The sequence below is a fragment of the Streptomyces sp. NPDC107562 genome (genome assembly GCF_055657325.1).
In genome coordinates this window covers 173015-228025 of sequence record NZ_JBVKBE010000006.1, presented here as the reverse complement: position 1 = coordinate 228025, position 55011 = coordinate 173015, and the positions used below count along the sequence as shown (strand labels likewise).

The 55011-nt window shown below is 73.3% G+C and carries 51 protein-coding genes and 1 pseudogene (2 of these 52 only partly in view); 24 read left to right on the top strand and 28 right to left on the bottom strand.

Annotated elements, in window-relative coordinates; all coding sequences use genetic code 11:
* Nucleotides 1-336, bottom strand: the 5' portion of a protein-coding gene (locus tag ACZ7LV_RS19440) for a DUF4395 domain-containing protein (protein WP_471940746.1). It extends 81 nt beyond the left edge of the window; the window shows 336 of its 417 coding nt (coding positions 1-336); it begins with the start codon at nucleotides 334-336; the stop codon falls past the left edge of the window.
* A 112-nt stretch (nucleotides 337-448) separates the two neighbouring features.
* Between ACZ7LV_RS19440 and ACZ7LV_RS19435 the strand changes: the two genes are divergently transcribed.
* The 4 genes from ACZ7LV_RS19435 to ACZ7LV_RS19420 all read left to right on the top strand — a co-directional run bounded on the left by ACZ7LV_RS19435 (nucleotide 449) and on the right by ACZ7LV_RS19420 (nucleotide 3542).
* Complete coding sequence (locus ACZ7LV_RS19435; RefSeq protein ID WP_471940744.1) at nucleotides 449-805, top strand: TlpA family protein disulfide reductase; 357 nt, start codon at nucleotides 449-451, stop codon at nucleotides 803-805.
* A gap of 189 nt (nucleotides 806-994) precedes the next feature.
* Entirely contained in the window at nucleotides 995-1522 is a 528-nt protein-coding gene (locus ACZ7LV_RS19430; protein WP_471940742.1) for a flavin reductase family protein, read from the top strand.
* 210 nt (nucleotides 1523-1732) lie between these two features.
* Nucleotides 1733-2518, top strand: coding sequence for an electron transfer flavoprotein subunit beta/FixA family protein (locus ACZ7LV_RS19425; RefSeq protein ID WP_471940740.1), 786 nt, complete (start codon nucleotides 1733-1735; stop codon nucleotides 2516-2518).
* Nucleotides 2519-2579: 61 nt separating this feature from the next.
* Nucleotides 2580-3542 (top strand): electron transfer flavoprotein subunit alpha/FixB family protein, encoded by a 963-nt coding sequence (locus tag ACZ7LV_RS19420; RefSeq protein WP_471940738.1) that lies wholly within the window; start codon nucleotides 2580-2582, stop codon nucleotides 3540-3542.
* A gap of 59 nt (nucleotides 3543-3601) precedes the next feature.
* Here ACZ7LV_RS19420 and ACZ7LV_RS19415 read toward each other — a convergent pair whose 3' ends face one another.
* Nucleotides 3602-4549, bottom strand: a complete 948-nt coding sequence (locus tag ACZ7LV_RS19415) for an endonuclease/exonuclease/phosphatase family protein (protein WP_471940737.1) — start codon at nucleotides 4547-4549, stop codon at nucleotides 3602-3604.
* A 194-nt stretch (nucleotides 4550-4743) separates the two neighbouring features.
* Here ACZ7LV_RS19415 and ACZ7LV_RS19410 point away from each other — a divergent pair, with 194 nt between their 5' ends.
* Nucleotides 4744-6039, top strand: coding sequence for a DUF6986 family protein (locus ACZ7LV_RS19410; protein WP_471940735.1), 1296 nt, complete (start codon nucleotides 4744-4746; stop codon nucleotides 6037-6039).
* A gap of 566 nt (nucleotides 6040-6605) precedes the next feature.
* On the opposite strand, the gene ACZ7LV_RS19405 is transcribed toward ACZ7LV_RS19410, so the two are convergent.
* Nucleotides 6606-7643 (bottom strand): LacI family DNA-binding transcriptional regulator, encoded by a 1038-nt coding sequence (locus ACZ7LV_RS19405; protein WP_471940734.1) that lies wholly within the window; start codon nucleotides 7641-7643, stop codon nucleotides 6606-6608.
* Nucleotides 7644-7833: 190 nt separating this feature from the next.
* Between ACZ7LV_RS19405 and ACZ7LV_RS19400 the strand changes: the two genes are divergently transcribed.
* From ACZ7LV_RS19400 to ACZ7LV_RS19390, 3 genes are all read left to right on the top strand, one after another.
* Complete coding sequence (locus ACZ7LV_RS19400) at nucleotides 7834-8787, top strand: ROK family protein (protein ID WP_471940732.1); 954 nt, start codon at nucleotides 7834-7836, stop codon at nucleotides 8785-8787.
* A gap of 90 nt (nucleotides 8788-8877) precedes the next feature.
* On the top strand, nucleotides 8878-9195 hold the full coding sequence (locus ACZ7LV_RS19395) for a hypothetical protein (protein ID WP_401672390.1): 318 nt from the start codon (nucleotides 8878-8880) through the stop codon (nucleotides 9193-9195).
* 141 nt (nucleotides 9196-9336) lie between these two features.
* Entirely contained in the window at nucleotides 9337-10377 is a 1041-nt protein-coding gene (locus ACZ7LV_RS19390; protein WP_471940731.1) for an NUDIX hydrolase, read from the top strand.
* A gap of 196 nt (nucleotides 10378-10573) precedes the next feature.
* Here ACZ7LV_RS19390 and ACZ7LV_RS19385 read toward each other — a convergent pair whose 3' ends face one another.
* The gene (locus ACZ7LV_RS19385) at nucleotides 10574-11929 is read right to left on the bottom strand and encodes a M20/M25/M40 family metallo-hydrolase (protein ID WP_471940730.1); all 1356 of its coding nucleotides are present in this window, start codon (nucleotides 11927-11929) and stop codon (nucleotides 10574-10576) included.
* Between the two features lie 261 nt (nucleotides 11930-12190).
* Between ACZ7LV_RS19385 and ACZ7LV_RS19380 the strand changes: the two genes are divergently transcribed.
* Nucleotides 12191-13531, top strand: a complete 1341-nt coding sequence (locus ACZ7LV_RS19380) for a geranylgeranyl reductase family protein (protein ID WP_471940729.1) — start codon at nucleotides 12191-12193, stop codon at nucleotides 13529-13531.
* Between the two features lie 68 nt (nucleotides 13532-13599).
* Here ACZ7LV_RS19380 and ACZ7LV_RS19375 read toward each other — a convergent pair whose 3' ends face one another.
* Complete coding sequence (locus tag ACZ7LV_RS19375) at nucleotides 13600-14076, bottom strand: nitroreductase family deazaflavin-dependent oxidoreductase (protein WP_471940727.1); 477 nt, start codon at nucleotides 14074-14076, stop codon at nucleotides 13600-13602.
* A 314-nt stretch (nucleotides 14077-14390) separates the two neighbouring features.
* Here ACZ7LV_RS19375 and ACZ7LV_RS19370 point away from each other — a divergent pair, with 314 nt between their 5' ends.
* From ACZ7LV_RS19370 to ACZ7LV_RS19355, 4 genes are all read left to right on the top strand, one after another.
* On the top strand, nucleotides 14391-15095 hold the full coding sequence (locus tag ACZ7LV_RS19370; protein ID WP_471940725.1) for a TetR/AcrR family transcriptional regulator: 705 nt from the start codon (nucleotides 14391-14393) through the stop codon (nucleotides 15093-15095).
* A 64-nt stretch (nucleotides 15096-15159) separates the two neighbouring features.
* The gene (locus ACZ7LV_RS19365) at nucleotides 15160-15444 is read left to right on the top strand and encodes a hypothetical protein (RefSeq protein WP_471940724.1); all 285 of its coding nucleotides are present in this window, start codon (nucleotides 15160-15162) and stop codon (nucleotides 15442-15444) included.
* A 185-nt stretch (nucleotides 15445-15629) separates the two neighbouring features.
* A complete protein-coding gene (locus tag ACZ7LV_RS19360; RefSeq protein WP_471940723.1) occupies nucleotides 15630-16862 on the top strand; it encodes a sensor histidine kinase in 1233 nt (410 codons plus the stop codon).
* Entirely contained in the window at nucleotides 16859-17524 is a 666-nt protein-coding gene (locus ACZ7LV_RS19355) for a response regulator transcription factor (RefSeq protein ID WP_471940722.1), read from the top strand. The genes ACZ7LV_RS19360 and ACZ7LV_RS19355 overlap by 4 nt, the downstream gene beginning before the upstream one ends.
* On the opposite strand, the gene ACZ7LV_RS19350 is transcribed toward ACZ7LV_RS19355, so the two are convergent.
* Nucleotides 17485-17769: a DUF6332 family protein gene (locus ACZ7LV_RS19350; RefSeq protein WP_471940720.1), complete on the bottom strand. Its 285-nt coding sequence runs from the start codon at nucleotides 17767-17769 to the stop codon at nucleotides 17485-17487. The two genes, ACZ7LV_RS19355 and ACZ7LV_RS19350, sit on opposite strands and share 40 nt — an antisense overlap.
* Nucleotides 17770-17866: 97 nt before the next feature.
* Nucleotides 17867-19381 carry an MFS transporter gene (locus ACZ7LV_RS19345; protein WP_471940719.1) on the bottom strand — a complete coding sequence of 505 codons (1515 nt, stop codon included), beginning with the start codon at nucleotides 19379-19381 and terminating at the stop codon, nucleotides 17867-17869.
* A gap of 85 nt (nucleotides 19382-19466) precedes the next feature.
* On the opposite strand from ACZ7LV_RS19345, the gene ACZ7LV_RS19340 reads away from it, so the two are divergent.
* A complete protein-coding gene (locus ACZ7LV_RS19340; RefSeq protein WP_471940717.1) occupies nucleotides 19467-19862 on the top strand; it encodes a MarR family winged helix-turn-helix transcriptional regulator in 396 nt (131 codons plus the stop codon).
* A gap of 93 nt (nucleotides 19863-19955) precedes the next feature.
* On the opposite strand, the gene ACZ7LV_RS19335 is transcribed toward ACZ7LV_RS19340, so the two are convergent.
* The 5 genes from ACZ7LV_RS19335 to ACZ7LV_RS19315 form a co-directional block, all read right to left on the bottom strand.
* Nucleotides 19956-20696 (bottom strand): maleylpyruvate isomerase family mycothiol-dependent enzyme, encoded by a 741-nt coding sequence (locus tag ACZ7LV_RS19335; protein WP_471940992.1) that lies wholly within the window; start codon nucleotides 20694-20696, stop codon nucleotides 19956-19958.
* 155 nt (nucleotides 20697-20851) lie between these two features.
* Complete coding sequence (locus ACZ7LV_RS19330) at nucleotides 20852-22021, bottom strand: MFS transporter (protein WP_471940716.1); 1170 nt, start codon at nucleotides 22019-22021, stop codon at nucleotides 20852-20854.
* 183 nt (nucleotides 22022-22204) lie between these two features.
* Entirely contained in the window at nucleotides 22205-23452 is a 1248-nt protein-coding gene (locus ACZ7LV_RS19325; protein WP_471940715.1) for a vWA domain-containing protein, read from the bottom strand.
* Entirely contained in the window at nucleotides 23449-24693 is a 1245-nt protein-coding gene (locus ACZ7LV_RS19320) for an AAA family ATPase (RefSeq protein WP_471940713.1), read from the bottom strand. Before ACZ7LV_RS19320 ends, ACZ7LV_RS19325 begins: the two co-directional genes overlap by 4 nt.
* Before the next feature lie 83 nt (nucleotides 24694-24776).
* Nucleotides 24777-26384: a hypothetical protein gene (locus ACZ7LV_RS19315; protein ID WP_471940712.1), complete on the bottom strand. Its 1608-nt coding sequence runs from the start codon at nucleotides 26382-26384 to the stop codon at nucleotides 24777-24779.
* Between the two features lie 223 nt (nucleotides 26385-26607).
* Here ACZ7LV_RS19315 and ACZ7LV_RS19310 point away from each other — a divergent pair, with 223 nt between their 5' ends.
* On the top strand, nucleotides 26608-28062 hold the full coding sequence (locus ACZ7LV_RS19310; RefSeq protein WP_471940711.1) for a glyceraldehyde-3-phosphate dehydrogenase: 1455 nt from the start codon (nucleotides 26608-26610) through the stop codon (nucleotides 28060-28062).
* Nucleotides 28063-28555: 493 nt separating this feature from the next.
* On the opposite strand, the gene ACZ7LV_RS19305 is transcribed toward ACZ7LV_RS19310, so the two are convergent.
* Nucleotides 28556-29143, bottom strand: a complete 588-nt coding sequence (locus tag ACZ7LV_RS19305; protein WP_471940710.1) for an alpha/beta fold hydrolase — start codon at nucleotides 29141-29143, stop codon at nucleotides 28556-28558.
* A gap of 236 nt (nucleotides 29144-29379) precedes the next feature.
* Here ACZ7LV_RS19305 and ACZ7LV_RS19300 point away from each other — a divergent pair, with 236 nt between their 5' ends.
* Nucleotides 29380-30669: a phosphodiester glycosidase family protein gene (locus tag ACZ7LV_RS19300; protein WP_471940708.1), complete on the top strand. Its 1290-nt coding sequence runs from the start codon at nucleotides 29380-29382 to the stop codon at nucleotides 30667-30669.
* A 48-nt stretch (nucleotides 30670-30717) separates the two neighbouring features.
* Here ACZ7LV_RS19300 and ACZ7LV_RS19295 read toward each other — a convergent pair whose 3' ends face one another.
* Nucleotides 30718-32547 (bottom strand): glycoside hydrolase family 15 protein, encoded by a 1830-nt coding sequence (locus ACZ7LV_RS19295; protein WP_471940707.1) that lies wholly within the window; start codon nucleotides 32545-32547, stop codon nucleotides 30718-30720.
* 88 nt (nucleotides 32548-32635) lie between these two features.
* Nucleotides 32636-33415, bottom strand: coding sequence for a DeoR/GlpR family DNA-binding transcription regulator (locus ACZ7LV_RS19290; protein ID WP_471940706.1), 780 nt, complete (start codon nucleotides 33413-33415; stop codon nucleotides 32636-32638).
* Nucleotides 33416-33542: 127 nt separating this feature from the next.
* Between ACZ7LV_RS19290 and ACZ7LV_RS19285 the strand changes: the two genes are divergently transcribed.
* Together ACZ7LV_RS19285 and ACZ7LV_RS19280 are read left to right on the top strand one after the other, a co-directional pair.
* Nucleotides 33543-34418, top strand: coding sequence for an SIS domain-containing protein (locus ACZ7LV_RS19285; RefSeq protein WP_471940704.1), 876 nt, complete (start codon nucleotides 33543-33545; stop codon nucleotides 34416-34418).
* A gap of 73 nt (nucleotides 34419-34491) precedes the next feature.
* Nucleotides 34492-35352: a class II fructose-bisphosphate aldolase gene (locus ACZ7LV_RS19280; protein WP_471940702.1), complete on the top strand. Its 861-nt coding sequence runs from the start codon at nucleotides 34492-34494 to the stop codon at nucleotides 35350-35352.
* A 165-nt stretch (nucleotides 35353-35517) separates the two neighbouring features.
* On the opposite strand, the gene ACZ7LV_RS19275 is transcribed toward ACZ7LV_RS19280, so the two are convergent.
* Nucleotides 35518-36651: a methyltransferase gene (locus ACZ7LV_RS19275; RefSeq protein WP_471940990.1), complete on the bottom strand. Its 1134-nt coding sequence runs from the start codon at nucleotides 36649-36651 to the stop codon at nucleotides 35518-35520.
* 66 nt (nucleotides 36652-36717) lie between these two features.
* Between ACZ7LV_RS19275 and ACZ7LV_RS19270 the strand changes: the two genes are divergently transcribed.
* Nucleotides 36718-37386 (top strand): alpha-ketoglutarate-dependent dioxygenase AlkB family protein, encoded by a 669-nt coding sequence (locus ACZ7LV_RS19270; protein WP_471940700.1) that lies wholly within the window; start codon nucleotides 36718-36720, stop codon nucleotides 37384-37386.
* Between the two features lie 142 nt (nucleotides 37387-37528).
* On the top strand, nucleotides 37529-38770 hold the full coding sequence (locus tag ACZ7LV_RS19265; protein ID WP_471940699.1) for an ROK family protein: 1242 nt from the start codon (nucleotides 37529-37531) through the stop codon (nucleotides 38768-38770).
* 33 nt (nucleotides 38771-38803) lie between these two features.
* Here ACZ7LV_RS19265 and ACZ7LV_RS19260 read toward each other — a convergent pair whose 3' ends face one another.
* The 3 genes and pseudogenes from ACZ7LV_RS19260 to ACZ7LV_RS19250 all read right to left on the bottom strand — a co-directional run bounded on the left by ACZ7LV_RS19260 (nucleotide 38804) and on the right by ACZ7LV_RS19250 (nucleotide 40680).
* On the bottom strand, nucleotides 38804-39712 hold the full coding sequence (locus ACZ7LV_RS19260; protein WP_471940698.1) for a phosphotriesterase family protein: 909 nt from the start codon (nucleotides 39710-39712) through the stop codon (nucleotides 38804-38806).
* Nucleotides 39709-40077 (bottom strand): annotated as a pseudogene (locus tag ACZ7LV_RS19255) (DUF4865 family protein); the annotation flags it as partial. The gene ACZ7LV_RS19260 and the pseudogene ACZ7LV_RS19255, both read right to left, overlap by 4 nt.
* An 18-nt stretch (nucleotides 40078-40095) precedes the next feature.
* The gene (locus ACZ7LV_RS19250; RefSeq protein ID WP_471940697.1) at nucleotides 40096-40680 is read right to left on the bottom strand and encodes a TetR/AcrR family transcriptional regulator; all 585 of its coding nucleotides are present in this window, start codon (nucleotides 40678-40680) and stop codon (nucleotides 40096-40098) included.
* Nucleotides 40681-40857: 177 nt separating this feature from the next.
* On the opposite strand from ACZ7LV_RS19250, the gene ACZ7LV_RS19245 reads away from it, so the two are divergent.
* Complete coding sequence (locus ACZ7LV_RS19245; RefSeq protein ID WP_471940695.1) at nucleotides 40858-41148, top strand: SHOCT domain-containing protein; 291 nt, start codon at nucleotides 40858-40860, stop codon at nucleotides 41146-41148.
* A gap of 86 nt (nucleotides 41149-41234) precedes the next feature.
* Here ACZ7LV_RS19245 and ACZ7LV_RS19240 read toward each other — a convergent pair whose 3' ends face one another.
* Entirely contained in the window at nucleotides 41235-41759 is a 525-nt protein-coding gene (locus ACZ7LV_RS19240) for an ATP-binding protein (protein WP_401671471.1), read from the bottom strand.
* A 757-nt stretch (nucleotides 41760-42516) separates the two neighbouring features.
* Complete coding sequence (locus ACZ7LV_RS19235; RefSeq protein WP_471940694.1) at nucleotides 42517-42840, bottom strand: hypothetical protein; 324 nt, start codon at nucleotides 42838-42840, stop codon at nucleotides 42517-42519.
* A gap of 339 nt (nucleotides 42841-43179) precedes the next feature.
* Between ACZ7LV_RS19235 and cds1 the strand changes: the two genes are divergently transcribed.
* Nucleotides 43180-44304, top strand: coding sequence for an L-cysteine desulfhydrase Cds1 (gene cds1 / locus ACZ7LV_RS19230; RefSeq protein WP_471940988.1), 1125 nt, complete (start codon nucleotides 43180-43182; stop codon nucleotides 44302-44304).
* A gap of 31 nt (nucleotides 44305-44335) precedes the next feature.
* Here cds1 and ACZ7LV_RS19225 read toward each other — a convergent pair whose 3' ends face one another.
* Nucleotides 44336-44806, bottom strand: a complete 471-nt coding sequence (locus tag ACZ7LV_RS19225) for an SRPBCC family protein (protein ID WP_471940693.1) — start codon at nucleotides 44804-44806, stop codon at nucleotides 44336-44338.
* Nucleotides 44807-44899: 93 nt separating this feature from the next.
* Nucleotides 44900-45730, bottom strand: a complete 831-nt coding sequence (locus ACZ7LV_RS19220) for a DeoR/GlpR family DNA-binding transcription regulator (protein ID WP_471940692.1) — start codon at nucleotides 45728-45730, stop codon at nucleotides 44900-44902.
* Nucleotides 45731-46032: 302 nt separating this feature from the next.
* On the opposite strand from ACZ7LV_RS19220, the gene ACZ7LV_RS19215 reads away from it, so the two are divergent.
* Nucleotides 46033-48414 carry a hypothetical protein gene (locus ACZ7LV_RS19215; RefSeq protein WP_471940987.1) on the top strand — a complete coding sequence of 794 codons (2382 nt, stop codon included), beginning with the start codon at nucleotides 46033-46035 and terminating at the stop codon, nucleotides 48412-48414.
* Here the strand turns inward: ACZ7LV_RS19215 and ACZ7LV_RS19210 are convergent.
* The 4 genes from ACZ7LV_RS19210 to ACZ7LV_RS19195 all read right to left on the bottom strand — a co-directional run bounded on the left by ACZ7LV_RS19210 (nucleotide 48407) and on the right by ACZ7LV_RS19195 (nucleotide 53101).
* Nucleotides 48407-50848 carry a right-handed parallel beta-helix repeat-containing protein gene (locus ACZ7LV_RS19210; protein WP_471940691.1) on the bottom strand — a complete coding sequence of 814 codons (2442 nt, stop codon included), beginning with the start codon at nucleotides 50846-50848 and terminating at the stop codon, nucleotides 48407-48409. The two genes, ACZ7LV_RS19215 and ACZ7LV_RS19210, sit on opposite strands and share 8 nt — an antisense overlap.
* Before the next feature lie 162 nt (nucleotides 50849-51010).
* Nucleotides 51011-51613: an Rv1733c family protein gene (locus ACZ7LV_RS19205; protein WP_471940689.1), complete on the bottom strand. Its 603-nt coding sequence runs from the start codon at nucleotides 51611-51613 to the stop codon at nucleotides 51011-51013.
* 177 nt (nucleotides 51614-51790) lie between these two features.
* Complete coding sequence (locus tag ACZ7LV_RS19200; RefSeq protein WP_471940688.1) at nucleotides 51791-52612, bottom strand: MOSC domain-containing protein; 822 nt, start codon at nucleotides 52610-52612, stop codon at nucleotides 51791-51793.
* A gap of 42 nt (nucleotides 52613-52654) precedes the next feature.
* Complete coding sequence (locus ACZ7LV_RS19195) at nucleotides 52655-53101, bottom strand: DUF6643 family protein (protein WP_401671451.1); 447 nt, start codon at nucleotides 53099-53101, stop codon at nucleotides 52655-52657.
* A 301-nt stretch (nucleotides 53102-53402) separates the two neighbouring features.
* Between ACZ7LV_RS19195 and ACZ7LV_RS19190 the strand changes: the two genes are divergently transcribed.
* Nucleotides 53403-54668 (top strand): TerD family protein, encoded by a 1266-nt coding sequence (locus ACZ7LV_RS19190; RefSeq protein WP_471940686.1) that lies wholly within the window; start codon nucleotides 53403-53405, stop codon nucleotides 54666-54668.
* A 13-nt stretch (nucleotides 54669-54681) separates the two neighbouring features.
* On the opposite strand, the gene ACZ7LV_RS19185 is transcribed toward ACZ7LV_RS19190, so the two are convergent.
* Nucleotides 54682-55011, bottom strand: the end of a protein-coding gene (locus tag ACZ7LV_RS19185; RefSeq protein ID WP_471940685.1) for a glycosyltransferase. 864 nt of this gene lie beyond the right edge of the window; the window shows 330 of its 1194 coding nt (coding positions 865-1194); the start codon falls outside the window, past its right edge — the gene reads right to left on this strand; it ends in the stop codon at nucleotides 54682-54684.

Genomic DNA, 55011 nt, shown 5'->3' with positions numbered 1-55011 from the left:
GGCGGCGAGGAGCGCGGCCCCGGTCGTGGCCAGGCCCAGCCAGAGCGGTCCCAGGGTGTACCCGACCAGGCCGGTCCCGGCCAGCACGAGCCCCACCGCCTGGGCGAACCGCGACGGTTCGAGCTCCTCCCGCTCCACCGCCGGCCCGACCCGGGGCCGTACGAACCGGTGGAACGCCCAGCCGTAGGGCGAGGGGCCCACGCCGCCCGCCGCGCCGAGCGCGAACACCAGGGTCTGCCACGCCATCAGCCACGCGTTCCCGGTGATCAGAACGACCGCCAGGACGAGGGTCGTCACGGCCGCGCCGAAGCGCGGTCCCCTCACGTCGATGTCCATGAATCCAGGATTCCGCGCCGAGAAGGACCGCGGGAGGCGGGAATCTTTGCGGTCTCGTGAACGGTTGTGCCGGTCATGATGGGAGTACTGACGGGCTGGAGGGTGTGCGCGCGTGCGTGAGGAGTACGACGAGGGTGGTCGCGGGCGGCTCGGCGCGGCCGAGTTGGGCGCCGAACTCGGTGAGCGCGCCACGCTGGTGCAGTTCTCCAGCGCCTTCTGCGCGCCCTGCCGGGCGACCCGGCGCGTCCTCGGCGACGTAGCCGGCCTGGTGCCCGGCGTGCGCCATGTGGAGATCGACGCCGAGGCCCGACTGCAACTCGTCCGCGCGCTCGGCATCGTCCGGACCCCGACCGTGCTGGTGCTGGACGCGGACGGGCGGGTCGTGCGCCGGGCCGCGGGGCAGCCACGCAAGGCCGATGTCATCGCCGCGCTCGGCCGCGCCGTCCGTGCCGGCGACGGCGAGACCTGAGGACGGGGCGGACCAGGAGCGGAACTTGACTGCGCGCACCATCCAACGTCAGCTTGACCCCATGCCTTCGGAAGTCCTCCTTTTCGGCCGGGTCCACGTCGACCTCGTGCGCACCGCGAGCGCGCGCTGTCCGGGATGCTGAACAGCCCCGGATCCGCTCGTCGTCACCGCTCGCAGAAGGTCACCTCCATGACGGCCACCCCGGCAACCCCCGGCCGCACCGCATCCGCCTCCCCGGACACCGCCGCTCCCGACCTGTTCCGTGCCGTCTTCCGACGGCACGCGGCCGGCGTGGCGGTGATCACAGCGCGGGGCGCCACGGGTCCGGTCGGCTTCACCGCCACCTCGCTCACCTCCGTCTCCGCCGAACCGCCCCTGCTCTCCTTCGGGGCAGGCACCGGATCGTCCAGTTGGGCGGCGATATCGACCGCCCGCCACGTCGGGGTGCACATACTCGGTGAGCACCAGCGGGAGCTCGCGGCCACCTTCGCCCGAAGCGGCGCCGACCGCTTCGCCGCCCCCACCGCCTGGCGCGAGGGTCCGGAGGGGGTTCCCGTTCTGGAGGGCGTGCCGGCCTGGACCGTGTGCCGGGTGCACGCGCGCGTGCCCGCGGGCGATCACTGTCTCGTGGTCGCCGAGGTCGTCGGCGGTGACCCCACCGGTGAGGGCCGGCCGCTCCTCTACCACCAGGGACGCTTCACCGCTCTGCGCGACTGAGCGGATCTGCGGCACCGTCCGGTTCCGGTTACGCTGCGTTGCGAAGGTCACAGTTCAAAGCGCTTGCTTAGCGGGCAGGAACTGGATGTACTGGCGAGTAATATTTCGGTCGGAGCGCGAGTCGCCCCGACCGGGATCCGCCGCCAGGGGCGCCTATGCTGCCTGCAAGAAGGCAGCCAGAAATTGACCGATTGCAGTAGGAGAGCCGGCGTGAGCTTGAGGATCGTTGTCACTGTGAAGTACGTGCCCGACGCCACTGGCGACCGGCACTTCGCCGATGACCTGACCGTCGACCGTGACGACGTGGACGGTCTGCTCTCCGAACTGGACGAGTACGCGGTCGAGCAGGCGCTGCAGATCGCGGAGGCCGCCGACGACGCCGAGGTGACGGTGCTGACGGTGGGTCCGGAGGACGCCAAGGACGCGCTGCGCAAGGCGCTTTCGATGGGTGCCGACAAGGCGATCCACGTCGAGGACGACGACCTGCACGGCACCGACGCCATCGGCACCTCGCTCGTGCTGGCCAAGGCGGTCGAGAAGGCGGGCTACGACCTGGTCGTCTCCGGTATGGCCTCCACCGACGGCACCATGGGCGTCGTGCCCGCGCTGCTCGCCGAGCGCCTCGGTGTCCCGCAGGTCACCCTGCTGTCCGAGGTGTCCGTCGAGGACGGCACGGTCAAGGGCCGCCGCGACGGCGACGCCGCCTCGGAGCAGCTGGAAGCCCAGCTCCCGGCGGTCGTCTCCGTGACCGACCAGTCGGGCGAGGCGCGGTACCCCTCCTTCAAGGGGATCATGGCCGCGAAGAAGAAGCCGGTGGAGTCCTGGGACCTCTCGGACCTGGACCTGGAGGCCGAGGAGGTCGGCCTGGAGGGTGCCTGGACCGCCGTGGACGCCGCGACCGAGCGTCCGGCCCGCACGGCCGGCACGATCGTCAAGGACGAGGGCGAGGGCGGCAAGCAGCTCGCCGAGTTCCTCGCGAGCCAGAAGTTCATCTGAGCCCTGAGCTCGACTTCGCTGACCGCCCCTCACACTTCGCAAGCAGGAGAGAAGAAGTCCCATGGCTGAAGTTCTCGTCTACGTCGACCACGTGGACGGCGCCGTCCGCAAGCCCACCCTGGAGCTGCTGACGCTGGCCCGCCGCGTCGGCGAGCCCGTCGCCGTCGCCCTCGGCAACGGCGCCGCCGACACCGCCGCCACGCTCGCCGAGCACGGCGCGGTGAAGGTCCTCACCCACGACGCGTCCGAGTACGCCGACTACCTGGTCGTCCCGAAGGTCGACGCGCTCCAGGCCGCGGTCGAGGCCGTCTCCCCGGCCGCCGTGCTGGTCCCGTCCTCCGCGGAGGGCAAGGAGATCGCCGCCCGTCTGGCGCTGCGCATCGGCTCGGGCATCATCACCGACGCCGTCGACCTGGAGGCCGGTGACGAGGGTCCGGTGGCCACCCAGTCGGTGTTCGCCGCGTCCTACTCGACCAAGTCCCGGGTCAGCAAGGGCACCCCGGTCATCACGGTCAAGCCGAACTCGGCCGCCGTGGAGGCCGCGCCGGCCGCCGGTGCGGTCGAGGCGCTGTCGGTGTCCTTCTCCGCGCAGGCCACCGGTACCAAGGTCACCGGGCGGACGCCGCGTGAGTCGACGGGCCGTCCGGAGCTGACCGAGGCCGCGATCGTGGTCTCCGGCGGCCGTGGTGTGGGCGGTTCGGACAACTTCGCGCTGATCGAGGCGCTGGCGGACTCGCTCGGCGCCGCGGTGGGCGCCTCGCGTGCCGCGGTGGACGCGGGCTGGTACCCGCACACCAACCAGGTGGGCCAGACCGGCAAGTCGGTCTCGCCGCAGCTCTACATCGCCTCCGGCATCTCGGGTGCGATCCAGCACCGCGCCGGTATGCAGACCTCGAAGACGATCGTCGCCGTCAACAAGGACGCCGAGGCCCCGATCTTCGAGCTGGTCGACTACGGCGTCGTCGGCGACCTGTTCGACGTCGTCCCGCAGCTCACGGAGGAGATCAAGACCCGCAAGGGCTGATCGTCGTCCGCACGCCGTACGAGGCCCCCGTGACCGTCGCCGGTCACGGGGGCCTCGGCTCATCCCAGGGTCAGCGTGGCCTGTACGGGCAGATGGTCGCTCGGGAACTGGCCGTCCCTCGAGAACGTGTTGATGTCGGCCCGGTGCACGGTGACGCCGGGCGTGGCGAGGATCCAGTCGATCCGGTCGCCGTTCGGCGTCAGCGGTCGGTAGCCGTGGAAGGTCGCGTACAGGTCGCCGCGTTCGGCCGCCGTGTCCCAGGTGTCGGTGAGGCCCGCGCCCAGCATCGTGTCGTAGACCGGGTTCCCGTGCGCCGCGACGTTGAAGTCGCCGGTCACCAGCAGCGGCAGCGCCCGGTCCAGGCCGGCGATGCGCTGGGCGATCAGGGCGGCGGCACGCGCGCGTGCGTCCTGGCTGCGGTTGTCGAGGTGGGTGTCGAGGAAGTAGAACTCCCGGCCGCCGTCCCGCAGATCGCTGAAGCGGACCCAGGTGACCATCCGGATGGAGCCGCCGCCCCAGGTGTTCGAACCGATCACGTCGGGGGTGTCGGAGAGCCAGAAGTGGTCGTACTCCAGCGGGGCGAGGCGGCGGGTGTCGTAGAGGACGGCCATGAACTCGTCGCGGCTGCCGCCCGCGCGGCCGGTGCCGATCCAGTCGTGGTGCGGGCCGAGGTCGGACGCGATGTCCCGCACCTGCTGGTAGAGGCCCTCCTGGGTGCCGACGAGGTGCGGGCGCTCGCGGCGCAGCAGTTCGCGCGTCACGGGTCTGCGCACGGCCCAGCTGTGGGGTTCGGTGGTGCTCGCGAAGCGGAGGTTGAAGGACATGGTCCTCAGCCGGCGGTCGGCGCGGTCCACCGACGGTTCGGCGTCGGTCTCCTGGAGTACCGCGGGTTCCTCCGCCGAGGCCGCGGACGACGACAGTGCTGTACTGGAGAGGGGCAGGGCGACCGCTGCGGCCAGCGCGCTCTTCAGGCCCAGGCGGCGGGTGACACGGCTCCGGTGCGGCACAGGGGCTCCTTGGGTCGGTGCGGCCGGGGGAGTGGGCGTACCGAAGTGTTCTACCGCCTCATGAGTTGAGCGTGAACATGCCGAAAGGTCCGGGTGGCCCGAGAAGGAAGTGGTGTTGACCAGGCGGAAGGTCCCCCGATAACTTCATTCTACGGATTGTTGATTCCGCAGAGCGGAAAATAGGAGGGTGTGGGATGGGTCAGGGCCAGCAGGAGCAGGTCGCGACGAGCCTCGCGGGCACGGTGAGCGAGGAGATCAGCGCCTCCCTCGCCCCGGTCGACGCCGAACTGGAGCGCCGCTACCCCGGAGACCCCGGTACCCGTCAGCCCGTCCACACCGTCTACGTACCCGGTGACGCCTTCACCGCCGACACCGTCCGCTCCTGGGGCGACCAGGCCCTCGCCCTCCTCGACGAACACGCCCCGGACGCCGCGTCCTTCGCGGCGGTCCTGGGCCTGTCCGACGAACTCGCCGAGCCCGTGTACGCGCGCGTGCGCGCCAAGCTGGAGCGCGAACCCGTCGAGGACCTGCGCGTCGACTTCGAGGACGGCTACCAGGGTGCCGACGAGGACCAGGACGCCGCCCGCGCCGCCCGCCTGATCGCGGAGGCCTACGGGAACGGCACGGCGGCCCCGTACATGGGCGTCCGCATGAAGTGCCTGGAGGCGCCCGTACGCGACCGCGGCATCCGCACCCTCGACATCTTCCTCACCGGTCTGACGGAGGCCGGCGGCCTGCCCGACGGCCTGGTGCTCACGCTGCCCAAGGTGACGTATCCCGAGCAGGTCACCGCGATGGTGCGGCTGCTGGAGGAGTTCGAGAAGGCCCGCGGGCTGGAGCCCGGCCGGCTCGGCTTCGAGATCCAGATCGAGACCAGCCAGTCCATCCTCGCCACCGACGGCACCGCCGCCGTGGCCCGGATGATCCAGGCCGCCGAGGGCCGCGCCACCGGACTGCACTACGGCACCTTCGACTACAGCGCCTGCCTCGGCGTCTCCGCCGCCTACCAGGCCGGCGACCACCCCGCCGCCGACCACGCCAAGGCGGTCATGCAGGTCGCCGCCGCGGGCACCGGCGTCCGCGTCTCGGACGGCTCCACCAACGTCCTGCCGGTCGGCCCCACCGCGAAGGTCCACGACGCCTGGCGCCTGCACTACGGCCTCACCCGCCGCGCCCTGGCCCGCGCCTACTACCAGGGCTGGGACATGCACCCCGGCCACATCCCGACCCGGTACGCGGCCGTCTTCGCCTTCTACCGCGAGGGCTTCGAGCAGGCCGCCGCCCGTCTCGCCCGCTACGCCAACCGGGCCGGCGGCGACGTCATGGACGAGCCCGCCACCGCGAAGGCCCTCAGCGGCTACCTCCTGCGCGGCCTCGACTGCGGCGCCCTCGACATCGGCGAGGTGGCACGCCTGACCGGACTGACCCGTACCGACCTCGAAGGCTTTGCGGCGCCCCGCCGTGGCGACCTGACGGTGTCCGCGAAGTAGCCGAGGGGCGGGGCGCGAGGGCCTCGGCGTCCGTGGCCCGGCGTGTCGGTGGTATGCGCTGGTAGGTGGCGGGGGTGATCGGAGGGACGCGGGCCGGGCTGGAGGGCTTCGCGGCGCCGCGCCGTGGCGACCTGACGGTGTCCGCGAAGTAGCCGAGGGGGGACTGGCGCCTCGGCGTCCGCGCGTCTGGTGTGGCGGTGGCATGCGCTGGTGAGGTGGTGGGGGTGATCGGGCTGGCGCGGGCCGGGCTGGAGGGCTTTGTGGCGCCGCGGCGTGGCGCTCTGGCGGTGTCTGCGGAGTAGCCGAGGGGTGGGGCGCTGGCGCTTCGGCGTATGTGCGTCTGGTGTGGCGGTGGCATGCGCTGGTGAGGTGGTGGGGGTGATCGGGCCGGCGTGGGCCGGGCTGGAGGGCTTTGCGGCGCCGCGCCGGGGCGGCCTGGCGGTGTCTGCGAGGTAGCCGAGGGGCCGGGTGCGGGCGCCTCGGCGTCCGTGTGCCCGGCGTGGCGGCGGTGCCGATCGAGGGGCACGTGCTCGCGTGTGCGCCGAGGCCGGACGCCGGGCGCTCGCTCAGACCGCGGGCGGCAGCTCTCCCGACCCGCGGGTGATCAGGCGGGTCGGGAGTTCGATCTTCTCCGGGACGATCAGGGAACCGTCCAGCTGGCGGAAGAGCCGCTCGGCCGCCGTGCGGCCCAGTGCCGCCGCGTCCTGGGCGACGACCGTGACGCCCGGCTGGAGCAGGTCGGCCAGTTCGATGTCGTCGAAGCCGACCAGCGCGACCGGACGCGGGTGCTCGGCCAGGACCCGGATCACCGTGACCGTGACCCGGTTGTTGCCGGAGAAGATCGCGGTGACGGGGGAGGGGCCGGACAGCATCTCCTCGGCCGCCTGCCGCACCCGCAGCGGGTCCGTCGCCCCCAGGGACATCCACGGGTCCTCGACCGGTATGCCGGCGTCCTCCATGGCCGCCCGGTAACCGCGCAGACGCTCGGCCGCCGTGTGGATGCGGGGCATGTCACCGATGAACCCGATCCGCCGGTGCCCGTGCGCGATCAGATGGGCGACGCCGTCCCGGGCACCGCCGTAGCTGTCCGAGAGGACCACGTCGGCCTCGATCTTCCCGGCCGGACGGTCCACGAACACCGTGGCGACGCCCGCCTTCAGCTCGGGCTCCAGATAGCGGTGGTCGTCACCGGCCGGGATGACCACCAGCCCGTCCACCCGGCGCGCGCACAACGCCAGCACCAGTTCCTGTTCACGGTCCGGATCCTCGGCGCTGGACCCGTTGATCAACAGGGCCCCGTGCGCGCGGGCCACCTCCTCCACGGCGCGGCTCAGCGGGCCGTAGAAGGGGTCGGCGAGGTCCTCCAGGACCAGCCCGATGCTCGCCGTACGGCCCTTGCGCAGCACGCGCGCACTGTCGTTGCGGCGGAAGCCGAGCGCCTCGATGGCCTCCTGGACGCGGCGTTCGGTCTCCGGGGTGACGCCCGGTTCGCCGTTCACGACCCGGGACACCGTCTTCAGTCCGACGCCGGCGCGGGCCGCTACGTCCTTCATGGTCGGCCGGTTTCCGTAGCGGTTTCCGGCGAGGCGGTGGGTCTCGGGCACGGTGAGCTGTCCTGTCCTGTGGTCCGTGGGGATGCGTGGGTCCGTGGTTTGTATGAGGATGTGGCGTCGAGCATAGAGCCTGGACAACGTTGTCAGCAGCGGGAGACACTGTCCCCCACACTTCCCGGCCCTCGCCCCACCGCAGGGCCGACCAGTCCTTTTCCCAAGGTTGACGGGGGATCCCACACTGATGCACACCGACCTCGTGGCCGCGCTCGACATCGGCGGCACCAAGATCGCAGGCGCGCTGGTGGACGGCGGCGGCCGGATCGTGGTGCGCGCCCAGCGCCCGACGCCCGCCCAGAAGGACGGCGACACCGTGATGCGCGCCGTCGAGGAGGTGATCGGCGAGCTCACCCTCTCTCCGCTGTGGAGCGGCGTCGACGCGGTCGGCATCGGCAGCGCGGGCCCGGTCGACGCCTCCGCGGGCACGGTCAGTCCGGTGAACGTGCCCGGCTGGCGCGACTACCCGCTGGTCTCCCGGGTGCGGGCGGCCACCGGAGGGCTCCCCGTCGAGCTGATCGGCGACGGCGTGGCCATCACCGCCGCCGAGCACTGGCAGGGCGCGGCACGCGGCCACGACAACGCGCTGTGCATGGTGGTCTCCACCGGCGTCGGCGGTGGCCTGGTCCTCGACGGACGGCTCCACCCCGGCCCCACGGGCAACGCAGGTCACATCGGCCACATCAGTGTCGACCTCGACGGCGACCTCTGCCCGTGCGGAGCGCGCGGCTGCGTGGAACGGATTGCCAGCGGGCCCAACATCGCCCGCCGCGCCCTGGACGGCGGCTGGCTGCCGGGCCCGGACGGCGACACCTCCGCCGCGGCCGTGGCCGCCGCCGCGCGCGCGGGCCACCCGGTCGCCGTCGCCTCCTTCGAACGCGCCGCCCAGGCCCTGGCCGCCGGTATCGCGGCCACCGCGACCCTGGTCGAGATCGACATCGCCGTGATCGGCGGAGGTGTGGGCAACGCGGGAGACGTGCTCTTCGTGCCGCTGCGCAGGAGCCTCGCCGACTACGCGACCCTCTCGTTCGTCCAGCGCCTGACCGTCGTACCCGCCCAGATGGGCACCGACGCGGGGCTGGTGGGCGCCGCCGCGGCGGTGCTGAGCCGGCGGGCGGAGACCACCGCGGCCGGTGTGTGAAGCCCAGGCAGGAACGTTCAGCCGGTGGCCGGGATACATGGAACGGGTGTGAGTGCGTGACCCCGGACGGGGTCCGTCAGTTGGTCGGGCATGAAGAAGCGCAGCATGCTCGCCATCGCCTCCCTCGCCACCGGCTTCGTCGTCGCGGCGGTCACCCCCTCCCACGCGGTGGGTGACGGGCTGAGCAACATCAACGTCGGGGACACCCTCCAGACGATCGACAACACCATCGCCAGCGAGAGCCTCCAGCTGGACAAGAACGCCCTCGTGGGCGACCAGGGCGAGAAGGCCGACGGCAAGCAGGGCCAGAAGGGCAAGCCGAGCGGCAAGGCGACGGGCGGCAAGCAGAACCAGAAGGGCAAGCCGAGCGGCAAGGGCGGCGGCAAGCAGGGCAACAAGGGCCACTGAGGCGGCGGACCGTCGCACGGCTGGCGCCGGCACCCGGGAAACGGGTGCCGGCGCCTCCGTTTGTGCACCCTCAACTGGGTCTGGTTTCCGTGGCAGGGTGGAGCGGGCAAGGCACAGGGGGCCAACAGAAGAGGGGGAACCGTGATCGTCTGGATCAACGGCGCGTTCGGTGCGGGGAAGACCACCACCGCACGGGAACTGATCGACCTGATCCCGAACAGCACGCTCTTCGACCCCGAGGTCATCGGCGGCACACTCACGCATCTGCTGCCGGCCAAGCGCCTCGCCGAGGTCGGCGACTTCCAGGACCTGCCGATCTGGCGGCGCCTCCTCATCGACACGGCGGCCGCGATGCTCGCCGAACTCGGTGGCACCCTCGTCGTGCCCATGACCTTGCTGCGCCAGGAGTACCGCGACGAGATCTTCGGCGGCCTGGCCGCCCGCCGGATCACGGTCCGGCACGTCCTGCTCACCCCGGCCGAAACGATCCTGCGCGCCCGTATAGCCGCCCGTGAGACACCGGACCCCACCGACGGCGAGATACGCGTCCGGCAGTGGTCCTCCGACCACATCGAGCCCTACAAGGCCGCCCTCGCCTCCTGGCTCACCGTTGACGCCCACCCGGTGGACAACGGGGCACTCACGCCCTACGAGACCGCCGTCCGGATCGCCGAGGCCGTCAGCTCGGGCGCCGTGCCCGTGTGCGACATCGTGCAGACGCCCGAACCCACCGCCGAGACCCTCGCCGCCGGCGTCCTGCTCTTCGACGAGCAGGACCGCGTGCTGCTCGTCGACCCGACCTACAAGGCCGGCTGGGAGTTTCCCGGCGGCGTCGTGGAACCCGGCGAGGCGCCCGCCCGCGCCGGCATCCGCGAGGTCGCCGAGGAGACCGGGCTCCACCTGGACGACGTACCGCGCCTGCTCGTCGTCGACTGGGAGCCGCCCGCCCCTCCGGGGTACGGCGGACTGCGCCTCCTCTTCGACGGCGGAAGCCTCGACTCCACGGCGGCACGCGAGCTGCTGCTGCCGGGCCCCGAACTGCGCGGGTGGCGTTTCGTGACCGAGGCGGAGGCCGCCGGTCTGCTGCCGCCGGTCCGCTACGAGCGGCTGCGGTGGGCCCTGCGGGCGCGAGAACGGGGGAAAGCCCTGTACCTGGAGGCGGGAGCCCCCGTCGGGGGGTAGGTGTCCGCGGGACGCGGGCTCGTGCGCGGGGCTCGGCTCGGCGGTGGAGGCCGGTCGGCCGGGTCGGCTGGGTCTGCTGTCGGAGGCAGGCGGCCTGGGCGGCAGGCTTGGGGCGAGGAGCCGTTCGGTCGGGGCGGCTGGGCCCGTGGCCTCACGCGGGGTCGGGTGGCCGGCGCGTGAGGCCAGGGGCCGGGGCTCAGCTCGCCGCGTAGTTGCGCAGGAACTGCGCCTCCGCTACCGACAGCCGCTCCAGCTCCTCGGGCGAGACGCTCTCGTTCACCGCGTGGATCTGCGCCTCCGGCTCGCTCAGGCCGATGAGCAGGATCTCCGCGTGCGGGTAGAGGGCGGCGAGGGTGTTGCACAGCGGAATCGAGCCGCCCTGGCCCGCGTACTGCATCTCCTCACCCGGGTACGCCACCGCCATCGCGTCGGCCATCGCCTGGTACGCCGGGCTGGACGTGTCCGCACGGAACGCCTGCCCCTGTCCGATCTGCTCGGTGCTCACCCGGGCGCCCCACGGGGTGTGCGCCTCGATGTGCGCCTGGAGCAGCTTGGTCGCCTCGGCCGCGTCCACGCCCGGCGGCACCCGCAGGCTGACCAGCGCACGGGCACTCGCCTGCACGGACGGGGTGGCGCCGACGACCGGCGGGCAGTCGATGCCGAGCACGGTCACGGCCGGACGCGCCCAGATCCGGTCGGCGACCGTGCCGTCACCGATCAGCCCGACGCCGTCCAGCACCTTGGCGTCCTTGCGGAACTGCTCCTCCTCGTACTGCAGGCCCTCCCAGCGTTCGTCGGAGGTCAGCCCGTCGACGGTCGTCGACCCGTCCTGCGCGCGCAGCGAGTCCAGTACGCGGATCAGCGCGGCCAGCGCGTCGGGCGCGGCACCGCCGAACTGGCCCGAGTGCAGGTTGCCCTCCAGCGCGTCGACGCGGACCCGCACGAGGGTCATGCCGCGCAGGGTCGTGGTCACCGTCGGCAGCCCGACGCGGAAGTTGCCCGCGTCGCCGATCACGACGGTGTCCGCGTCCAGCAGCTCCGGGTGCTCCTCGGCGTAGCGCTCCAGGCCGCCCGTGCCCATCTCCTCCGAGCCCTCGGCTATCACCTTGACGTGCACCGGCACGCCGCCGTCGGCCTTGAGGGCGCGCAGCGCCAGCAGGTGCATGATCACGCCGCCCTTGCAGTCGGCGGCCCCGCGGCCGTACCAGCGGCCGTCGCGCTCGGTCAGCTCGAAGGGCGGGCTCGTCCAGGCGGCCTCGTCCAGCGGCGGCTGCACGTCGTAGTGGGCGTACAGCAGCACGGTCTTCGCGCCCTCGGGCCCGGGCAGGTAGCCGTACACGGACTGCGTGCCGTCCGGGGTGTCGAGCAGGGCCACGTCCTCGAAGCCCTCGGCCCGCAGCGCGTCCGCGACCCAGCGCGCCGCTCCCTCGCTCTCGCTGCGCGGGAACTGGTCGAAGTCCGCCACCGACTTGAAGGCCACCAGTTCGGCGAGCTCCTCCTTCGCCCTGGGCATCAGTGAGGCGACGGTCTCGGCAACCGGATTCGACGACATGGGCACGCTCCTCGTAGGTGCGACGTTGTGCTTGTGTGTACGGGTTCTGTACGGGTGCTGTACGGGGTGGTCTGTGCCGGATCCGTACGTTCCGAGTGGTCGGCGGCTGCCGTTCGTGCCGCCCGACCGCGTGAGTGTAGGCGCGTCCTGGAGTGCGGGGCGCATACGGGTGCCGATCCTCCCACAGCGGCCCGCGGCGATCACCGCCGTAGGATGCGGGGGACAGATCGGCAGGCGGCGGATCGGGAGCAGCAGACCATCGTGAGCAGCGAGAACTCTTCGGCGGACGACGGGCAGCAGGTGTGGGACGTCGTCGTGGTGGGCGCGGGACCCGCGGGGGCCTCGGCGGCCTACGCGGCGGCGGTCGCGGGACGACGTGTACTGCTGTTGGAGAAGGCCGAACTGCCCCGTTACAAGACGTGCGGCGGCGGGATCATCGGCCCGTCGCGCGACGCCCTGCCACCCGGGTTCGAACTGCCCTTCAAGGACCGGGTGCACGCGGTCACGTTCTCCCACAACGGCCGCTTCAGCCGGACGCGGCGCTCCAAGCAGATGCTCTTCGGCCTGATCAACCGGCCCGAGTTCGACCAGCAGCTCGTCGAGCACGCCCAGAAGGCGGGCGCCGAGCTCCGTACGGGCGTCACGGTGTCGCGGGTCGAGCAGCACGGGTCGGCGGTGCCCGACCGGCGCAGCGTCGCCGTCGTGCTCCAGGGCGGCGAGACGCTGCTGGCCCGGGCCGTGGTCGGCGCGGACGGCAGCGCCAGCAGGATAGGCGCGCACGTCGGGGTCAAGCTCGGCCAGGTGGATCTCGGCCTGGAGCTGGAGATCCCGGTGCCAAAGACCGTCGCGGAGGACTGGAAGGGGCGGGTCCTCATCGACTGGGGGCCGATCCCGGGCAGTTACGGCTGGGTCTTCCCCAAGGGCGACACGCTCACGGTGGGCGTGATCTCCGCGCGCGGTGAAGGCGCGGCGACCAAGCGGTACTTGGAGGACTTCGTCGGACGGCTGGGACTCGCCGGCTTCGAGCCGAGCATCTCCTCCGGGCACCTGACCCGCTGCCGCGCCGACGACTCCCCGCTGTCGCGGGGACGCGTGCTGGTGTGCGGGGACGCGGCCGGGCTGCTGGAGCCGTGGACGCGGGAGGGCATCTCGTTCGCCCTGCGGTCGGGACGGCTCGCGGGGGAGTGGGCGGTACGCATCGCGGAGGCGCACGACGCGGTGGACACCCGCCGGCAGGCCCTGAACTACGCGTTCGCCATCAAGGCCGGGCTGGGCGTGGAGATGGCGGTCGGCAAGCGGATGCTGACCGCGTTCGAACGGCGGCCCGGCCTCTTCCACGCGGTGCTCACCGGCTTCCGGCCGGCGTGGCGGGCCTTCCGCGACATCACGCGGGGTGCCACGTCGCTGGGCGAACTCGTCCGCACCCATCCGATGGCCCAGCGCGCTCTGACCGCGCTGGACCGCCGGAGTGGGGGTGGGACGACGGGGGATGCCGACGTGTCGGGCGCCGGTGCGGTTGCGGGTGGTGGGCCCGCGGGTGATGGGGATGCCGGTGACGGGGCTGCGGGGCGTGGGCCCGAGGCCGACGAGGCCGGATCCTGAACTGCGGCGGGCGGCGGGCGGCGGGCGGCCGGCGGTCGTCGGGGCGAGGTCCGAAGCGGTGGGCGGAGTCAGCCTCCGAGGCCCGTGGGGCTCGTCGCGGGCGTGTAGGTGATCGCGAAGACCGGGTGGTCGGGGGCGATGCGGCGCAGTTCCTCGTCGGAGGAGTCGGGTCCGACGCCGTTGAAGAACACGCCCACTTCGGCCTTCCAGCGCTTGAGGTAGGCGCGCAGGAGTGCGGGCTTGTCGTCGTCGCCGACCTCGGTCGCGGCGAAGGAGTCCACGTGCTTGCCGAGCCGCAGCTCCCCGCCGCCGGCGGCACGCATGTTGTGTGTCCACTGGACGTGGCCGCGCGGCGCGACGAGGTAGTGCCGGCCGTCGACGGTCAGCAGGTTGACGGGGGTGGTGCGCCATGCGCCGCTCTTGCGGCCGCGGACGGCGAGGACGCGGGAGCCCCAGATGCTGATGCCGCGGCGGGTCAACCAGGCGACCGCCCGGTTGAAGACGTTGACGGTGAACCAGCCGGGCTTCTGGACATGCGTGGACATGCGGGGGCTCCTGGGTGGAAAGGGAGAGCGGTGCTCTCGCTTGTGGTCCAGTCTGGTGGAGAGTGGTGCTCTAAAGCAAGAGCAGTGCTCTGAATTGTGAGCGGGTGTCGCCCCTGGGGTTGTCGGCGGGCGAGGGGGAGCGGGAGTGGGAGTGGGAGTGGGAGTGGAGGCGGGGAGGGTGTGATGACGGTGTTACCCGGCGCCGCGCCCGGATCGCGCCCCGAGAGCATTGCTCCAGTCCCAGCGCACCGATCCACCATCAGAGCATCGCTCACTTCCGTGTGCACTGCTCCAGAACATGGAAAACTCAACCCATGACCAACAGCAGCACCCCCCTCGGCGCCCGAGCCCGAGCCCGGATCGAAGTCACCGCGGCCATCAAGGACGAGGCCCGCAGACAGCTCGCGGCCGAGGGCGCCGCGAAGCTCTCCCTGCGTGCCGTGGCCCGCGAACTCGGCATGGTCTCCTCCGCCGTCTACCGGTACTTCCCCAGCCGCGACGACCTCCTGACCGCGCTCATCATCGACGCCTACGACTCCCTCGGGGCAGCCGCCGAGGCAGCGCACGCCGAGGTCGCGGAGGCCGGACCGGTGGAGCGCTGGGTGCGGGTGTGCGAGGCCGTACGGGCCTGGGCCCTGACCGAGCCGCACGAGTACGCGCTGATCTACGGTTCCCCGGTGCCCGGATACTCCGCGCCCCAGGCCACCGTCCCGCCCGCCGCGAGGGTCGGACACCTGCTCATCGGCATCGCGCGGGACGCGCACGCGGGGCTGGGGGTGGCGAAGCCGCTGCTGGCGGAGGAACTGCGGCCGGAGGCGGTGCGGATGGCCGCCGATCTGGCGCCCGACCTGCCGCCCGAGGTGGTGGTGACGCTGGTGGCGGCGTGGGCCCAGTTGTACGGACTGGTGGGCTTCGAGGTGTTCGGGCAGTTCACGAGGGTCGTGGAGGACCGCGAACCGTTCTTCCGCCAGGCCGTCCGCCAACTCGCCCACACCGTCGGCCTCGTGCACCCGCGGTAGGGCGGGACGGCCCGACGCGACGATCGTCGGGACGGGGCTCGGAGCGGACCGCCGCACGCTGTACGTGGACTGCCTGGTCGCGCTGCGCCGCGCACACGAGGCGATGCGGCTTGCCGCCGATGAGGAGCATGGGGACCCGCAGAGGAGGGCGGCCAGAATCCGCCAGGCCTTCCAGGCCTCGGGCTGCGACGAGGCGCGGGAACGGCTCATCCTGACCACGGCGGCGGACGTGGCCGATGCCGTGGACGCGTCGTACCACTCCCTGCGCCGTGTCCGCGAAACCCTCGCCTCCGGGTGCACGGTCACCCGCACGGTGCTCCGCCAGGAACTGTCTCACCTTGAACCCTGACCCGCGGTCGGGCCTGACCGGCAGGTGCCGAAAGGAAGCGGAGGAAGCGGAGGAAGCGCAGGAAGCGCAGGAAGCGAAGGGAACGGACCGGGCGAAGCGGGCGCGGGGCGTACTTCCGTGGGAGTACGGGGGATCACGCCGCACGGTTGACGCCGTGGTTCGTGGGCGCGGTCTAGCGTGGCGGCATGGACGAGCGGTGGGAGCCTCGCGGTAGGTGGTGGCGGCACGGGCCGTCCCTGCGGGGTCGCGGGGGCGACGAGGGGTCGCACGGCCGCCGGGGCGGGATGTGGCCGTGGGGTTCCACCGTGGTGCTCGGCGTCTTCGTGCTCGTCGGGTCGAACTTCGCCGCCCATGCCCAGGAGGGGCAACGGGCGGTGCTCGATCCCTTCGCGCGGGTGCTGCTGGTGGTGGCCGCGGGGGTGCTGCTGTGGCGGCAGCGGTTCCCGGTGGCCGTGGTGTTCGTGAACGCCGTGACGGTCGCGGTGTACCTGGGCGCCGGATATCCGTACGGGCCCGTGCTGTTCACCGTGGCCGTCGCCTGTTTCAGCGCGATCGTCACCGGACACCGCAAGGCAGCCTGGGCGGCGCTGGGCATGCTGTGGGCGGCGCACGTGCTGGTCGCGCACTGGCTCTACCGGTGGCTGCCGCCCCCCGGGGACCCGCCCGCCGCCTGGACGCAGGAGGTCGTGATCGCCACCTGGGTGGTGGCGGTCGTGGCGTTGTCGGAGCTGGTCAGGACCCGGCGTGAGCAGTGGGCGCGGGAACGGGCGGAGCGGGCGCAGGCGGCGCGGCGGCGGGCCGACGAGGAGCGGTTGCGGATCGCCCGCGAACTGCACGACGTCCTCGCGCACAGCATCTCGGTGATCAACGTGCAGGCGGGCGTGGGCCTCGCCCTCCTCGACAGCGACCCGGAGCAGGCGCGCACCGCGCTCACCACCATCAAGGACGCCAGCAAGGAGGCGCTCGGCGAGGTCCGTCAGGTGCTCGACACGCTGCGCACCCCGGGGGACGCGCCGCGCGCCCCCGCACCCGGCCTGGACCGGCTCCCCGAGCTGGTCGAACAGGCGGCGAGCGCCGGACTGACGGTCACGGTCGAGGGCCGGGCGCCGCGCCTGCCGCCCGGCGCGGACCTCGCCGCGTTCCGGATCGTCCAGGAGGCCCTCACCAACGTCGTACGGCACTCCGGGTCCCGGCACGCACGCGTGCACCTCGAACACGGGGGTGGCGCACTGCGGCTGTGGGTCGACGACGACGGGCCCGCGACCGAGGCCGACGCGGGCGGCAGCGGGAACGGACTGGCCGGGATGCGGGAACGGGCCGCCGCGCTCGGTGGCACGATCGAGGCGGGGCCCCGCGTCGACGGCGGCTTCCGCGTCCTCGCCACGCTGCCGCTCACGAGGAGGGAGGAAGACCTGTGATCCGTGTGACGCTCGCCGACGACCAGGCACTGGTCCGGGCCGGCTTCAAGGCGTTGCTCGACGCGCAGCCGGACATCGCGGTCGCGGGCGAGGCCTCGGACGGTGCGGAGGCGCTGCGCGTGGTGCGCGAACTGCGGCCCCACGTCGTGCTGATGGACATCCGCATGCCCGTCCTGGACGGGCTCGCCGCGACCCGGCGTATCACCGAGGACGCGGCTCTCGCGGACGTGAAGGTGGTCATGCTGACCACGTTCGAGCTGGACGAGTACGTCTTCGAGGCGATCCGCTCCGGCGCCTCCGGCTTTCTGGTCAAGGACACCGAGCCGGAGGAACTCCTGCGCGCGGTACGGGCGGTGGTCGCGGGCGACGCGCTGCTGTCACCGGGCGTCACGCGGCGGCTGATCGCGGAGTTCGCGGCGCGGTCCAAGGAGCCCGCGGCCGCGGGCGCCCTCGCGGGGCTCACCGAGCGGGAACGGGAGGTGATGGCGCTGGTCGGCATCGGCCTGTCCAACGAGGAGATCGCCCGCCGTCTGGTCGTCAGCCCGCTCACCGCCAAGACGCACGTCAGCCGCACGATGGTGAAGCTGGGTGCGCGGGACCGGGCCCAACTGGTCGTGCTCGCCTACGAGTCGGGACTGGTGCGGCCGGGCTGGCTCGGCTGACCCGCGCGCCGGAAACGGACGAGCACCGCGACCACCCGTACGACGAACAGCACCGGCCCCAGGACCAGTCCCGCCCGCACCAGTGACGTCTCCACCGCGCGGGGCAGTTCGAAGAGCCACGCCGGACCGGCGACCGCGCCGAGGACCACCACCGCCGCGAACGCCGCGCTGCACAACGCGTATCCGATCTCCACGGTGATCGCGTCGCGCTCGGCCTGTGTCCGCCGTCCCCCGTAGCTCTCCATGAACGCATCAAACATGCGTGCGCCCGGCGGAGCAAGCAGGCCCCGCCGGGCGCACACCGGAGGCGTCCCCCGGGTCGCGGACCGGTACCGCCCTCCGCTAGTCGCGGATGGGCACCCGCTCCGTCTCCGCCTCCGTCTCGGTCGCCGTCTCCTTCACCGTGGGCCGGGTGTCGGACCGGGCGACCACCACCGTGTGCCGTGCGCCCGTCGTGCGACGCAGCCCGGACAGGGCGATCAGCAGTCCGGCGACGGCGATGCCCGTCACCACGATCAGGCCGGGCCGGTAGCTGTCGAGGACGGCCTGGGGCGTGGGGTCGGCCGGTGCTCCCGCGGTCACCACCGCCGTCACCACGGCGAGGAAGATCGCGCCACCGACCTGCACGGACGTGTTGAGCAGACCGGAGACCATGCCCTGTTCGTGGTCGTCGACGCCGTTGGTGGCCTGGATGTTGAGTGAGGGGAAGACCAGCGCGCAGGCCGCGCCGATCAGCAGCATGCTCGGCAGGATGGCGGCGGCGTAGGCCGGGTCGAGGTCGATGCCGAGGAAGAGGGCGTAGCCGACGACCATGAGCGCGAAGCCCGCCGCGAGCAGCCGTTGGGTGCCGAACCGGTCCACGATCGAGCCGACGCTCGTCGAGGACAGCGCCACCAGCGCGCCCGCCGGCAGGAACGCGAGCGCCGTGTGCAGCGCGGACCAGCCGAGCAGGGACTGCATGTACAGCGTGACGAGGAACTGGAAGCCGACGTAGGAGCCGAAGAAGGTCATGGCGGCGAGTTGGGCGCGGATCTGGGTGCCCGAGCGGAGCACGCCGAGCCGGATCAGCGGTCCGGGCGAGCGCCGCTCGACCATGACGAACACGGTCAGCAGGACGGCGATCGCGAGGAAGGACAGCAGCGTCCGGGCGGAGGTCCAGCCGGCCTCGGGTGCCTGGACCACGGTGAAGACCAGCAGCAGCATCGAGGCGGTGCCGAGGACGGCGCCGGGGATGTCGTAGCCGTTGTGGTCGCGTTCGCGGGGGGTGCGCGGCAGCAGCCTCAGGCCGGCGATCAGGGCGACGAGGGCGACGGGCGCGGGCAGCAGCATGGTCAGGCGCCAACTGGCCTCGGTGAGCAGGCCGGAGAGCACCAGGCCCATCGAGAAGCCGGTGGCGGCGCAGGTGGTGTAGATGGACAGGGCGCGGTTGCGCAGCGGGCCCTGGGGAAACGTCGTGGTGATGATCGACAGGCCGGCCGGGGCCGTGAAGGCCGCGCTCAGGCCCTTGATGAAGCGGCTGGCGATCAGCAGCGGGCCGGAGTCGACGAGGCCGCCGAGCAGGGAGGCGAGGGCGAAGACACCGAGGGCCACCAGGAAGACCTGGCGCCGGCCGAGCAGGTCGGCGGCCCGGCCGCCGAGGAGCAGCAGACCGCCGTAGCCCAGGATGTAGCCGCTGACGACCCACTGCAGGGACGAGGTGGACAGGCCGAGGTCGGCACCTATGGACGGCAGGGCGACGCCGACCATCGACACGTCCAGCGCATCGAGGAACATCGCGGCGCAGAGCACCAGGAGGGTGCCCCACAGGCGCGGGGTCCAGCGTCCCTCGGACGCCGAAGGGGTGAGCGGAGAGGTCATGCCGGAGACACTACATGCGCATGCATTCAATGCAAATGCATTTAATGTCGATGCAACAAATTCATCTCTCTGCTACGGTGCGGTCATGGCGGCGGAGAAGGCCGAGCAGGCGCTCGTGGACCAGTGGCGGGACATCCTGGGGCTGCACGCGCGCACGCAGTGCGAGATAGACCGCGCCCTGCATCAACACGGCCTGTGCGCCAGCGACTTCGAGGTGCTCGACGTGCTGGCCGTCGGCTCGACGGCCGACACTGGCTCGTGCGCGCTGCGGGTCCAGGAGATCTCCGAGCGGGTCCACCTCAGCCAGAGCGCGTTGTCCCGGCTGGTCGCCCGGCTGGAGAAGGACGGACTCCTGGAGCGCGCCATGTGCCCTGAGGACCGGCGCGGCGTCCGCGTCGCGCTCACCGCGAAGGGGCGCGACCTGCACGGCGAGGTGCTGCCGGTGCAGCGGGCGGTGCTGAGCCGGATGCTGACGGGCTGATCCGCGCCCGAAGGCTGGTCCGGGTGTGCGGGCGTTCAGGACTCCAGGTGCCCGGGTGCTGGAGCGTCGGCCGCGCCCGGGCGAGGGGTGGCGTCAGCTCCAGACGATCGCGGACTTCTCCCGCCACAGCTCCGCCGGCGCGCTGTCCCCGACGACCGCGGGGAACGGCAGCCGGTTCCACAGCGACAGATAGAGCCGCGCGGCCGGCCCGCTGATCTCGCAGTCGGCGGCACCGGCGTCGCCCGGCTCCGTCACGGGCGGCTCGGCGGAAAGTCGTACGGTCCACACCGCGTCGTCCCTGTCGGTCGCCCGCACCCGCAGCACCCGTGGCTCGTCGGTGCGCACGGCGCTCCTGCGGCGCCCGTGGAAGCCGCGCAGCAACTCGTCGATGCCGTCCACCGCGAACTCGGCGGCGATCTCCGCGCCCGTGCCGCCCCGTGCCGCCTCCGCGTCGACGCGGTGCACGGCCGTCTCGTGTGCCTGCCGTCGGGCCCAGCACGCCAGCGGCGACGGCGCCGGCAGCACCTGCCAGCACTCCACGTCGGCCGGGGCGGCGGCGAGCGTGTCGACGAGCCGGCGGTGCCCCTCCTCGTACCAGTGCAGCAGGTCCTCGCCGTCCAGGGCGGGCAGTTCACCGCCGGGCCGGTACGAGGTCCGCGCCTCGGCGACGAAGTCGCTCGCCCAGCGATGCACCATGCCCGTGTGCCGCAGCAGGTCCCTGACCTGCCACTCCGGGCAGGTCGGCACCTTGGCGCCGGTCCCGGCCTCGGCGGCGGCCGTGGCGAGCAGCCGGCCCTCGCGGTCGAGGATGTGGATGAAGTCCGCGGTCTCCATGCGGGTGAGTCTGCCGTACGGAGCGAGGGCGTGGGGGAGTTGGGGCCTGCCGGACGGCACGTTGCCGGGGTCGCGGTGGTTTCTGCGGGACGGCACGTTGCCGGGGTCGCGGTGGCATCTGCCGGCGCCGTGCGGGGCGCCCCGCGCCCGCGTCCTCACCCTTCGCCCACCTTGCGGGTGGCCACCCCGATCAGCGTGGCGATCCCGGCCAGCACCGCCACGCTGGTCAGCGCGGTCGGGAGGGAGAACCAGTCGGCCATGAACCCGATCGCGGGCGGGCCGAGCAGCATGCCGCCGTACCCGAGTGTCGAGGCGGTGGCGACGCCGCTCGGGCCGGCGAACGCGCCCGCGCGTTCCACGGCCACGGGGAAGAGGTTGGCGAGTCCGAGTCCGGCGATCGCGAAACCGAGGAGCGCCGCCCACAGGGTGTCCGACAGCGCGCCGACCAGCATCCCGGCCGCGGCGGTCGCGCCGCCGGCGACGACGGTACGGGTGCGGCCGAGGCGTTCGAGCAGCGCGGTGCCGCTGAGCCGGCCCACCGTCATGGCCAGCGCGAAGCAGGAGTAGCCCACCGCCGCCACTCCGGCCGAGGCGTGCAGGTCCTGTTCGAGGTGCAGGGCACCCCAGTCCGCCAGCGCGCCCTCGCCGTAGGCCGTGCACAGGGCGATGAGGCCGAAGACGAGCACGAGTCCCCTGGTCCTCCGGGCCATCCGGGGGCGGGTGCCGGCGTCGTGCGCGATCCGCTCCGGTGGCACGGGCGGTGCGATGCGCAGCAGCGTGGGTCCCGCAAGGGCCGTGACCAGCAGACCGACACACGTGAGTCCGAGCAGGTGCCGGGTGGGGCTGAGGGACCCCGCGACCAGCGCGCCGAGGCCGGCGCCGACCATGCCGCCGAGGCTGAACGCGGCGTGGAAGCTCGGCATCACCGGGCGTCGCAGGGCGGCGACGAGGTCGACGGCGGCGCTGTTGAAGGCGACGTTGATCCCGCCGTAGGCCGCGCCGAAGAGCAGCAGGACGGCGCCGAGGGCCGGTGCGGAGTGGGTGAGCGGCGGCAGGGCGACGCTGAGGGAGAGCAGGACCGCGCAGACGACGGTCACCGGGTGGCTGCCGAAGCGCCGGCACAGGCGCCCCGTGAGCGTCATCGTGATCACCGCGCCGGCGGAGACGCCCAGCAGAGCGAGCCCCAGGGTGCTCGCGGTGGCGTTCGTCTGCTCCTTGATCGCGGGGATACGGACGACCCAGCCTGCGAAGATGAAGCCGTCGAGGGCGAAGAAGCTGGTCAGGACGGTGCGTAGGCGGGTGAGGTCGTTGCCCCTGCCCGGCACGGCGCTGTGCGAACGGGGTTTGTTTATTAGCGGCACAAAATGAGGTTAGGTCGATGACGGGGAGGGAGGCAAGGGCCGAGGAGGGGCGGGGAGGCAAGGGGAGGGGCGGTGGCGCGGACGGCGGGTCGAGGGGCCCGGTGCTCGGCGTGGCCGGGCGGGTGCCTGGCCGATGACCATCGGTGCCTAGCCGATGACCACCACGCGGGCCCACTCCGGTGGCGAGTCCGGGACGTAGTCGGGGTCGTCCTCGCCGTCCCTCGGCCGTCGGCTCGAGTCCGGCCGGGGGAACAGGCCCACCACGGTCCGGCACGGTGGTCGCGAACTCGGCCAGGGCGTCTGGCCGTCGGTCAGCACCACGACGACGTCCGGTCGGGGCCGGGTGCGCAGCGCCCCCGCGAAGCCCGTGCGCAGATCCGTGCCGCCACCGCCCACCAGCGGGATGCCCTCGGCGCGGCAGAGCGGGTGCACGACCTGGGCGGCGGCGTCGCACGACAGCACGGTGACCAGGTCCCGCCGCCCGCCCACCGCACGCGTGATCGCGGTGACCTCACGCAGCGCGCTGCCCAACTCGGCGTCACTGACAGAGCTGGAGGTGTCGACGACCACGCACACGCGGGGTGGCCGGCGGCGCAGGCTCGGCAGGACGGCGCCGGGCACCGCGGTCGAACGCCGCGAGGGGCGGCCGTATGTGTAGTCCTCGCCGACGCCGGGTCCCGAGGTCGCCGAGCGGACCGCCGCGCCGAGCAACTCCCGCCAGGGCTGCGGTGGTTGAAAGGCCTCTTCGGCCCATCTCCGCCAGCCCCGCGGGGTGTCGCCGGGGCGCCCGGTGATGCCCTGGGCCACCCGGAACCGCACCGCGTCCCGCTCCTGCGCGCTGAGGCCGTGGGCGCCGTCCGGCCCCAGGTCCCAGGCCCGTTCCCGGCCGTCGGCGCCGCTGCCGCAGTCCAGCCAGGCGAAGCTCTGGGTGCGCGGCCCGAGTCGGAACTGGCGCAGATAGTCCTCCATCAGCTGCCCCTCGGGCAGCAGCAGGGTCGCGGGTTCCACGGCTCCCTCGGGCCGTACCAGCCCGTCGCCGAACACGTCGTCGTTGATCTCCAGGTCCGCGGCGATGTTCATGCGCAGCCGCTCGCCAGCCCCGGTCAGCCCGTGCCGGCGCGCGACCCGGTCACTGCGCCCGTGGTGGTCACGCAGCAGATGCGACACCTCGTGCACCCATACGCCGGCCAGTTCCTCGACCGGGGTACGGTCCACGAACGCCGGTGACACGTAGCAGCGCCAGTGCGTGTCGACCGCCATGGTCGGCACCTGCCGGGACTCCAAGGGGTGCAGGGCGAACAGGGCGGTCGCCAGATACGGCCGCGCCCGGGCGGCCTGCAGCCGGGCGGCGAGCAGTTTGTCGAGGTCGAGGCCGCCCGGCGGGGGCGCGCTCACCGGCCCGCCTTCGCGGTGAGCTCGGCCGCTCGGGCGGCGGCCCGGTCCGCGCGCCGGGACAGCGTCACCACCCCGGCGAGCCGCTCGATCGACGCCGGGACGTCCCAGTCCTCCTGGCGCAGCGAGGCGAGCGTCGTCGCGGGCACCACGACCAGGTCGGGTGCTCCGGTCTCCACCGCCTGGACGAGCAGCGACCAGGCCGCGTCCCAGCGGGCCCGGTCCGCGCGCTTGCGGACGGCCGCCACCACCCCGTCCAGCACGGCCTGGCGCAGATCGCCCCGCTCGGGCAGCACGGCACCCGCCGGGTCGGCGAGCAGCACCTCGGGATCCGGGAGGTCCATCCGGTCCAGGCTCGCGAGCAACTCCAGCCCCGGACCGTCCCCGACGGCTCCCCTGACCAGCAGGGACAGTACGTCCCGGGAGGATCCGGCGGCGGTCGCGAAGGCGATCAGGCGCAGGGTCGCCTCCCAGCTGCGGGGCGACGGCCAGGGCCCGCCCCGGCGCGTCTCGTTGCCGGGCAGCCGGTGCACGAGTCCCGGGCGGGCGGCGAGGAGCCCGCACACCGCCCGGCGTGCGAAGTCCACGGCGTACGGCAGCTTCTCCGGGGCGAGCCGGGGCAGTGTCGCCCTCGGCCACGTCCCGCCGAGACCGCGTACGACGACGTCCTGGTCGTGGGTCCACCACAGGTGCACGAACCGGTTGGCCAGCGGTGCGCTCAGTTCCCAGCCGTCGGCGGCGGAGGAGCGGGGATTGGCCGCGGCCACGATGCGAACCTCGGGCGGCAACCGCAGGGCGCCGACCCGTCGTTCGAGGACCAGGCGGAGCAGAGCCGCCTGCACGGCGGGCGCGGCGGTGGACAACTCGTCGAGGAACAGCAGGCCCCGGCCCGCGCGTACGAGGCGCACCGCCCAGTCCGGCGGTGCCATCGGGACGCCCTGCGTGGCGGGATCGTCACCGACGACGGGCAGTCCGGAGAAGTCGGACGGCTCGTGCACGCTGGCGATGACCGTGGTCAGCGGCAGGTCCAGGGAGTCGGCCAGCTGGGTCAGGGCCGCGGTCTTGCCGATCCCCGGCTCGCCCCACAGCAGTACGGGCAGGTCGGCCGACACGGCCAGGGCCAGGGCCTCCAGCTGGGTGTCGGGGCGGGGTTCGGTGGTGGTGTCGCGGAGGAGCGCCACCAGGGCGTCGGCTACGGCCAGTGGGGAGTCGGGGGCCGAGGCGGAGTGCATGCGTGTGGACATGTGTGATCACCTTGGGGGCAGGTCGGACGGGGTCGGGTCACCGGGAGCCGTCGGGCGGCCGAGGGCCCGGTGTCAGTGACGGCTCACGGACGGGTCGCGTGGCGCGGGTGCGTGCGGTGGTCGCGGGGGCGTCGGCGGTGCCAGGGCGGGGTGACGGGCTCGGATCCGTACAGGCCGGCCTCGTACGGACCTGACCCGTACGGCCTGGAACCGTACGGACCTGACCCGTACGGGCCGGAACCGTACGGACCTGACCCGTGCAGGCCGGACCTGTACATGCTGTAGACGATCCGCTGCCGGGCGGCGGCCTCCAGTTCCTGGCGTGCCGTGTCGACGGCCCGGAGGCAGGGCAGGGGAGTGCCGGTCAGCTCGGCGAGCAGTTCCTCCCGGCGGATCTCGGTCGGGTCGTGGTCCAGGGGGGTCAGTACTCCGTCGACCAGGCCGATACGGTGCCGGGCTCCCCGGCAGTCCACGAGGTGCGGTTGCTCCGCCAGGCCTGGAGCCCGTGCCGACGGGGGCGTCGGTGAGTGGTCCGGCAGCAGTGCCGAGGCGACCAGCGGGTGCAGCCGGTCGGCCTCGATCAGGCCGGCGCGGAGCAGTGCCAGGTCGGGGAGCACCCAGGTCGCGGCGTCGGGCAGCACCGGCAGCGCGGAGGTGTCACGGGCCGTCGACGCGGTCCAGGTCCGCGGCGCAGGCAGTTCCGGTCCGCAGTCCAGGACCAGGCGCCGCCGTGCGCCGATCCGCACGGCGACGGAGCCGGTGGAGCGGCCCTCCGCCCGGAGCAGGATCGCTGCCTCGTCGGCCCACCGGTCGACGGCCCAGCCGCGCTCCCCCTCGTCGGAACGCGCGCCGGGCGGCAGATCGGCCCCGGACCGGGTCCGTAGTTCGTCCGTCCGGCGCGCGTCCCACAGGTGCCGGTGCAGGTCGAGCCGGAAGCGACGGCTGGGGTGCGGGTGCGGGTGACTGCGGGCACTCGCGTCGACGGGATGCCCGCGGGCCGCGCCGGAATCCCACCCCTCTGCGCGCATGTCCGTGCGGTCACCGCCACCGGGCGTCGAGGAGGCACCGGCATTCGTGCGGTCACGCGCATCGGCCCCCGGGCGGGCGCCGGCGTCCGTGGGATCGCCTCCACCGGGCGTCGGGCGGGCACCGTCACCCGCCTCGGCCGTCGGGAGGTGCCCCGCGCCCACGCGGTCGCCCGGATCCGTACGGAGACCTGAACCCGTATCCGCACGGGCATCCGACCCCCTCCCGGGGCCCGCCCCCGCCCCGCCCCACACCGCAAGGCTGATCCGTTGTCCCGCGTCCGCCCAGGCCGGGGCGGTGCGGGCCACCAGGTGAACCGGGTCGGCGCCTTCGTCTCCGGTGTCGTACCGGGCAAGGGCCACGGTCAGGCCGGGTCGCAGCAGACCGTCGGGTGCGGTCCTCGGCATGTGCCAGCGCAGCAGGTCCGGGGCCAGATGGCGAAGGTCGGCGCGGAGCAGACGCGCCGGCTCGCGGCCGTAAGCACGCGCCACGGCGCGCAGGTTGAGGTCGACGTCGATGCCCGCGGCGGCGCATGCCCCGGCCCAGTCCCCGGCACGGCGGCGGGCGGTCGCGGTCTCGATCATGGACGGCGGCACGGCGAACTCGCGCACGCGCAGCCAGAGGGAAAGGCGGGAATCGCCGTTCGCGGCGGTGGGAGTGCTCATCAGCACTCACCTTGCGCGGACGGGACCCCCAATCTGCCAAGGGAGTGAGTCGTCATCGCGGGCGAGCGTAGCGCCGCCCCGATCCGGCCGCCACGCATTTTTGAACCGGGCGGGCCGGAGAACGAACCGGGCGGGCCGGAGAACGCCGCGCAACCACCCGGTGAATGAGCGAAACGACGGTGTGGTTAGCATATGAGCGCCACCTAGCTCGAAAGATAGGCCCGTGACGATCAACGACGACTCGTTCACCAACTGGAAGAACCGCGAGGAGATCGCGGAGTCGATGATTCCGATCATCGGGAAGCTGCACCGCGAGCGGGACGTCACCGTCCTGCTGCACAGCCGCTCCTTGGTGAACAAGTCGGTCATCAGCATCCTCAAAGTCCACCGGTTCGCCCGCCAGATCGCAGGCGCCGAGCTCTCGGTCACCGAGACGATGCCCTTCCTCCAGGCGCTGACCACCCTCGACCTCGGCCCGTCCCAGATCGACATCGGCATGCTCGCGGCCACGTACATGGCCGACGACCGGGGCCTGAGCGTCGCGGAGTTCACCGCGGAGGCCGTCGCCGGCGCCACCGGTGCCGACCGGGCCGAGCGGCGTGAGCCGCGCGACGTCGTCCTCTACGGCTTCGGCCGCATCGGCCGCCTCGTCGCCCGCCTGCTGATCGAGAAGGCCGGCTCGGGCAACGGACTGCGGCTGCGCGCGGTCGTCGTCCGGGGCGGCGGTGGCCGGGCCGACGAGGACCTCGTCAAGCGGGCCTCGCTGCTGCGCCGGGACTCCATCCACGGCCAGTTCCAGGGCACGATCACCGTCGACGAGGCGAGCAGCACGATCGTCGCCAACGGCAACGAGATCAAGGTGATCTACTCCGACGACCCGACGTCGGTGGACTACACGGCGTACGGCATCAAGAACGCCATCCTCATCGACAACACCGGCAAGTGGCGCGACCGCGAGGGCCTGTCCAAGCACCTGCGGCCGGGCATCGACAAGGTCGTGCTGACCGCCCCCGGCAAGGGCGACGTGCCCAACATCGTGCACGGCGTCAACCACGACATGCTCAAGCCGGACGAGAACATCCTGTCCTGCGCGTCCTGCACCACCAACGCGATCGTCCCGCCGCTGAAGGCGATGGAGGACGAGTTCGGCGTGCTGCGCGGCCACGTGGAGACCGTCCACTCGTTCACCAACGACCAGAACCTGCTGGACAACCACCACAAGGCCGACCGCCGCGGCCGTTCCGCGCCGCTGAACATGGTGATCACCGAGACCGGCGCCGCCTCCGCCGTCGCCAAGGCGTTGCCCGAGCTGAAGGCCAAGATCACCGGCAGCTCGATCCGCGTCCCCGTGCCGGACGTCTCGATCGCGATCCTCAACCTGCAACTCGCGCGCGAGACCACCCGCGAGGAGGTCCTCGACCACCTCCGCGAGGTGTCCCTGACCTCGCCGCTCAAGCGCCAGATCGACTTCACCAGCGCCCCCGACGCGGTCTCCAGCGACTTCATCGGCTCGCGCCACGCCTCGATCGTCGACGCCGGCGCCACCAAGGTCGAGGGCGACAACGCGATCCTCTACCTCTGGTACGACAACGAGTTCGGCTACTCCTGCCAGGTCGTCCGGGTCGTCCAGTACGTCTCCGGCGTCGAGTACCCGACCTACCCGGCACCGGTCGCCTGACCCGCCGCACGCCGCACGCCGCACGCCGCGCGACGCCCGGACCGAGTTTCGCCACGGTCCGGGCGTCGGCGTGCTCACCGGGGCGACGGCTCCGGTGAGCACGGTCGTGTGGACGACACGGTGACGGCGTACCTGGTCGGCGGGCGGGTCCCGGCGGCGGATGTGCGGTACGCAGGAGGCAGCAGCCGCCGTAGCTCCCGCGCGCCCGCGACGGGCATGACAGATTCGTGCGCCGAGGCCACCAGGAGCACAGGCGGCACGCCCGCGCCACCGAGGGGCGTGCGGCGGGCCGGGCGATGATGCCAGTGGGCGCAGGTGGACGTTTCCATGCCGGTCAGTACCGGCCGGGGGTCGACACGGCGGGTGCGACGGATGTCCGTCAGGACGCGGGCAGGCGTCGGCGCCGGCCCGGCGGCGCACTTGACGATCCGGTTCGCCGCCTCGTAGTTGCGTGAGGCGGCGCCGTCGAAGGGTGACGCCGGGCGCAGGCCCGTCACCGTGCCGTCCCGCAGGTGGGCGCGCAGTGCGTCGGCGAGCCCCGACCGGCGTTCGGTGCGGCCCAGGGCGCGGTACACCGCCCGGTCGAACCCGGCCGCCCAGAACTCCCTCCACCGGCCTTCGAGCCAGCTCCCGCCGCACCCGCAGGTTGACCTCCCGGACCGCCGCCGCATTTTCGCCCAGCCCGAAGCGGCCCGCGTGCGCGGCCGTCAAGGCGAAGAAGGTGTCGCGCGAGCACCATCCGGTCCACCCGCCGGGGGAACAGGGCCGCGTAGGCCGCGCCGAGACGGCTGCCGTACGAGACGCCCAGGAAGCTCGCCGACCGCTCGCCGAGCGCGGCGCGGATCGCGTCCACGTCGCGAGCGGTCTGCTCGGTGGACAGGTGCGCCGTCATGCCGGCCGAGCCCGCCGCGCGGTCGTCGGCGGTCTTGCGCAGCGAGGCCAGGTACGCGCGTTCCGCCGCCCGGCCCACCGGCACCGGGTCCGCGCCGGGGCTGTCGAGGAGCGCCGCGTCGCCGTCCTGGAAGCGGGCGAACTGGTCGACATCGGCTTGGCCGATCAGGTACTGGACGCGCCTCGGCACATCCCTACCCTGTCCCTCATGACGAACACAGAGCGCCTGGCGGCACGGAGTTGACGGCCCGTCGCCTGATGCCCGACCGGGCCGAGGCTCTTCACCGGCAGGCAACGCGTCGTTACCCGTGGCCGTCACCTCCCGGCCAACTTGCCCCGCTGTGGCAGTGGTTGTTAACCCACGCGGTGGTATGGGGCCAACTGGCGAAGCGGTGGCTGTTGCCTGTGGCTCGGACCCTCGCGAGCATGACAACGACCAGAGCCGGACTGTCCCGTGTCGCCGCGGCCACCGCCGCGGCCCTCGCCCTCCTGGCCGCCCCCTCCGCCCAGGCCGCTTCTCCTGCTCAGGCCGCAACCGCCGCCCAGGCCGCCCCCGTGGCCCGGACCCTGCCTCTCGGCGACGCCGACCTGGTGGAGACCCGCACGAGCCAGACCCTGGCCCGCGGCGTCACCCTCACCCGTATCGTCCGGGGCACCGAGCCCGCGCCGGCCGACGAGATCAACACCACGACCCGCGGTCCCTGGGTGGTCAACGTCCTGACCATCGACCCCCGCAAGGCGCGCGGCCACCTGGAGGCCACCTACGGCCCCGACCTCGCCCGCACCGAGAAGACCACCGACCTCGTCCGCGCCTCCGGGGCGCTGGTGGGCGTCAACGCCTCCTTCTTCACCTTCACCGCCAACCCGCAGTACCCGGGTGACCCGGTCGGGCTCGGTCTGTACGGCGGCAAGCTGCTCAGCGAGCCGTCCAGCGACCCCGCCGAGGTCAACCTCGTCGTCGACTCCCGCACCGACCGGGTCGTCATGGGCAAGCTGAGCTGGTCGGGCAGCGTGCACAACCGGGCCACCGGGGCGAGCCTGCCGCTGGAGTTCCTCAACCATCCGCCGGTCGTCCCCGCCGGGTGCACCACGCTGCCGGACCAGACCCAGTGCACGCAGCCCGGTGACGTCGTGCGCTTCACGCCCGAGTTCGCCGCGGCCACCCCGCCCGGCGCCGGTGCCGAGGTCGTCCTCGACCGGCGTGGCTGTGTCGTCCGTACCTCCACCACCCGGGGCACGCAGCTGACCACCGGTCAGACGTCCCTCCAGGCGACCGGTCGTGAGACGGCCTCGCTGCTGCAGGTGGCGGGCGAGGACTGCCTGCGGACCCGTTCCGACCTGGTCGACGAGCAGGGCCGGCGGGTCGCGCTGCACAGCGGCCTGACCGGCGTCAACGGCCGCTACCGGCTGACCGCCGAGGGCGAGATCGTCGTCCCGGACGGCACGGGCAGCTTCTTCGACCGCAACCCCCGCACCGTCGGCGGCACCACGAAGGACGGCCGGATCGTCCTCGCGACCATCGACGGCCGGATGACCAGCAGCGTCGGCACCACCATGGACGAGACCGCCGCCGTCGCCCACGCGCTCGGCATGCACGACGCGATCAACCTCGACGGCGGCGGCTCCACCGCCATGTCCGTCCGCGGCGAACTGGTGAACCGGCCGAGCGGCACCACCGAGCGGCTCGTCGGCGACGCCCTGATCCTGCGCGACTGACCCCGCCGTCGCTCCCGCTGACCGGCCGGCGCCCGTGCGCCCGGCCGGTCAGCCGAGGGCCTTGTCCAGGTTGAACGCCGCGCTGATCAGCGCGAGATGGGTGAACGCCTGCGGGAAGTTGCCCTGCTGCTGGCCGGTGTGGCTGATCTCCTCGGCGTACAGGCCGAGATGGTTGGCGTAGGTGAGCATCTTCTCGAACGCCAACCGTGCCTCTTCCACCCGCCCGGCGTGGACCATCGCCTCGACGTACCAGAACGAGCAGATCGAGAACGTGCCCTCGTCGCCGCGCAGCCCGTCGGGGCTGGCCCGCGGGTCGTAGCGGTAGACCAGCGAGTCGGACACCAGGTCCTCGGTGAGGACGTCCAGCGTGGACAGCCACTTGGGGTCGGTGGGCGCGATGAACTTCGACAGCGGCATCATCAGGACCGCCGCGTCCAGCACCTCGTCGTCCTCGTGCTGGACGAAGGCCTGACGCCGCTCGGACCAGCCATGGCTCATGATCCGCCGGTAGATGGTGTCCCGTACGCCCCGCCACCGCACGATGTCCGCGGGCAGCCCGCGCCGGGTGGCCATCCGGATGGCCCGCTCGATGGCCACCCAGCACATCAGGCGCGAGTAGAGGAAGTTCTTGCGGCCGCCGCGGGTCTCCCAGACCCCCTCGTCGGGCTGGTCCCAGTTCTCGCACACCCAGTCGACCAGGGCGCACACGTCGTCCCACTGGGCGCTGGAGATCGGCTGCGCCCACTTGTCGTACAGGTAGATGGAGTCGATCAGCGCACCGTAGATGTCGAGCTGGAGCTGGTCGGCGGCGGCGTTGCCGATCCGTACCGGGGTCGCGCCCTCGTGCCCCTCCAGATGGCCGAGTTCCCGCTCGGGCAGGTCGGTGCGGCCGTCGATGCCGTACATGATCTGCAGCGGGCCCGACGGCTTGCCGTCTCCCGGGGTGATGTGCCGCGTCACGAACTTCATGAACGCGTCGGCCTCGCCGGTGAAGCCCAGCCGCAGCAGCGCGTACACACAGAAGGCGGCGTCACGTACCCACACGTACCGGTAGTCCCAGTTGCGTTCGCCGCCCAGCTGCTCGGGCAGGCTGGTCGTCGGCGCGGCCACGATCGCGCCGGTGGGCGCGTAGGTGAGCAGCTTCAGGGTGAGCGCCGAGCGGTGCACCATCTCCCGCCACCGGCCGCGGTACTTGGACGCGGACAGCCAGCGCCGCCAGTACGCCACCGTCGCCGAGAACTGCTCCTCCGCCTCCCGGCTGGGACAGCAGCGCGGAGCCACGTCCTCGCCGACCTGGTCCAGCGCGAACACCGCCGACTCGCCCTCGGAGAGCTTGAAGTCGGCGCGGGCGTCGATACCGGCGGCGTCCAGGGGCACCGTGGAGGTGAGGCCGAGGGACAGGTCGCCCGACTCGAAGACCGCCACGTCTTTCACCATGCGCAGGGTGTGCGGCTTGGTGCCGTAGTCGAAGCGCGGTGCCACCCGGGCGCGGAACGGGATCGCGCCGCGCACGCACACCACCCGCCGGATCAGCCGGTGCCGCTCCGCCTCGGCGGCCCCGGTGATCGGCATGAAGTCCTGCACCTCGCCGACGCCGTCCTCGGTGAAGAAGCGGGTGATCAGGACGTTGGTGTCGGGGAAGTAGAACTGCTTGGTCCGCGCGGGCACGGAGGCCGCCAGCTCGAAGCAGCCGCCCCGCTCCGCGTCCAGGATCGACGCGAAGACGCTCGGCGCGTCGAACGCGGAACAGCAGTACCAGTCGATCGTGCCGTTGGAGCCGACCAGGGCGACGCTGCGCAGATCGCCGATCAGCCCGTGCTCGGAGATCGGCAGATACCCGGAGTGCCCGGGCGCCGTCCCACGCGGTGTCCCGTCCATCGCAGCCTCCCGCAACCGGCCCGCCTGCGTCTCTCCAGCTTAGGCGCGATCGGACGAGGTGGCGGGACGACAAGGGCCTGCTGGGGGGTCAGACCGCCACCACCGTCACTCCCGCCTCCTCGAAGCGCCGCACCGTCTCCTCGTCCGCCGCCGAGTCCGTGACCAACGTGTCCACCAGTTCGGTGCCGCAGATCCGGGCGAAGGCGCGTCGTCCCAGCTTGCTGGAGTCGGCCGCGACGACCACCCGCTCGGCGCGCTCGCACAGCAGCCGGTTGATCGCGGCCTCCGCCTCGTCGTGCGCCGCCGCCCCGTCCGTGACGTGCAGTCCGACGACCCCGAGCACCGCCACGTCCAGCGTGATCTGGCTCAGCACCCCGTCCGCGAGCGGACCGATCAGCTCGTACGACTGCGCCCGCGCGACCCCGCCCGTCACCACGATCTTGAACTGCGGGCGCACCGCCAGTTCGTTGGCGATGTTCAGCGCGTTGGTGACGACGGTCAGCGCGGGCGCCCCGCTGGCGAGGTCGCCGCGCACGGCCAGGGCCCGCGCCACCTCGGTGGTGGTCGTGCCACCGGTCAGCCCCACCGCCTCCCCGGGCGCGACCAGATCGGCGACCGCCTGGGCGATGCGCTGCTTCTCGGAGGCGCGGCGGGCGGTCTTGTAGCGCAGCGGCAGTTCGTACGAGACTCCGTGCACGACCGCGCCACCCCGGGTGCGGACCAGCATCTGCTGCTCGGCGAGCCGGTCGAAGTCCCGGCGGATCGTCGCGGCCGACACCTCCAGTTCCGCCGCCGCCTCCTCCACGTCCAGCCGGCCGCGCTCGACGAGCAGTTCCAGCAGCGCCTTCCAGCGGGCGTCCCGCGACATCCGCACCTCCCTGCACGTTCCTCGATACCGGTGACCCTAGCGCAGCCAGTGATCGGCAGAATGCTTGATTCTGCTCGAAAAGGCGCTGTATCTTGCAGGAACAATCAAACGCAGGGAGGGGTACGGCATGACGCATGTCGAGGACGAGCTGCGCAGCCAGCCCGAGTGCTGGACCCGGGCCGCCGCGCTCGCGCCGGAGCACCGCAAGGCACTGCCGGCCCCGGGGGAGAGGGTCGCGATCGTCGGATGCGGCACCTCGTACTTCATGGCGCAGTCCGTCGCGGCGCTGCGCGAGGAGGCGGGCCAGGGCGAGACGGACGCCTTCGCCGCCTCGGAGTTCCCCCGCGGCCGCGGCTACGACCGGATCCTCGCCCTGAGCCGCTCGGGCACCACCACCGAGGTGCTCGACCTGCTCCGTACGGTGCACGGACGCACCCGCACCTCCGCGATCACCGCCGACCCGCACACGCCCGTCATGGCCGCCGCCGACGACGTCGTCGTCCTCGACTTCGCCGACGAGCGCTCGGTCGTGCAGACCCGCTTCGCCACCACCGCCCTCACCCTGCTCCGCGCCCACCTCGGCCGGCACACCGACGCCGTCGTCACCGACGCCCGCACCGCACTCGACGCCGAGCTGCCCGAAGGGCTGGTGGAGCGCGGCCAGTTCACCTTCCTCGGCACCGGCTGGAGTGTGGGACTCGCCCACGAGGCCGCCTTGAAGATGCGCGAGGCGGCCCAGGCGTGGACGGAGTCCTACCCGGCGATGGAGTACCGGCACGGCCCCCTCAGCATCACCACCGAGGGCACCGCGACCTGGATGCTCGGACCCGCCCCCGACGGGCTCGCGGAGCAGGTGAGGGCCACCGGCGGGCAGTGGGTGGCGGGGGGCCTCGACCCGCTCGCCGAACTCGTCCTCGCCCAGCGCCTCGCCGTGGCCGTGGCGACGGCCCGCGGCCTCGACCCCGACCGGCCCCGCCACCTCACCCGCTCGGTGATCCTCTGAGAGCCGCCCGCGAGGACGGGCCGACGCGCCCCTGCCCGCGTGATCCTCCGCGCACCACCAGCAAGGAGAAGCCGTGCCCCTGGTGACCACCGGCGAGCTCGTGACGCGCGCCGCCGAGGCCCGCTCCGCCGTCGCCGCCTTCAACATCATCACGCTGGAACACATCGAGGCCGTCGTCGCCGGCGCCGAGAGCACCGGGGACCCGGTCGTGCTCCAGGTCAGCGAGAACGCCGTCACCTTTCGCTACGGCCGGCTCCTCCCGCTGGCCCGCGCCGCCGTCACCGCCGCCGAACGCGCCGCGGTCCCCGTCGCGTTGCACCTCGACCACGTCCAGAGCGACAGCCTGCTGCGCCAGGCGCCGGACGCGGGCTTCAGTTCCGTCATGTACGACGCCGCGCGCCTGCCCTACGCCGAGAACCTCGCCGCGACCCGCGCCGCCGCCGACTGGGCGCACGCCCAGGGACTGTGGATCGAGGCCGAACTGGGCCAGGTCGGCGGCAAGGACGGCCGGCCGCCGCTGGACGCCCACGCGCCCGGCGCCCGCACCGACCCCACCCAGGCCCGCGCCTTCGTCGCCGACACGGGCGTGGACGCGCTGGCCGTCGCCATCGGCAGCAGCCACGCCATGACCACCCGCACCGCGACCCTCGACCACGCCCTCCTCAAGCGACTCTCCGCCACCCTGCACGTCCCCCTCGTCCTGCACGGCTCCTCCGGAGTGCCGGACGGCGAACTGACGGCGGCCGTCGCGGGCGGTGTCACCAAGGTCAACGTCGGCACCGCCCTCAACATCGCCATGACCGGCGCCATCAGGGAGTTCCTCGCCGCGCATCCGGAGGCCGTCGACTCGCGCAAGTACCTCAGCGTGGGGCGGGAGGCGATGGTGCGGACGGTCGCGGCGCTCCTGCGGACGCTTGGCCAGCCCCCGCCCTGACGCTCGGTGCCCCGCGGCCGCGCCCGGGCCTTGGCGCTCGGTGCCCCGCGGCCGCGCCCGGGCCTTGGCGCTCGGTGCCCCGCGGCCGCGCCCGGGCCTTGGCGCTCGGTGCCCCGCGGCCGCGCCCAGGCCCTGACGCTCGAACCCGGGGCCCCGCGAAGGGACCTACCGCTTCACGGCCCTCAGCACCACGAACTTCGGGTCGCTCGCCACCAGAGCGCTGTTCCCGAACAGCCGCCGCAGCTTCAGGTGGTATCCGAGATGCCGGTTGCCGATCACCCACAGCTCACCACCCGGCCGCAACGCCCGCCGGGCGTCCGTGAACATCCGCCAGGCCGTCGCGTCGGTGGTCGCCTGGTGCGAGTGGAACGGCGGGTTGTTCAGCACCAGGTCGACGCTGCCGGACGCCACCCCGGCCAGCCCGTCGCCGACCCGGAACTCGGCGTGCCCGGGCGCCCCGTTCGCCTCATACGTCGCCTCCGCCGACGCCACGGCCTGGAAGGACTCGTCCACGAACAGCACCTCGGCGCCCGGGTCGGCCACCGCCACGGCCGTACCGACCACGCCGTTCCCGCACCCCAGGTCCACGACCCGGCCCGCGCCGCCGGTCCGCGGCAGATGGGCGAGGAAGAAGCGCGTGCCGATGTCGAGCCGGTCCGCGCAGAAGACCCCCGCGTGATTGACGACCGTGCGCCCGGAGACCGCTCCGACGTCCGCGGGCAGCGGGTAGCGGTACGGCCAGGGGTTCACGGGGCGCCGCCGCGACGGATCCGGCGTGCACAGGATCAGCCGCGCCTTCTTCTCCGCGAGCGAGGTGCGGGTGGGGCCGAGGATCCGCTCGAACAGGTCCAGCGTCGAGGTGTGGATCTCCTTCACCATGCCGGTGCCGACGACGACCGTGCCCTCGTGCACGGCGGGCGCCAGCCGCAGCAACTGGTCCTCCAGCAGCGCCAGGCTCTTCGGGACGCGGACGAGGAGCACGTCGATCCGCTCGGGCGGCGGGTCCTGGGTGGTGCGCAGCGACACCGTGCCCGGTGCGACGCCGGAGCGCGCGAGGTTGGCCCGGGTCGCCTCCTGGGTGAGGTACGAGTCGGTGATCTGCACCGGCGCGTGCCGCGCGAGCGCCGTCACCAGCGCGCCCCAGCGGTCCCCTACGACCACGACCGTCCCCGACAGCGGGACCTCCTCGGCCGCGAGATGCCTGAGCAGATACTCGTCGGAGGCGTCCCAGGCGCGCAGGCGGTCGCGCGGGTCCTCGGGGAAACGGGCCAGCGCGAGCTCGCCCCAGGGCGTCGTCATACGGTCGTTCATCGTGCGTCCAGGCTAGCCGCCGCAGCTCACGGCCGGTGCGCGAGGATGGAGGACATGGACGCCGAACTCTTCCCCAGAGAGCGCGCCGAGGTCGCGCCCGGCGCGGTGCACGTGCCGGACTGGCTGGACGGGGAGGCCCAGCGCGCGCTGCTGCGTGCCTGCCGGGACTGGGCGCGAGAGCCCGCCGGGCTGCGCACGGTCCGCACCCCGGGCGGCGGCACCATGACCGCCCGGCAGGTCTGTCTGGGCTGGCACTGGTACCCGTACGCCTACGCCCGCACGGTCGTCGACGGCGACGGCACCCCGGTGAAGCCCTTCCCGGCCTGGCTCGGGGACCTGGGCCGGCGTGCGGTGTCCGAGACGCTCGGCGCGCGGGCGGCGAGCGGAGCCGCCTACGACATCGCGCTGATCAACTTCTACGACGCCGAGGCCCGCATGGGCATGCACCGCGACGGCGACGAGGCGTCCGACGCGCCGGTGGTGTCCCTGAGCCTCGGCGACGCCTGCGTCTTCCGGTTCGGCAACACCGAGGGCCGCTCCCGCCCGTACACCGACGTCGAGCTGCGCAGCGGCGACCTGTTCGTGTTCGGAGGACCGTCCCGGCTCGCCTACCACGGCGTCCCCCGGGTGCGTCCCGGCACGGCCCCCGACGGGCTCGGGCTGACCGGCCGGCTGAACGTCACCCTGCGGGTGAGCGGCTTTTCGGCAGAGCCGGCCAAGTGACGTACGGCGCCCCGAAAGGGCGGCGCGCAACCGCCCGGCCGGTCACGACGGCAGGGCGGCCGGCCGGCCGTGCGCCGCGGCACCCGCCGCGGAGCGTCCGGCGGCCGCCGCCCCACCAACGGATCATGGGAGACTCGCCCTCATGAGCGGCAAGGCGGACCCCCGGACAGCGGGGGAAGGGACCTCGAGGACGCGGCTGGACCGAGGGCGTGGCGCGCTCGGACCCGCGCTGGAGCTCGTGCACACCGGGCGCGCCCCGACCCGCGCTGTCCTCACCGCCGAACTCGGCGTCACCCGCGCCACCGCCGGTGCGGTCGCCGCGGAGTTGGAGGCGCTCGGACTGATCCGCGTCGACGCCCGGCCCGGCGCCGCCGCCGGATCCCAGGGCCGCCCCTCGCACCGCCTGCAACTCGCCGAGGACGGCCCCGTGGCACTCGCCGCGCAGGTGCACGCCGACGGCTTCCGGGCAGCGCTGGTCGGTCTCGGCGGGCGGATCGTCGCCACCGCGCCCGGCTGCGAGACGGTCGACGCCGACCCGGCCAAGGTGCTGGGGTCGGTGGTGGAGGCGGGCGCCGAACTGCTGCGCGAGACCGGACGGCGGTGCGTGGGGGCCGGGCTCGCCGTGCCGTCGGCGGTCGCCGAACCGGCGGGGCTGGCACTGAACCCGCTGCACCTGGCATGGCCGGCGGGGGCGCCGGTGCGGCAGATCTTCGCCGAGTGCGTGCGCGCGGCCGGGATCACCGGCCCCGCGTTCGCGGCCAACGACGTCAACCTCGCCGCGCTCGCCGAGCACCGGCACGGCGCCGGGCGGGGCTCGCGCGACCTGCTGTGCGTGGCCACGGGGCACCGTGGCGTGGGCGGCGCGCTGGTCCTCGACGGGCGGCTGCACACCGGCAGTTCGGGCCTGGCGCTGGAGGTCGGCCACCTCACCGTCAATCCCGAGGGCCGCCCCTGTCACTGCGGCAGCCGCGGGTGCCTCGACGTCGAGGCCGACCCGCTCGCCTTCCTCACCACGGCCGGCCTCGAACCGGGCCCCGAGGTGTCCCTGCTGAAGCAGGCCGACGACCTCATCCGGCACGAGTACGCCGACCCTGCCGTCCGCATGGCCACCGAGGCCCTCATCGACCGGCTGGGACTGGGCCTCGCGGGTCTGGTCAACATCCTCAACCCCGACCGGATCATCCTGGGCGGCCTGCACCGCAGCCTGCTCGACGCCGACCCCGAGCGGCTGCGGGCGGTGGTCGCCGACCGCAGCCTGTGGGGCCAGAGCGGGGGAGTGCCGATCCTCGCCTGCTCCCTGGACCACAACAGCCTGGTGGGAGCGGCGGAGCTGGCGTGGCAGCCGGTGCTGGACGATCCCCTGGGAGCGCTTGCCGAGCTCTGAGACCCTTCGGCCGTGGCGCGGGGGCGTCGCCTCTCAGGCCCACTCCGCGGAAAAGGCGCGCCACGCGTTCTCCGTCAGTATTCGCTCCACCACCTTCGCGCCCACCTCCGGTTCGAGCCTCGGCCGCACCCGGCGCAGCAGATACGGCATCCCCGGGCCGCCGCTCACCGAGCGCGCCCCCGCCGTGGTGGTGTCGCCGCCGAGGAGCAGCCGGTCCCCGAATCCGGCCTCCGCGAGCTCCCGTACGGCGTCGGGCATGCGCCAGTCGGTGGCGTGGTGGGCCCGCGACGGGCCGTCGAAGGCGAGATAGGCGCCCGCCTCGGCGACCTGGCGGTGCACCACGAGGTCGGGAAAGCGGTTGAGGTGTCCGAGGATCACCCGGTGCGGCGGCACGCCCAACTCCCCGCACAGCAGGTCCAGTACGTCCAGTGCGCCCGTGCCCAGCTCCAGGTGGACGGCGACGGGCGCGCCGGTCGCGTGCTGGGCCTCGGCCGCGGCGGCCATGGTCCAGCGGGCGTGCGCGTCCAGCGCGTGGAAACCGCCCGCGACCTTGACGAACCCCGCCCGGACGCCCGACGTGCCGATGCCCGCCGTCAGTTCGGCGACGAAGACCTCCGCGAGCCGCCCGCGCAGCCGCTCCAGCGTCCCCTCGCCGTAGTGACCGGCCTGGTGCAGCCCCGTGGCGGCCACCACGTGAACCCCGCTGTCCCGGGCGAGCGAGGGCAGATCGGCGGCCCGCCGCCCCAGCCCGTACGGCGTCCACTGCATGACGCAGCCCCCGCCCTGTGCGCGGAACGCGGCCAGCTCGGCCCGCGCCGCCGTGGCGTCCCGCAGCTCGTGGCCGGGCAGCAGGGGAGTGGAGAGAAACAGGTGATCATGGGCGTCGCACACGCCCAGCCACTCGGGAGGGACGTCCCCCAGCACGGTACGGACCGTGCTCACCACTGACGCCCCCGAGGCAGCGACCGCCGCTGCGGCGCGGACAGGTGCAGCACCTCGAACACGTCGCCCACCGCCCCGTCCCCGGCGGCCGGCCGCCCCGCCTCGCGCACCGCGTCCCCGACCGCCTCCGACAGCACCGTGCCCTGCGGCACGGGCACGCCGCTGCGCACCGCCACGCGCGCGGGCGCGGCGGCGTCCGCGCCCTCCTCGTACGCGAGCCCCGTCCACTGCCGCACGGCGGGCCGCCCGAAGTCTCCCCACAGGAAGGAGTTCATGCCCTCCATGGTGCGCCAGAGGGAGAACGGCGCGTACTGGTGCACGGGAGATCCGCGCACCCCGCGCTCGCGGAGCAGGTGGCCTCGTACCGCATGGCGTGCACCGGCTCAGTCCTCCCGGCCCGCCGGGGCGAGCAGGGCCAGCAGCCCCCGCACCCCCGCGTCGAAGGCGGCCGGGGAACCGGACGCGCGCGCCAGGACGTACCCGCCCTGTACGGTCGAGACGATCGTCGCGGCGATCTCCGCACCGTCCAGGTGCGGGGGGAGCTGGCCCTGCGCCCGGCCCTCCTCGACCAGTTCGGCCAGCCGTGTCCGGAGCCTGCCCAGCGTCTCGTCGACAGGTGCGCGCAGCGCCTCGCTGGCGATCACGTCCGGGTCCATCGTCAGCCGGCCGACCGGGCAGCCGCGCAGCACGTCGCGCTCGCGCCGCAGATACGCCGCGATGCGCTCGTACGGCGTGCCCGGCCCGCCGAGCACCGCCTCGGCGGTGGCCCACATCTCGTCCGCGGTCCGCCGGATCGCGGCCAGGGCGAGGTCGGGCTTGCCCTGGAAGTGGTGGTACATGCTGCCCTGGCCGGCGCCCGCGCGCTCCAGGATCGCCTTGGGGCTGGTGCCCACGTAACCGCGCTCCCACAACAGCTCACGGGTGGACTCGATCAGTCGCTCCGAGGTGCTCATGAGGTCACTGTACATACTGGTAGTTACAGAGATCCAGGCCGTGCTGCCCCGGTCCTGGAGCAGCCGCCGGATGCTCATCTACTCCCCGCGCGGTACCCCCACTGCCCTCGGGGGGACGACGACCCGCGTCGCCCGCGGCGGGAGGCTCGAAGGCATCGACGCACCGACCGAGACGACTGGAGACGACCCGCCATGCAGACCCTCGCACACGGAGACGGCGGTCCCGGCCCGTGGATCCTGTTCTTCCCGCTGATCTGGGCCGCCGTGATCCTCGGGGCCGTGACCCTGGCACGCCGCACCGTGTGGCGCGGCCGCCGCGCGCCCTGGCACCCGGCCCACGTCGCCCGCCCGGCAGGCGACTCGCCCCTCGCCGTCCTCGGCCGGCGCTTCGCCGCCGGTGAGATCGACGAGGACGAGTACTGGCGCCGACTGTCCGTCCTCGACGAGCAGTTCGGCCGCGGCGGCGGGCGCGAGGCGGTCTGACCGCCCCGCCGGGCCCGACCCGACGCCCGCCGGTGCCGCGCGGTGCCGCAGCTCAGCGCGCGGCGCGTGGTGCGCTCACCGCCCGGTCAGCCGGCAACGGCCGACCGGGCGGGAGTGTGTTCGGGCGCCCGGCCGACCGGCTCGACCTCCGCGAAGCGGCGCACCGGTTCCGTGAGCGTGCGACGGGCGGGGTGCGGGGGTGCCTTCACGGCGGGCGTCGTCGTGGGCAGCGTGAACCACACGATCTTCCCGTTGTCGCCGTCCGGCCGCACGCCCCAGCTCTCGCTCATCGCCGCCACCATGGCGAGTCCGCGACCGCAGGTGGCCAGCGGATCCGCGTCGGCCACGACGGGCAGGCGGGGGTCACGGTCGTGCACGGAGACGGTGAGGCGGTCGAGCAGGAGCTCGATCTCGACGGTGCAGGTCTTGTCGGGCTGGGCGTGCCGGTGGACGTTCGAGAGCAACTCGGTCACACCGAGCGCCGCTCGGTCTATGAGGGGATCCAGATGCCAGTAGCGCAACTGCGCAGATACGATTCTGCGGACCTGGCCGATCCGCGACGGCAGGGCTTGGAGCTCCACCGTGCAGTGCCTGCTTGGGTGACTGATCACGGCTGCGACTCCCCGACGTGAGGTCCGGAAGAACACGGAGTTCGGATCCAGCAGCGCCTGCGTGAAAACGGCCGCCTGCTGTCGTGTCCGGCGGGCTGGTTCGCAGCGTTATCGCCGGTAAACCCAGAGTGACGTGAGACCAGAGTGGCGCAAGGGGTGTAAGGCCGCAACTCGCGGTGTTCCGTACGGGGGGTGGGGCCGTCGCGTCTCGGCCACATCACCGGACGCCCCCTGCCGGCGCGGGTGCACAGCGGCCGACGCCGCCGACGCCGTCCACCGGAACCGCCCGGCAGCGGCTCACGCCGTCGGTCGGGGCCGTGCCACTTCGGTTCGCGCCGTCCGGCGGAGGCGGGCCGTCGCGGCTGGTGCCGTCCGTCGGGGACGGCGCGCATCGGCTCGCGCCGTCCGGCGACGGCGGCGTGCGTCGGCTCCTGCCGCCGGATCTCGCCTGCCCGTGCGGGCATGTGCCGTCTGTCGGGACCGGCTCCCCGCGGGTCGCGCCACGGCTCGCGCCCGCGCACCGGCTCGCGCCGCTGGTACTTGGCCGTCCTTGCGCGTACGTGCCTCGTGTCCGCCCTTGCGCGTACGTGCCTCGTGTCGGCGCCGATGTGCCTCGGGTCGCCCCGCCCGCCGGAGGCGGCACGCTCCGGCGGACGCCCGCTGTCCGGGCCTGTCCGCACGCGTGCGGGTCGGATGGCGGTGTCCGTGGGCACCGGTCCGAGCCCGGCCCCTCTCGACCTGCGGTGTCGGCTCCCGCTCAGGTGCTGTGCCCCGCCGCCCTGCGGACGGCCTCGATGAACCGGCGTGCCGCGGGCGGCCCCGGCTCGCCTGGGGCGGGATCCCGTTCGCCCAGGGTCAGCACGTACCGCTTGCCGTTGAGGTCGGCCAGCGCCCGGTCCCCGGCCGCGAACCACGGCCGCGACGCCCGCACGGCCTGCACCGGGGCGCTGTCGATCTCGCTGCCGTAGCTCGTGAGCAGCTCGACCCGGCCGCCGCTGATCCGGACCTGCCCGGCCCGGGTGAGTGAGCGCAGTCCCTGTCCGATCCGCACGCCCAAGGCCGTGAACTCCGGCTCCGCCATGCCCTCCCGCCCCCTCGTCGCCTGCGGGTCCTCTTCCGGGTGTCCGTCGCACCCGGTGCAGTCTGCACGGCCCCGCAGTCGCGCACCAGTGCGCACGTCACCGAGGCATAGGCCACCCGGTGCACTCACGTGAATGCGCCCCCGAGGAGCGCGCCGCCCCGCGGTGGGGTGCCCGGCCCCGGGGTCCGCGGCGCACCGGTGCCCCACCCCGCCCCCCTCACCCCCTTTGAGCGCCTCAAAGATGCGTTTATGCAGGTGAGAAGCGTGCGCGAGCTGCTTATGATCGGTGTGTCGGCCGCGTGCACCGCCGTCGGCGTGCAGCCCTTAAGGAGCCCCGCCGTGACCACCCCCCAGCAGACCCGGACCGGCGCCACCCTCGACGTCGACCGCACCGACTCCGCCTATCGCGTCTGGCTCAAGGACGCCGTCCGCAAGGTCCAGGCCGACGCCAACCGCTCGGCCGACACCCACCTCCTGCGCTTCCCGCTGCCGGAGCACTGGGGCATCGACCTCTACCTCAAGGACGAGTCGACCCACCCGACCGGCAGCCTCAAGCACCGCCTCGCCCGCTCGCTGTTCCTCTACGGCCTGTGCAACGGCTGGATCCGCCCGGACCGTCCGGTGATCGAGGCGTCCAGCGGTTCGACGGCCGTCTCCGAGGCGTACTTCGCGAAGCTGATCGGCGTCCCCTTCATCGCGGTGATGCCGCGCACGACGAGTGCCGAGAAGTGCCGCCTGATCGAATTCCACGGCGGCCGCTGCCACTTCGTGGACGACTCCCGCAAGATGTACGAGGAGTCGGCCCGCCTCGCGGCCGAGACCGGCGGCCACTACATGGACCAGTTCACCTACGCGGAACGGGCCACGGACTGGCGCGGCAACAACAACATCGCCGAATCCATCTTCCGCCAGCTGGAGTTGGAGCGGTTCCCGGAGCCCGCGTGGATCGTCGCCACGGCCGGCACCGGCGGCACCTCCGCGACGATCGCGCGCTACGTCCACTACATGCAGTTCGACACGCGCGTCTGCGTCGCCGACCCGGACAACTCCTGCTTCTTCGAGGGCTGGACGACCGGCGACCCGGACGTCACCTGCGACTGCGGCTCCCGCATCGAGGGCATCGGCCGCCCCCGGATGGAACCGAGCTTCGTGCCCGGCGCGATCGACCGGATGATGAAGGTGCCGGACGCGGCGAGCGTCGCCGCCGTGCGCGCCCTGGAGCAGGGCATCGGCCGCAAGGCGGGCGGCTCGACGGGCACCGGGCTGTGGAGCGCCCTGAAGATCGTCGCCGAGATGGTCGCCGAGGGCCGTACGGGCAGCGTGGTCACCCTGCTGTGCGACCCGGGCGACCGTTATCTCGACAAGTACTACTCGGACGCCTGGCTCGCCGAACAAGGCCTGGACATCGCCCCGTACAGTGCCGCCATCGACTCGCTGCTGGCCACGGGCGTCTGGCCGGACTGAGCCGCACCGCCCCGGGCGGACTTCCGGCTTCCTACCCGGCCAGCCGCCGGTCCAGCGCCGTCACCGCGCCGCGGAACGCCCGCGCGAGGCCCGGCCGCGCCAGCCTCAGCACCCCGCGGAACGCCACAGGCCCGTCGGCCGCGAACGTCCACTGCACCCGCGTGCCGGTCCCCGCGGGAGCCAGCCGCCACTCCTCGACGAGCGCGCGGACGCCCGGCGCGTTGGTCTCGTCGACGCGATACGCGTACACCTCGGGCGCCTTGGCCACGAGGACGGTCTCGGTGAACCGCGTACCGCCCCGCAGTGCGACCTGCCGCCCGGCGCCGTCCTCGGTCGGCCGGGCCAGCGTCACCGCCGAGAACCACCGCGGCCAGTCGGTCACGTCCTCGGCCAGCGCCCGGAAGACGGACTCGGGGGAAGCGGCGATCCGCCGTGCGAAGACCAGCCGTACCGGAGCGGACCGGGTGAAGTCGACCTCCACCGGACGCAGTCGGCGCGCCATACGAAACCCCCTGTGCGACGGGCGGTGACCGGGCCGCTCACCCTAGTGGGCACCGCGCCGCGTGTCTGCGCCGCGTGTGCGCCGCGCACGGGCTCAGAGGTCGTCGACGCCCTCATCCTCGCCCGCCACGATCAGCTGCCGCAGATGTTCCGCGATCTCCTCGCGTGCCTCGTCGGCCAGCCCGGAGTCGGTCACCAGCGTGTCCACCTGGTCCAGCGTCGCGAACGAACTGAGCCCCACGGTGCCCCACTTGGTGTGGTCGGCGACCACCACGACCCGCCGGGCCGACTGCACCAGCCGCCGGTTGGTCTCGGCCTCGGCGAGGTTCGGCGTCGACAGACCCGCCTCCGCCGATATCCCGTGCACGCCGAGGAACAGCATGTCGAAGTGGAGCGTGGCGACGGCCTGGTCGGCGACCGGCCCCACCAGGGAGTCGGAGGGCGTGCGCACCCCGCCGGTCAGCACGACGGTGGCGGCGCCCTGCCGCTGTCCCGAGGAGCGCTGCGCCGAGTGGAAGACGTCGGCCACGCGCACCGAGTTCGTGACCACGGTGAGGTCGGCGACCTCCTGCAGATGATGCGCCAGCGCGTACGTCGTCGTACCGCCCGACAGCGCGATCGCGGAGCCCGGCGCGACCAGTTGGGCGGCGGCCTTCGCGATGTCCTCCTTGGCGCTGAGCTCCAGGCCCGACTTGGCCTCGAAGCCCGGCTCGTGCGTGCTCGCCTCCAGCACCGGCACGGCACCGCCGTGCACCTTCTCCAGGACGCCCTGGCGGGCCAGCGAGTCCAGATCGCGGCGGACGGTCATGTCGGACACACCGAGCTTGCGGGTCAGCTCGTTGACGCGTACGCCGCCGCGCCGCCGCACCTCGTCCAGGATCAGGGCGCGCCGCTGCTCCGCGAGGAGGTTCTGATTCTCACTCACGTACGCTCCGGTCCTTTCCTCAAGCCGTCCTGCACACCCTCGCACCTGCTCCCACTAGGCCATTCTCGCGCGCCCGGCACGTGGGCGTCCCATATTCGCACGGCTCGGCCGGAGTCGCGCCACCGGTTGCGCGACGCGCACATGTCACCTGCGTCTCATCCGGCGCTCGCCCCTCACACGGATCGGGGAGATTCCGTGACGAGGGGTGTGCAAGGCCTCCGGACGGGAGATCCTGGTGCCGCATGGACATGCCGACGGCGCGTCCCGGGGGAAGTGCGAAGGACACGGGGGAAGTGCGGACAGTGGAAAGCGCGCAGGAACGCGGCCTGAACGGCCTGACCGGGCCGGACGGGCTGAACGACGGGGCGGCCGGTCCCGCGGCACGGGCGGCGGGAACCGGGGCCACCCTGGAACTGCTGGTCCACGGCGTGGGCGGCGCCACGCCCGAGCACATGCTGGACGACCCCCGCACCGTACGGGTCTCCGGCGACGACACGGCGGCCGTCTTCCGCCGCGCCGACGACGTGGACGCGGAGGACCGCCCCGCCGGCCGCGGGAGCGGCGACGGCCGCCCGGTGCCGGAGGCCTACGTCTGGTGCAACCTGACCTCCGGGAACGGGGCGCGAGCCCTGTGGCTGCTGTTACTCCCGTTCATGGTGGCCAACCTCGCCCACTGGATGCGCCCCTCGGCCCGCGACCGGGCGGCGACGATCCGCCTGTACGGACTGCTGGTGCGGCTCGTCGGTCTCAGCCTCACCGTGCTGCTGGTCGCGGCCGCCTGCGAGGTCGCCCTGGACCTCACGGCCTGGCAGTGCGCCGGCACGCGCGCGTGCGCCGAACGGCACACCTGGCTGGGTTTCCTGTCGCCCACCGCGTCCGGCGACGGCTGGTGGAGCCCGCCGGGCCGCCGCCTCGCCCTCGCGTCCCTGGTGCCGGCCGCCCTGGTCGGCCTGCTCTGGTACCTCTCCCGGCGCACCTGGAGCGCGTACGAGTCGGAACAGCCGCTCGTCCGTGAATCCGACGAGAACCCCGCCCGCAGCGCGCTCGGCCGCCCCGGCTTCTGGTACGGCAGGCGCCTGGTCGCCCGACTGCGCGGCGCCCACACCGCCGCCGGTCTGCTCACGGTGGCCGCCGCCGTCGTCCAGGCCGCCGCCCGCCACGACCGCGAGGCGGGCGGCCCGGCCGTCCTGGAGACGCTGGGCCGGACGCTGGAGGTGGCGCTGGTCCTCGCCGCGGTCGCGGTGGTCGTGGTGGTCTGCCGGCGCGGCCGCAGCGAGAAGCACCTCGACCGCGAGATCGACGCCTCCTTCGTACGGCACCTGCCGCTCGCCTCCCTCGTCCTGCTCGCCCTGACCCTCGTGTACGCCTGCTGGGACCGCCCGGCGTGGGAATCGGCCGGCCGGCTGCCGGGCGACGCGGCCTTCGGCGGCCTCGCACTGGCCCAGGGCCTGCTGGTGATCGTCCTCGCGGTCGTCGCCCACCTGCTGTACCGCAGCGACCCCGACCCCCGCACCGCGATGCGCGGCCTGGCCGGACCCGCTGTCGCGATGCTGGCCTGCGCGCTGGGCGGCGTGATGTCCGGCGGCGTGTCCCAGCGGGTCGCCGACTGGCTGGACGGCACCCGGGCCTCCCTGTCAGGACCGCCGGTCGTGCTGACCTGGCAGGCGTCGGTGATCCCCGCGCTGCTCGTGGTCCTGGTGCTGCTGGCCGGCTGGCAGGCCTCGCGCACCCTGCGGCTGGCCCGCGCCGAACGCGCCGTCGTCGAGAGGGACTACGCGGGAGAGGCCAAGGACCCGGACCGCACCCGGCGCATCGCCCGCACGCGCGCGATGTCCACGCTCACCGACCGCGGACCCTTCTTCATCGCGGCCGTCTCCGCCGTCTCCCTGATCCTCGGCACCGGCGCGCTGGTCGGCGCGATGGCGACGGACAAGGCCCCCGGCGCGGCCGCGCGGCACACCCACCCGTTCGTCCACGGCGCCGCCGACACCTCCCAGGCGCTCGGCTCCTGGCTCGTCGGCTTCGGCTTCATACTGTTCGTCACCCTGGGCCGGCGCGCGTACAAGGACATGTCCGCGCGGCGCACCGTCGGTGTCCTGTGGGACGTCGGCACCTTCTGGCCGCGCGCCGCGCACCCCTTCTCCCCGCCCTGCTACGCGGAGCGCGCGGTGCCCGACCTGACCTGGCGCATCACCACCTGGACCCGCACCACGGGCGGCCGGCTGGTGATCTCCGGCCACTCGCAGGGCAGCGTTCTCGCCGCCGCGGCGGCCTGGCAGTTGACCCCGGCCGTGCGCAGCCGGGTCGCGCTGCTGACGTACGGCTCACCGCTGGAGCGGCTGTACGGCCGCTGGTTTCCCGCCCACTTCGGCCCGGCCTCGCTCGCCGCGCTGCACGAGGAGGTCGACTGCTGGCGCAACCTGTACCGGCCGACCGACCCGATCGGTGGCCCCGTGCGGGTGTCCGACGGCGACGGTCCGCAGGTCGACTGCGAGCCGATGCGGGATCCCATGGCCCACGCCCGCAGCGACCTCCACCCGCTGCCCGCCCCGATCCTCGGCCACTCCGACTACCAGGCCGACCCGACCTTCGACCGCGAGCGCGGCCACCTGCTCGACCGGCTCGGCCCGGGGCTGCCGGGCCAGCGCCCCGGGGACACGCCCGGACCGCCCGGGCTCAGGTGAGGTCGGGCAGATCCTGCGCGTACAGCAGGGTCAGCTCGTCCGTGCTCGGCTCGTCGACCTGGGCGACACGGCTCGCGTGGCGTTCCACCATTGCCTCGAAGGTCTGCCGCGCGGTACGGCCGTTGCCGAACGCGGGGCCCTTCGGGACGGCCGCGAAGTACTGCAACAGCGCCTCCGCGGCACCGGGCGCCAGCCGGTACTCGTGCTCCTCCGCCTGCTGCTCGACGATCCGCAGCAGCTCCTCGGGGCCGTAGTCGCTGAAGGTGATGGTGCGTGAGAAGCGGGACGCCACACCGGGGTTGACGGACAGGAAGCGCTCCATCTCCGCCGTGTAGCCCGCGACGATGACCACCACCGCGTCCCGCTGGTCCTCCATCAGCTTCACGAGCGTGTCGATGGCCTCCTTGCCGAAGTCCCGGCCCGCGTCCTCCGGGGACAGCGCGTACGCCTCGTCGATGAACAGCACGCCGCCACGCGCCCGTTCGAAGGCCTCCTGGGTGCGGATGGCCGTCGAGCCGATGTGCTCGCCGACCAGATCGACACGGGACACCTCCACCAGATGGCCCTTGTCCAGCACCCCGAGCGAGGCGAGGATCTCGCCGTACAGCCGGGCGACCGTGGTCTTCCCGGTGCCGGGGGAGCCCGTGAAGACCAGGTGCCGCTTGACCGACGCGGCCTTCAGGCCGGCCTGCTGACGGCGCCGGCCCACCTCGATCATGTCGGTGAGCGCCCGCACCTCGCGCTTGACGCTGTCCAGGCCCACCAGCGCGTCCAGTTCACCGAGGACGGCCTTGGAGGTCCGGGCAGGTGGCTGCGGCTCGGCGGCACCGACCAGCGGCTCCTGCTCGGTCGTGCGCTGCCCGGGGATCGCGCTCAGCAGCCCCGGCGTGCGGCCGGCGGTCTGGACGGCCGGCTCGGGGGGCGCCGTCGGGGTGCGCAGCCCCGCGCTCTCGTCACTGGTGCAGTCCTCCACGACGGGTCCGGTGCCCGACTCGGCGTCGGGAGCACCCTCCGCGAACTCGTAACCGCCGCGCGCGCACCGCTCCGTGCGGCACTTGCGGAGCGTCGAGCGGCAGCCGTCGAGGACATGGAAGCCGTACCCGCCGCTGCCGCGCACCTGACAGTTCAGGAAGCTGCCGCGCCCGCCCGCCGACACGTAGAAGCCGGCCTCGGCGGGGGAGTCCACGGTGCACCGCTCGATGGTGGGGTCGGCGCCCTTGGTGACGATCACCCCGGTCTGGGTGCCGTCCAGCGTGCAGTTGGCGAGCGTGCCGCCGCTGCCGTGGTCGCGGAACCACGCGCCGGTCGCGGCGTCCCTGATGCGGCAGTCGTCGAGCTGCGCGGTCGCGCCGTCGCTCACCGACACGGCCGTGTTGCGCACCTGGAAGAGGTCGCTGTCGACGACGTCCGCGCGCGAGCCGCGGTCGAGGACGAACAGCGCGTCGGGCACGTCGTGCACCCGGCAGGAGTCCAGCACCGCCGTGGCGCCGTCGCTGACCCACACCGCCGGGTAGTCGCCGGTGCTGTCGAAGATCTCGCACTGGTTGGCGTCCACGCGGGTGCCCGGGTCCCAGACCGACAGGCCGTTGCGCCCGAACTGGCGCACGCTGGTGCGGGTCAGTGTCAGGACGGAGCGGGAGCGCAGGTCGACCGCGTTCTCCGGGATGTCGTGGATACGGCAGTCGGCGAGGGTGAGCACGGCGTCCGTGTCGAGGGTGACCCCGTCGGCCGTGGTGCGGTGGACGTCGCAGTCGGTGAGGTGGGCCGTGGCCCGGCCGGTGATCTGCACACCGCTGCCGCGGACTTCGTACACCTCGCACCCCACGGCCTCCAGCGCGGAGTTCTCCCCGGTCGCGGTGAGGCCCGAACCGGCGGCGTGGTGCACCCGGCAGCGCTCCAGGCGCGGATGCGCGCCGCCGCGCACCGCCACGCCCGCCTGCCCGGCGGCCACGACCTCGCAGTCCTCGAACACCCCTGAGCCGCCGTCGACCACGGCGATCCCGATGCCCGCCGGGTTGTCGACGGTGCACCGCCGCACCGTCGGCCGGGCGCTGCCGCGGACCTCGATCCCGGCGGCGGACCGTGTGACGACCCGGACGTCGGTCAGCTCCGGCGTGCCCTCCTCGACCAGCAGCGCCGGCGCCGCCGCGTCCTGGCCCTCCACGAGCAGGTCCTGGATCACCGCGGAGGCGCGCACGGTGAGCGGCACCCCGTCGACGGGCGCGATCCGCACCGAGCCGGGGGAGCCCTCGGGTCCGCGCAGGGTCACCGCCCGCTGCACGACGAGGTTCTCCCGGTAGGTCCCCGGGGCGACGGTGAGGACGTCACCGTCCGCCGCGGCCTCCAGGGCGGCGGCGAGCGAGGCGTACTCACCTGTGCGGCGCCGCCACCGCGACGTACCGGCGTGCGTCACCTGGACCGTGCCCTGTGCCATGGCGTTGCTGTGCCCCCACCTCGGTCGTACTGATGGCTCGTTCGCCCTCGGGACACCACTGCCCCGGAAGCTAGCTCGCGCGCAGGTCGATGCCGAAACGCGCTGCGGCCGGTCCACCGTAGCGTGCGCGCGGACGCCGCATTGACCGGAGCCGGAAGGCCGTCAGCTGCCGGTGCCGGTCCTGCCCCAGTCCGGGCCCGCCCGGTCCCATGCCTGGTCCCAACGCGCGTACCGGCGAAGGACCATGCGCCACACCACGAGCCGTCTGCCGCCCTCGACCAGGCACACGGTCAGCAGCGCGGCGCCGAACCCGGCGAGCACGGCGTGCGTCGTCGCGGAGGCGGAATCCAGCGGACGCGCCGCCGTGCGCCCCTGCGCGTCCGTCCAGAGCGTGAACCGGTCGCCCGGCTGCGGGTCGCTGAGCCGGGCGACGACCGGACCGCTGCGCCCCGTGCCGTCCGGGGCGGTCCAGCGGGCCTGCACACGTGACCTGTCGTCCCGCACGGCCGTCTCGGGATCGGCGGCGAGCGCGGACCGCTCCAGCTTCCGCACCACCGTGGCCGTCACCAGCCGCCGGGACTCCTCCTGCTCCCGGACCGCCCGCCGCAGGCCGTCCTGGGCGGCGGAGCCCGCGAGAGCGCCGATCACGGGCGCGACGAGGAGTATCAGCAGCAGGGCGGCCAGTGCCACCCAGGCCTCCATGAGATCGGTCGTGCGGCACAACGGATTGTGCCGCCAGTGCCACAGACCGCGAACAGCGCGCATCCTGCCGCCCCCCTTCCCGCTCCATGACAACCCCCGGCGGAGCCGTTCGCCCGCGCCACCGCCCGAAGAGAGAGCGATGTCACGCGCGTCCCCCTACCTCTCACGCACGCCTCACGAGAAATCCAACGCCCGGGTCCCGCCGCCGGGTTCCCGCCCGGCGGGACCCGCGGCGGCGTCTCAGTCGAGGACGCGCACCGGGTCGCCGACGCGGATCGTTCCCGGGGACCGGGGCACGAGATGCTGCCCGAAGATCAGGCTGCCGCCGATCCGGCGGTGCCGTCCGAGGGTGCGCAGGGGCTCCCGGCCGCGTTCGGCGGTGTCCTGGTCGGTCGTGGTCACGACGCAGCGGCCGCACATCTTGGCGACGCGGAACTCGACCTCGCCGACGGCGATGCGCCGCCAGCCGTCCTCGGCCCAGGGCGCGGCGCCCCCGACGACGACGTTGGGCCGGAACCGGTTCATCGGCAGGGGGCCCTCCTCGGCCAGACCGTCCTCGGCGATCAGCGAGTTGAGGGCGTCGAGCGAGGCGGCCGAGGTGAGCAGCAGGGGGCAGGCGTCGGCGAACGAGACCGTCTCGCCGGGCAGCGCGTAGCCCGGGTCGACCGGCCGGCGCGTGGCCGGGTCGTCCATGTGGACCAGGAGCGCGGGCACCCCGAGGTATGCGCTGCACCAGGCGTGCGCGAAGTCGCCGGCGAGGACCCCCTCCACCTTGGACCCGAAGATGTCCAGCGTGACCGTGCCCGCCGCCTCCGGGACGGGCACGGTCAACGGCTCCAGGCCGGGGCCGGACAGCCGGACGCCGCCGGGCACGAGCTCGGCGGCGGCAAGCGCGAGGCGCGGCTGCTGGCGTTGGGTGACGACCTTTCCCCCGTCGTCGATCAGCACCCAGCGTCTGTCCCCGGCCAGCCCCCAGGGCTCCACGACGGCCTCACGGGGCGCCTGGCCCCGGAACGCCTTGACCGGATGGACGTGAATCGACAGCAGCTCCGCGTTCCCCATGAGGCCATCGTGCCAGCCGGCGCAGACGACCTCACCGAGGGATCAGTAACCCCGGTACTGCTGGTTGTTGTACGGGTCCTGGTACGGCGCCGGGTTGGGCCGGGGCGCCGCCGGGCGCATCGCCTCGTACCCCGTGCCGCCGGGCGCCGCGGGGCGCGGCTGCTGCGGGCCGGGGTAACCGCGCGGCGGGCCGGCCTGCTGCGGGATGTACGCCGTCGGCGCCTGCTGCAGCGGTGCGGGCTGCTGCGCCTGGGGGTAGCCGTACGAGGGCTGCGAGGGGGCCGCCGGGAGGGCGGGCAGCGCGGACGGGAGGGCGGGCAAGTGGCTGTTCGGCGCCAGGTGGCTGCCCGGGGTGTCGTACGCGGCGGGGACCCGGATGGGGGCGATCTGCGGGGTGCCCCGTTCGGCCACGAGGGAGTCGTAGATCGGGGTGTCCGGGAAGGAGGCGGAGTAGTAGCCGCCGCCATAGGTGGAGCGGGGGGAGGTCATGGCACATAAGTTAAGCCCACGATGTGCTGGTTGGGGAGACCGATAAGAGGGTTCTTTTCCGTGTCGGCGGTGACGTGGGATCCCCAATGCGAGCGAACTTGGGAAAAAAGGGCACCATGCGACGTTCGGATCGTGTAAAGGCTCAGTTCCCAGGGGGTTACCGGCGGTTGACCACTCGTCTTTTCGCACTCCTCATGGGCGTCCGCCGTCGTGGGCAATACGTTGGGAGGCGCGACGAACGCGACGCGATGCCGGGGCGTGAGACCTGGCGGGGTGACTGCTGATGGGGGCGGACATGTCAATGCCGAAGGGATCCAACGTCCCGGTGCCGACGACGGCGCTGCGGGTGGAACTGGGGTGGGGCTCCGGGCCGGGTGTGCCCGACACCGACGCCTCGGCGCTGCTGCTGGTGGGCGGCAAGGTCCGCTCGGACGCGGACTTCGTCTTCTACAACCAGCCGCAGCACTCCTCCGGGGCGATCCGGCACGAGGGCAAGCGGGACGACGGCGGCCGGGTCACCGACACCCTGGTCGTCGACCTCACGCGCGTGGAGCCGGCCATCGAGACGGTGGTGCTCGTCGCCTCCGCCGACGGCGGGACGTTCGCCCAGGTGCCGGGGCTGTACATCGAGGTGAAGGACGCCGGCCGGGGAACCGTGGCGGCACGGTTCGACAGCGTGGGCGCGACCGTCGAAACGGCGTACGTACTGGGTGAGTTCTACCGGCGCCAGGGCGCCTGGAAGTTCCGCGCCGTCGGCCAGGGGTACAGCAGCGGCCTGGAGGGCCTGGCCACGGACTACGGCATCACGGTGGACGAGCCGCAGCGCACCGCGCCCGTCGCGCCCCCGGTCGCCCCGCTCCGGCCGGCGAGCGTCACCCCGCCCGTCCCGGCCCCGCCGCCGGTCGCCCCTCCTGCCCCGCCCGCCCCCGTGCAGCTCACCAAGGTCACGCTCACCAAGGCGTCCCCGTCGGTGTCGCTCACCAAGCAGGGCGGAACGTCGGGTGCCATGCGCGTGAACCTCAACTGGCAGGTGCGCAAACAGTTCTCCGGATGGGGCAGCAAGCGCGGCCGGGCGGTCGCCCTGCACGCGGACCTCGACCTCGACCTGTGCGCCCTGTTCGAACTCAACGACGGCAGCAAGGGCGTCGTCCAGGCCCTCGGCAACACCTTCGGGTCGCTGCACCAGCCGCCCTACATCCACCTCGACGGCGACGACCGCACCGGTGCCGTGGCGAGCGGCGAGAACCTCACCATCAACCTCGACCACAAGCACGCGTTCCGGCGCATCCTCGTCTTCGTCACCATCTACGAGGGCGCCCGCTCCTTCGCCGACCTGCACGCCACGGTCACCCTGCACCCGCAGTTCGGCGCGCCGATCGAGTTCTCCCTCGACGAGTGCACGGTCCCCTCCCCGGTGTGCGCGCTCGCGCTCATCACCAACACCGGCCAGGACCTGGTCGTCCAGCGCGAGGCCCGCTACCTGGTCCCCGACCGCGGCGTCAGCATGCAGCGCGCCGTCGACCACGCCTACGGGTGGGGCATGAACTGGACGCCCGGCCGCAAGTGAGTCCGGGGCCGGCTCAGCCCTCGTCGGGGACGGCGTCCGGACGCGTGTAGGTGCGGCCCTTCCAGGCCGCGCCCCGTCCCCGGTAGTGCCGCACCGCCGAGTCGACCGTCATGAGGAGGTACAGGGACGCGGTGAAGGGGAGCAGCGGAGCGAGCCACGGCGGCTGCGCGTAGTAGCGGAGCATGGGCAGGTACGTCCCCGTCATCACGAGCCAGGCCAGCGCGCCCAGCACCGCGGTCGCGCCGCTCCCGAGGGTCAGGCCCGCGACGAGCGCGACGGGCGGCACCAGGTACACCACGGCGAGCCCGGCGACCGTACCGGCCAGCAGGAGGGGGTTGTGCCG

Bases quoted from the DNA above. Each gene is read 5' to 3' on its own strand.
- ACZ7LV_RS19295 (WP_471940707.1), bottom strand. From the start codon at position 32,547: ATGGACGGGACACCGCGTGGGACGGCGCCCGGGCACTCCGGGTATCTG.
- ACZ7LV_RS19225 (WP_471940693.1), bottom strand. From the start codon at position 44,806: ATGGCGCGCCGACTGCGTCCGGTGGAGGTCGACTTCACCCGGTCCGCT.
- ACZ7LV_RS19400 (WP_471940732.1), top strand. From the start codon at position 7,834: ATGCACACCGACCTCGTGGCCGCGCTCGACATCGGCGGCACCAAGATC.
- ACZ7LV_RS19335 (WP_471940992.1), bottom strand. From the start codon at position 20,696: ATGGAGACCGCGGACTTCATCCACATCCTCGACCGCGAGGGCCGGCTG.
- ACZ7LV_RS19410 (WP_471940735.1), top strand. From the start codon at position 4,744: ATGGGTCAGGGCCAGCAGGAGCAGGTCGCGACGAGCCTCGCGGGCACG.
- ACZ7LV_RS19250 (WP_471940697.1), bottom strand. From the start codon at position 40,680: ATGTACAGTGACCTCATGAGCACCTCGGAGCGACTGATCGAGTCCACC.
- ACZ7LV_RS19420 (WP_471940738.1), top strand. From the start codon at position 2,580: ATGGCTGAAGTTCTCGTCTACGTCGACCACGTGGACGGCGCCGTCCGC.
- ACZ7LV_RS19320 (WP_471940713.1), bottom strand. From the start codon at position 24,693: ATGTCCACACGCATGCACTCCGCCTCGGCCCCCGACTCCCCACTGGCC.
- ACZ7LV_RS19245 (WP_471940695.1), top strand. From the start codon at position 40,858: ATGCAGACCCTCGCACACGGAGACGGCGGTCCCGGCCCGTGGATCCTG.
- ACZ7LV_RS19315 (WP_471940712.1), bottom strand. From the start codon at position 26,384: ATGAGCACTCCCACCGCCGCGAACGGCGATTCCCGCCTTTCCCTCTGG.
- ACZ7LV_RS19370 (WP_471940725.1), top strand. From the start codon at position 14,391: ATGACCAACAGCAGCACCCCCCTCGGCGCCCGAGCCCGAGCCCGGATC.
- ACZ7LV_RS19340 (WP_471940717.1), top strand. From the start codon at position 19,467: ATGGCGGCGGAGAAGGCCGAGCAGGCGCTCGTGGACCAGTGGCGGGAC.
- ACZ7LV_RS19285 (WP_471940704.1), top strand. From the start codon at position 33,543: ATGACGCATGTCGAGGACGAGCTGCGCAGCCAGCCCGAGTGCTGGACC.
- ACZ7LV_RS19350 (WP_471940720.1), bottom strand. From the start codon at position 17,769: ATGGAGAGCTACGGGGGACGGCGGACACAGGCCGAGCGCGACGCGATC.
- ACZ7LV_RS19275 (WP_471940990.1), bottom strand. From the start codon at position 36,651: ATGACGACGCCCTGGGGCGAGCTCGCGCTGGCCCGTTTCCCCGAGGAC.
- ACZ7LV_RS19360 (WP_471940723.1), top strand. From the start codon at position 15,630: ATGGACGAGCGGTGGGAGCCTCGCGGTAGGTGGTGGCGGCACGGGCCG.
- ACZ7LV_RS19345 (WP_471940719.1), bottom strand. From the start codon at position 19,381: ATGACCTCTCCGCTCACCCCTTCGGCGTCCGAGGGACGCTGGACCCCG.
- ACZ7LV_RS19205 (WP_471940689.1), bottom strand. From the start codon at position 51,613: ATGCGCGCTGTTCGCGGTCTGTGGCACTGGCGGCACAATCCGTTGTGC.
- ACZ7LV_RS19270 (WP_471940700.1), top strand. From the start codon at position 36,718: ATGGACGCCGAACTCTTCCCCAGAGAGCGCGCCGAGGTCGCGCCCGGC.
- ACZ7LV_RS19195 (WP_401671451.1), bottom strand. From the start codon at position 53,101: ATGACCTCCCCCCGCTCCACCTATGGCGGCGGCTACTACTCCGCCTCC.
- ACZ7LV_RS19300 (WP_471940708.1), top strand. From the start codon at position 29,380: ATGACAACGACCAGAGCCGGACTGTCCCGTGTCGCCGCGGCCACCGCC.
- ACZ7LV_RS19265 (WP_471940699.1), top strand. From the start codon at position 37,529: ATGAGCGGCAAGGCGGACCCCCGGACAGCGGGGGAAGGGACCTCGAGG.
- ACZ7LV_RS19395 (WP_401672390.1), top strand. From the start codon at position 8,878: ATGAAGAAGCGCAGCATGCTCGCCATCGCCTCCCTCGCCACCGGCTTC.
- ACZ7LV_RS19190 (WP_471940686.1), top strand. From the start codon at position 53,403: ATGCCGAAGGGATCCAACGTCCCGGTGCCGACGACGGCGCTGCGGGTG.
- ACZ7LV_RS19375 (WP_471940727.1), bottom strand. From the start codon at position 14,076: ATGTCCACGCATGTCCAGAAGCCCGGCTGGTTCACCGTCAACGTCTTC.
- ACZ7LV_RS19385 (WP_471940730.1), bottom strand. From the start codon at position 11,929: ATGTCGTCGAATCCGGTTGCCGAGACCGTCGCCTCACTGATGCCCAGG.
- ACZ7LV_RS19430 (WP_471940742.1), top strand. From the start codon at position 995: ATGACGGCCACCCCGGCAACCCCCGGCCGCACCGCATCCGCCTCCCCG.
- ACZ7LV_RS19235 (WP_471940694.1), bottom strand. From the start codon at position 42,840: ATGGCGGAGCCGGAGTTCACGGCCTTGGGCGTGCGGATCGGACAGGGA.
- ACZ7LV_RS19200 (WP_471940688.1), bottom strand. From the start codon at position 52,612: ATGGGGAACGCGGAGCTGCTGTCGATTCACGTCCATCCGGTCAAGGCG.
- ACZ7LV_RS19290 (WP_471940706.1), bottom strand. From the start codon at position 33,415: ATGTCGCGGGACGCCCGCTGGAAGGCGCTGCTGGAACTGCTCGTCGAG.
- ACZ7LV_RS19210 (WP_471940691.1), bottom strand. From the start codon at position 50,848: ATGGCACAGGGCACGGTCCAGGTGACGCACGCCGGTACGTCGCGGTGG.